52 protein-coding genes (2 of these 52 only partly in view) are annotated in these 57,671 nt (G+C 57.3%); 38 read left to right on the top strand and 14 right to left on the bottom strand.

Annotated elements, in window-relative coordinates; translation table 11 throughout:
- From AC2FH6_RS01125 to AC2FH6_RS01105, 5 genes are all read left to right on the top strand, one after another.
- Positions 1–46, top strand: the final stretch of a protein-coding gene (locus AC2FH6_RS01125; RefSeq protein WP_496700819.1) for a nucleotidyltransferase family protein. The gene continues 554 nt to the left of window position 1, outside the view; 46 of the gene's 600 nt are visible here — the last part of the coding sequence; its start codon lies off the left edge, out of view; its stop codon occupies positions 44–46.
- Between the two features lie 753 nt (positions 47–799).
- Positions 800–2,236 (top strand): Do family serine endopeptidase, encoded by a 1,437-nt coding sequence (locus AC2FH6_RS01120; RefSeq protein ID WP_496700817.1) that lies wholly within the window; start codon positions 800–802, stop codon positions 2,234–2,236.
- A 183-nt stretch (positions 2,237–2,419) separates the two neighbouring features.
- Positions 2,420–3,100: a response regulator transcription factor gene (locus AC2FH6_RS01115; RefSeq protein ID WP_142634264.1), complete on the top strand. Its 681-nt coding sequence runs from the start codon at positions 2,420–2,422 to the stop codon at positions 3,098–3,100.
- Positions 3,093–4,463 (top strand): sensor histidine kinase, encoded by a 1,371-nt coding sequence (locus AC2FH6_RS01110; RefSeq protein ID WP_271946675.1) that lies wholly within the window; start codon positions 3,093–3,095, stop codon positions 4,461–4,463. Before AC2FH6_RS01115 ends, AC2FH6_RS01110 begins: the two co-directional genes overlap by 8 nt.
- 74 nt (positions 4,464–4,537) lie before the next feature.
- Positions 4,538–4,885 carry a TfoX/Sxy family protein gene (locus tag AC2FH6_RS01105; protein ID WP_496701505.1) on the top strand — a complete coding sequence of 116 codons (348 nt, stop codon included), beginning with the start codon at positions 4,538–4,540 and terminating at the stop codon, positions 4,883–4,885.
- A 54-nt stretch (positions 4,886–4,939) separates the two neighbouring features.
- Here AC2FH6_RS01105 and ndk read toward each other — a convergent pair whose 3' ends face one another.
- The gene (gene ndk / locus AC2FH6_RS01100; RefSeq protein ID WP_142634270.1) at positions 4,940–5,362 is read right to left on the bottom strand and encodes a nucleoside-diphosphate kinase; all 423 of its coding nucleotides are present in this window, start codon (positions 5,360–5,362) and stop codon (positions 4,940–4,942) included.
- A 116-nt stretch (positions 5,363–5,478) separates the two neighbouring features.
- A complete protein-coding gene (locus AC2FH6_RS01095) occupies positions 5,479–6,681 on the bottom strand; it encodes a multidrug effflux MFS transporter (protein ID WP_496700815.1) in 1,203 nt (400 codons plus the stop codon).
- 106 nt (positions 6,682–6,787) lie between these two features.
- Here AC2FH6_RS01095 and AC2FH6_RS01090 point away from each other — a divergent pair, with 106 nt between their 5' ends.
- From AC2FH6_RS01090 to AC2FH6_RS01060, 7 genes are all read left to right on the top strand, one after another.
- A complete protein-coding gene (locus AC2FH6_RS01090; protein WP_496700814.1) occupies positions 6,788–8,641 on the top strand; it encodes an ABC-F family ATP-binding cassette domain-containing protein in 1,854 nt (617 codons plus the stop codon).
- Positions 8,638–9,258 carry a MarC family protein gene (locus AC2FH6_RS01085; RefSeq protein ID WP_496700812.1) on the top strand — a complete coding sequence of 207 codons (621 nt, stop codon included), beginning with the start codon at positions 8,638–8,640 and terminating at the stop codon, positions 9,256–9,258. Before AC2FH6_RS01090 ends, AC2FH6_RS01085 begins: the two co-directional genes overlap by 4 nt.
- Before the next feature lie 40 nt (positions 9,259–9,298).
- A complete protein-coding gene (locus AC2FH6_RS01080) occupies positions 9,299–9,880 on the top strand; it encodes a retropepsin-like aspartic protease family protein (RefSeq protein WP_496700811.1) in 582 nt (193 codons plus the stop codon).
- Positions 9,881–9,928: 48 nt separating this feature from the next.
- Positions 9,929–10,555, top strand: a complete 627-nt coding sequence (locus tag AC2FH6_RS01075) for an ImuA family protein (protein WP_496690685.1) — start codon at positions 9,929–9,931, stop codon at positions 10,553–10,555.
- A 61-nt stretch (positions 10,556–10,616) separates the two neighbouring features.
- Positions 10,617–11,831 (top strand): MFS transporter, encoded by a 1,215-nt coding sequence (locus AC2FH6_RS01070; protein WP_496695173.1) that lies wholly within the window; start codon positions 10,617–10,619, stop codon positions 11,829–11,831.
- Positions 11,828–12,424: a YceI family protein gene (locus AC2FH6_RS01065; RefSeq protein WP_496700808.1), complete on the top strand. Its 597-nt coding sequence runs from the start codon at positions 11,828–11,830 to the stop codon at positions 12,422–12,424. The genes AC2FH6_RS01070 and AC2FH6_RS01065 overlap by 4 nt, the downstream gene beginning before the upstream one ends.
- Positions 12,425–12,494: 70 nt before the next feature.
- The gene (locus AC2FH6_RS01060) at positions 12,495–13,718 is read left to right on the top strand and encodes an MFS transporter (RefSeq protein WP_271946650.1); all 1,224 of its coding nucleotides are present in this window, start codon (positions 12,495–12,497) and stop codon (positions 13,716–13,718) included.
- A 33-nt stretch (positions 13,719–13,751) separates the two neighbouring features.
- On the opposite strand, the gene AC2FH6_RS01055 is transcribed toward AC2FH6_RS01060, so the two are convergent.
- Both AC2FH6_RS01055 and AC2FH6_RS01050 read right to left on the bottom strand, forming a co-directional pair.
- The gene (locus AC2FH6_RS01055) at positions 13,752–15,422 is read right to left on the bottom strand and encodes a flotillin family protein (protein WP_496700806.1); all 1,671 of its coding nucleotides are present in this window, start codon (positions 15,420–15,422) and stop codon (positions 13,752–13,754) included.
- A 34-nt stretch (positions 15,423–15,456) separates the two neighbouring features.
- Positions 15,457–16,173: an OB-fold-containig protein gene (locus AC2FH6_RS01050; RefSeq protein ID WP_496700804.1), complete on the bottom strand. Its 717-nt coding sequence runs from the start codon at positions 16,171–16,173 to the stop codon at positions 15,457–15,459.
- A 256-nt stretch (positions 16,174–16,429) separates the two neighbouring features.
- Between AC2FH6_RS01050 and metG the strand changes: the two genes are divergently transcribed.
- From metG to AC2FH6_RS01035, 3 genes are all read left to right on the top strand, one after another.
- Positions 16,430–18,148: a methionine--tRNA ligase gene (metG, locus tag AC2FH6_RS01045; protein WP_496700802.1), complete on the top strand. Its 1,719-nt coding sequence runs from the start codon at positions 16,430–16,432 to the stop codon at positions 18,146–18,148.
- A 289-nt stretch (positions 18,149–18,437) separates the two neighbouring features.
- The gene (locus AC2FH6_RS01040; RefSeq protein ID WP_496700800.1) at positions 18,438–19,616 is read left to right on the top strand and encodes an efflux RND transporter periplasmic adaptor subunit; all 1,179 of its coding nucleotides are present in this window, start codon (positions 18,438–18,440) and stop codon (positions 19,614–19,616) included.
- A 3-nt stretch (positions 19,617–19,619) separates the two neighbouring features.
- On the top strand, positions 19,620–22,757 hold the full coding sequence (locus AC2FH6_RS01035; protein ID WP_496690692.1) for an efflux RND transporter permease subunit: 3,138 nt from the start codon (positions 19,620–19,622) through the stop codon (positions 22,755–22,757).
- A gap of 37 nt (positions 22,758–22,794) precedes the next feature.
- Here the strand turns inward: AC2FH6_RS01035 and glpD are convergent, their stop codons facing one another.
- A complete protein-coding gene (gene glpD, locus AC2FH6_RS01030) occupies positions 22,795–24,372 on the bottom strand; it encodes a glycerol-3-phosphate dehydrogenase (RefSeq protein ID WP_496700798.1) in 1,578 nt (525 codons plus the stop codon).
- Positions 24,373–24,575: 203 nt separating this feature from the next.
- Between glpD and AC2FH6_RS01025 the strand changes: the two genes are divergently transcribed.
- From AC2FH6_RS01025 to AC2FH6_RS01000, 6 genes are all read left to right on the top strand, one after another.
- Positions 24,576–25,358 (top strand): DeoR/GlpR family DNA-binding transcription regulator, encoded by a 783-nt coding sequence (locus AC2FH6_RS01025; protein ID WP_271946633.1) that lies wholly within the window; start codon positions 24,576–24,578, stop codon positions 25,356–25,358.
- A gap of 97 nt (positions 25,359–25,455) precedes the next feature.
- Positions 25,456–25,611 (top strand): DUF5993 family protein, encoded by a 156-nt coding sequence (locus tag AC2FH6_RS01020; RefSeq protein ID WP_271946630.1) that lies wholly within the window; start codon positions 25,456–25,458, stop codon positions 25,609–25,611.
- 9 nt (positions 25,612–25,620) lie between these two features.
- Positions 25,621–26,190 carry a disulfide bond formation protein B gene (locus tag AC2FH6_RS01015; protein WP_496700796.1) on the top strand — a complete coding sequence of 190 codons (570 nt, stop codon included), beginning with the start codon at positions 25,621–25,623 and terminating at the stop codon, positions 26,188–26,190.
- A gap of 34 nt (positions 26,191–26,224) precedes the next feature.
- Positions 26,225–26,587 carry a DUF3302 domain-containing protein gene (locus tag AC2FH6_RS01010; protein ID WP_496700794.1) on the top strand — a complete coding sequence of 121 codons (363 nt, stop codon included), beginning with the start codon at positions 26,225–26,227 and terminating at the stop codon, positions 26,585–26,587.
- A 21-nt stretch (positions 26,588–26,608) separates the two neighbouring features.
- Entirely contained in the window at positions 26,609–27,754 is a 1,146-nt protein-coding gene (locus AC2FH6_RS01005; RefSeq protein ID WP_142634305.1) for an HlyD family secretion protein, read from the top strand.
- Positions 27,755–27,765: 11 nt separating this feature from the next.
- Positions 27,766–29,328 (top strand): efflux transporter outer membrane subunit, encoded by a 1,563-nt coding sequence (locus AC2FH6_RS01000; protein WP_496700792.1) that lies wholly within the window; start codon positions 27,766–27,768, stop codon positions 29,326–29,328.
- 3 nt (positions 29,329–29,331) lie between these two features.
- On the opposite strand, the gene mprF is transcribed toward AC2FH6_RS01000, so the two are convergent.
- Both mprF and AC2FH6_RS00990 read right to left on the bottom strand, forming a co-directional pair.
- Positions 29,332–31,941, bottom strand: a complete 2,610-nt coding sequence (gene mprF / locus AC2FH6_RS00995; RefSeq protein WP_496700790.1) for a bifunctional lysylphosphatidylglycerol flippase/synthetase MprF — start codon at positions 31,939–31,941, stop codon at positions 29,332–29,334.
- A gap of 98 nt (positions 31,942–32,039) precedes the next feature.
- Positions 32,040–32,468 carry an Lrp/AsnC family transcriptional regulator gene (locus AC2FH6_RS00990; protein ID WP_142634311.1) on the bottom strand — a complete coding sequence of 143 codons (429 nt, stop codon included), beginning with the start codon at positions 32,466–32,468 and terminating at the stop codon, positions 32,040–32,042.
- Between the two features lie 86 nt (positions 32,469–32,554).
- Between AC2FH6_RS00990 and rocF the strand changes: the two genes are divergently transcribed.
- Genes rocF through ocd form a run of 3 tightly spaced genes read left to right on the top strand, consistent with a single transcriptional unit; the run spans position 32,555 to position 35,445 of the window.
- The gene (gene rocF, locus AC2FH6_RS00985; RefSeq protein WP_271946613.1) at positions 32,555–33,475 is read left to right on the top strand and encodes an arginase; all 921 of its coding nucleotides are present in this window, start codon (positions 32,555–32,557) and stop codon (positions 33,473–33,475) included.
- Positions 33,475–34,395 carry a citrulline utilization hydrolase CtlX gene (gene ctlX, locus AC2FH6_RS00980; protein WP_142634315.1) on the top strand — a complete coding sequence of 307 codons (921 nt, stop codon included), beginning with the start codon at positions 33,475–33,477 and terminating at the stop codon, positions 34,393–34,395. The genes rocF and ctlX overlap by 1 nt, the downstream gene beginning before the upstream one ends.
- Before the next feature lie 9 nt (positions 34,396–34,404).
- Positions 34,405–35,445, top strand: a complete 1,041-nt coding sequence (gene ocd / locus AC2FH6_RS00975; RefSeq protein ID WP_142634317.1) for an ornithine cyclodeaminase — start codon at positions 34,405–34,407, stop codon at positions 35,443–35,445.
- 68 nt (positions 35,446–35,513) lie between these two features.
- On the opposite strand, the gene AC2FH6_RS00970 is transcribed toward ocd, so the two are convergent.
- From AC2FH6_RS00970 to AC2FH6_RS00960, 3 genes are all read right to left on the bottom strand, one after another.
- Positions 35,514–36,917: a TRAP transporter large permease gene (locus tag AC2FH6_RS00970; RefSeq protein WP_496690699.1), complete on the bottom strand. Its 1,404-nt coding sequence runs from the start codon at positions 36,915–36,917 to the stop codon at positions 35,514–35,516.
- A 3-nt stretch (positions 36,918–36,920) separates the two neighbouring features.
- Positions 36,921–37,550 (bottom strand): TRAP transporter small permease subunit, encoded by a 630-nt coding sequence (locus AC2FH6_RS00965; protein WP_496700787.1) that lies wholly within the window; start codon positions 37,548–37,550, stop codon positions 36,921–36,923.
- Between the two features lie 65 nt (positions 37,551–37,615).
- Positions 37,616–38,632, bottom strand: a complete 1,017-nt coding sequence (locus AC2FH6_RS00960; RefSeq protein WP_496695146.1) for a C4-dicarboxylate TRAP transporter substrate-binding protein — start codon at positions 38,630–38,632, stop codon at positions 37,616–37,618.
- Between the two features lie 428 nt (positions 38,633–39,060).
- On the opposite strand from AC2FH6_RS00960, the gene acs reads away from it, so the two are divergent.
- The 8 genes from acs to AC2FH6_RS00920 all read left to right on the top strand — a co-directional run bounded on the left by acs (position 39,061) and on the right by AC2FH6_RS00920 (position 48,459).
- Positions 39,061–41,025, top strand: coding sequence for an acetate--CoA ligase (acs, locus tag AC2FH6_RS00955; protein WP_142634325.1), 1,965 nt, complete (start codon positions 39,061–39,063; stop codon positions 41,023–41,025).
- Between the two features lie 7 nt (positions 41,026–41,032).
- A complete protein-coding gene (locus tag AC2FH6_RS00950) occupies positions 41,033–41,716 on the top strand; it encodes an adenylate kinase (RefSeq protein ID WP_496700785.1) in 684 nt (227 codons plus the stop codon).
- Positions 41,717–41,900: 184 nt separating this feature from the next.
- On the top strand, positions 41,901–42,185 hold the full coding sequence (locus AC2FH6_RS00945) for a DUF4212 domain-containing protein (protein ID WP_142634329.1): 285 nt from the start codon (positions 41,901–41,903) through the stop codon (positions 42,183–42,185).
- A 6-nt stretch (positions 42,186–42,191) separates the two neighbouring features.
- Positions 42,192–43,976 carry a sodium:solute symporter family protein gene (locus tag AC2FH6_RS00940; protein ID WP_142634331.1) on the top strand — a complete coding sequence of 595 codons (1,785 nt, stop codon included), beginning with the start codon at positions 42,192–42,194 and terminating at the stop codon, positions 43,974–43,976.
- Between the two features lie 111 nt (positions 43,977–44,087).
- Positions 44,088–45,911 (top strand): DUF294 nucleotidyltransferase-like domain-containing protein, encoded by a 1,824-nt coding sequence (locus AC2FH6_RS00935; RefSeq protein ID WP_496700783.1) that lies wholly within the window; start codon positions 44,088–44,090, stop codon positions 45,909–45,911.
- Between the two features lie 26 nt (positions 45,912–45,937).
- Complete coding sequence (locus AC2FH6_RS00930; RefSeq protein WP_142634335.1) at positions 45,938–46,456, top strand: hypothetical protein; 519 nt, start codon at positions 45,938–45,940, stop codon at positions 46,454–46,456.
- Between the two features lies 1 nt (position 46,457).
- Positions 46,458–47,870, top strand: coding sequence for a 3'-5' exonuclease (locus tag AC2FH6_RS00925; RefSeq protein WP_496700780.1), 1,413 nt, complete (start codon positions 46,458–46,460; stop codon positions 47,868–47,870).
- An 88-nt stretch (positions 47,871–47,958) separates the two neighbouring features.
- A complete protein-coding gene (locus AC2FH6_RS00920) occupies positions 47,959–48,459 on the top strand; it encodes a flavin reductase family protein (protein WP_496700778.1) in 501 nt (166 codons plus the stop codon).
- 3 nt (positions 48,460–48,462) lie between these two features.
- Here AC2FH6_RS00920 and AC2FH6_RS00915 read toward each other — a convergent pair whose 3' ends face one another.
- The 3 genes from AC2FH6_RS00915 to AC2FH6_RS00905 are packed head-to-tail and all read right to left on the bottom strand — an operon-like array spanning position 48,463 to position 50,695.
- Positions 48,463–48,942 carry a DUF6505 family protein gene (locus tag AC2FH6_RS00915; RefSeq protein WP_496701504.1) on the bottom strand — a complete coding sequence of 160 codons (480 nt, stop codon included), beginning with the start codon at positions 48,940–48,942 and terminating at the stop codon, positions 48,463–48,465.
- Entirely contained in the window at positions 48,942–49,637 is a 696-nt protein-coding gene (locus AC2FH6_RS00910; protein ID WP_496700776.1) for a biotin/lipoate--protein ligase family protein, read from the bottom strand. The genes AC2FH6_RS00915 and AC2FH6_RS00910 overlap by 1 nt, the downstream gene beginning before the upstream one ends.
- On the bottom strand, positions 49,634–50,695 hold the full coding sequence (locus AC2FH6_RS00905) for an Mrp/NBP35 family ATP-binding protein (protein WP_496695136.1): 1,062 nt from the start codon (positions 50,693–50,695) through the stop codon (positions 49,634–49,636). The genes AC2FH6_RS00910 and AC2FH6_RS00905 overlap by 4 nt, the downstream gene beginning before the upstream one ends.
- A gap of 110 nt (positions 50,696–50,805) precedes the next feature.
- Here AC2FH6_RS00905 and AC2FH6_RS00900 point away from each other — a divergent pair, with 110 nt between their 5' ends.
- Positions 50,806–51,534 (top strand): hypothetical protein, encoded by a 729-nt coding sequence (locus AC2FH6_RS00900; protein ID WP_496700774.1) that lies wholly within the window; start codon positions 50,806–50,808, stop codon positions 51,532–51,534.
- Here the strand turns inward: AC2FH6_RS00900 and AC2FH6_RS00895 are convergent.
- The gene (locus tag AC2FH6_RS00895; protein WP_496700772.1) at positions 51,528–53,480 is read right to left on the bottom strand and encodes a 4Fe-4S binding protein; all 1,953 of its coding nucleotides are present in this window, start codon (positions 53,478–53,480) and stop codon (positions 51,528–51,530) included. The genes AC2FH6_RS00900 and AC2FH6_RS00895 overlap by 7 nt on opposite strands.
- 230 nt (positions 53,481–53,710) lie before the next feature.
- Here AC2FH6_RS00895 and AC2FH6_RS00890 point away from each other — a divergent pair, with 230 nt between their 5' ends.
- The 5 genes from AC2FH6_RS00890 to AC2FH6_RS00870 form a co-directional block, all read left to right on the top strand.
- Positions 53,711–54,265 (top strand): DUF3305 domain-containing protein, encoded by a 555-nt coding sequence (locus tag AC2FH6_RS00890; RefSeq protein ID WP_142634353.1) that lies wholly within the window; start codon positions 53,711–53,713, stop codon positions 54,263–54,265.
- Entirely contained in the window at positions 54,262–54,843 is a 582-nt protein-coding gene (locus AC2FH6_RS00885; protein WP_281972243.1) for a DUF3306 domain-containing protein, read from the top strand. Before AC2FH6_RS00890 ends, AC2FH6_RS00885 begins: the two co-directional genes overlap by 4 nt.
- Before the next feature lie 4 nt (positions 54,844–54,847).
- A complete protein-coding gene (locus tag AC2FH6_RS00880) occupies positions 54,848–55,459 on the top strand; it encodes a TorD/DmsD family molecular chaperone (protein ID WP_281972244.1) in 612 nt (203 codons plus the stop codon).
- Between the two features lie 59 nt (positions 55,460–55,518).
- Positions 55,519–55,707: a ubiquinol-cytochrome c reductase iron-sulfur subunit N-terminal domain-containing protein gene (locus AC2FH6_RS00875; protein WP_142634359.1), complete on the top strand. Its 189-nt coding sequence runs from the start codon at positions 55,519–55,521 to the stop codon at positions 55,705–55,707.
- 107 nt (positions 55,708–55,814) lie between these two features.
- Positions 55,815–57,671: the 5' portion of a formate dehydrogenase subunit alpha gene (locus AC2FH6_RS00870; protein WP_496700770.1), read on the top strand. 1,038 nt of this gene lie beyond the right edge of the window; only the first 1,857 of its 2,895 coding nucleotides appear in the window; it begins with the start codon at positions 55,815–55,817; the stop codon falls past the right edge of the window.

The raw sequence follows: 57,671 nt of genomic DNA, 5'->3' as shown, positions 1-57,671 counted from the left end.
CACGCCCGAAGCATGGGATATCTGGACCAAAAATCGCAACAGTTAAAACGAGTACGGCCCGGTCAATGAAGACCGGGCCGGTTACCCAATTAAGGACTACCACTTTTCACTGATCCTGAAAGCGCGTCCAGAACACACTAGGCATTCCGAATATTCCGCAACCGAACCTAAACAAGACCCCCTCGTTAACATGCCGCTCAGCGCTTCCAGAGACTGTGACAAGCCGTTGGCACCCCCTAGTGCCGCCGACTTCCCTTCGCTTGGGCAAGACCATCGTCACCTATCAGATGCTCTCAAACAACGTAAAATTGGCCTAAACTTGCATTTTCTGATGTTTCAGTTTGGTTTTTACGCAACATCTCTCTCAATGTGTTTCTACTATAGGTTGTTCGTCCGTGAAAATCTAAAAGCAAGTACACTCCATTTATCACAGACCAAATATATAACATGTTCATAATATGATATGTTTCTGGCAAATTCAGCCTATGACACCAGATCCACTCACAACCAATGGCTGTGTCATAAATCCATCAATTTCTGAGAGCTCGCTTTGTTTATCAAACAGATTTAATTCAACTAAAATCATCATTTGACTGCCGGACAGGCAACAATCCACCGATTCTCACCTTATGATTCGGAAGATTTCCGCGAATCTTTGCCACCCGACGCCGGGATAGAGCCTCTCGTTTGTGGCAAAATTAAGATTTATTAACCAACCAATCAGGAAAGTCACAGACTGATGCAGCATCTCTTGATCCAAGGCGCGGCCAGTGTCGCGTGCTTCAATCAGGAGACCAAAATGAGCATCCGTAAATCCTCTCTTCTTATGCCACGCACATCAAACTGGATAGGCGTCTCAGCGCTGAGTGCGGCATTGTTGGCGACGACCGCCCTGCCCTCGAAAGCTGACGAAGCGCTGGCTGATTTAGTTGAGAGCGTGTCACCTTCTGTCGTGACCATCATCGCGGAACAAAACGCCGCCAAGGGCCCGGAAAATGGACAGCAGTTTGATTTCGAAGGCCAACCATTCGGTGAGTTCTTCAAACGCTTTGGCGTGCCTGAAGGGTTCGATGCCCCCCGTCGTGGTCCTTCTCAGGGTTTGGGGTCAGGTTTTGTACTGGATGAAGCCGGATACATCATTACGAACCATCACGTGGTCGACGATGCAGCGACCGTGACCGTTCGCCTGAATGATGACCGAACTTTTGAGGCTGAGGTGATCGGTACCGACCCGTTGACCGATATCGCGGTTCTCAAGATCGACGCGGGCGAGCCACTTCAGGCCGTAGAGCTTGGCAATAGCGATGTGATCCGTGTGGGCGAGGATGTTGTCGCCATCGGGAACCCGTTTGGCCTCAGCTCGACCGTGACGACCGGGATTGTATCGGCCAAGGACCGCAATATTTCGCAGGGACCTTATGCCGAGTTCATCCAGACGGATGCGGCCATCAACAAAGGCAATTCCGGTGGCCCGCTGTTCAACATGGATGGTGAGGTTATCGGCGTGAACTCGGCCATCTATTCCCCGAGCGGTGGGTCGGTCGGGTTGGGTTTTGCCGTCACGTCGAACATTGTGGACCATATTGCCGCGGATCTGCGCGATGATGGCCAGGTCAGCCGCGGTTGGCTGGGTGTGTCAATCCAGAATGTCAGCCCTCAGATCGCTGCGGCGATGGGAATTGATGCCTCAAACGGCGCATTGGTTTCGGACGTTGTAGCCAACAGCCCTGCCGAAGGCGTCCTGGAACAGGGCGACGTCATCCTGACCTTTAACGGCGAACCCGTCGCGTCCAGCAGCGACCTGCCGATCCTTGTCGGAACTACCAAGGTTGGAACAGAAAGCACGCTTACAGTTTTGCGTAACGGCAGTGAGCAAGACATAAAGTTGACGATTGGACAGCATCAGTCCGCATCGGCCGAAATGGACAAGTCAGTGGATGAAGGCATTTCGGGCACCGCCCTGGGCGTCACCGTTGCACCACTAACAGAAACCAACCGTGCGGAACTGGGCGTGGCCGAGAATATTGACGGTGTGATCGTCACGGACCTGAAACCGGACAGCCCTGCAGCCAAAGCCGGTCTTCAGCGTGGCGACGTGATCGTGAAGCTAGGCAACCAGGATACGGCCACTCCTGACGCACTGAAAGACGCGCTGGACAGCGAAAAAACCGATCCCGCGCTTGTCCTGATCAACCGTGGCGGCAACCAGATCTTTGTTGCGGTGGAAATCGCCTGATCGAACACCTGCGCGCGCCACGTGATGGGGAGATCTGGCGGGCGCCTCTCTGGCATGATTGAATTGTCCGCAATCTGCCGGAGCAGCCGGGTGCGCAACGACGCACCCGGCATCTAAACCGGTCAAATCTTGTACTTTGTTTGAAAAATTGTGTTTAAGTTCCGGTAGAAAGGATTTCAGATCATGAGCCGACGCCTGTTGATCGTTGAAGATGATGAAGACACCCGGGAATTCATAGCAAAAGGATTCAGCGAGGAAGGATATGTCGTCGAACAGGCCGCGGATGGGCGCGAAGGGCTGTATCACGCCACAGATGGTGGCTTTGACGCCATCGTTCTGGACCGAATGCTGCCCGGTCTAGACGGCCTGTCACTGATCAAATCCATGCGCGCCGCGGGTCTGAAAACTCCGGTTCTGATGTTGACCGCAATGAGCGCGGTCGATGAGAGAGTCAAAGGCCTGAGGGCCGGTGCAGATGATTATCTGGTCAAACCGTTCTCTTTTCAGGAACTGCATGCGCGGATCGAGGCTCTGTTAAGACGCCCGCAGGAATCTGAGGAAAACCCGACCCTGACCTGCCGCGATCTGGATATGGATTTGCTGACCCGCAAAGTCACCCGCAACGGGCGAGAGATTACCTTGACACCGCGTGAATTTCAGATTTTGGAATTCTTCCTGAGACGCAAGAACCGTGTGGTGTCACGCACTATGTTGCTGGAAGGTGTCTGGGATTATCATTTCGACCCGAACACCAATGTGGTTGACGTCCATATCTCGAAACTGCGCCGCCAATTGGATGAAGGCGGAGAGATCCCGTTGATTGAAACAGTCCGGGGCGCAGGTTACATGATATCTGATGGATAACCTGCGGCTTTCGTTCAATAATTCCAGAACACGTTTGGTTCTGGCCAGCATGGTTCTGAGCACATTGCTGACAGCCACCGTGCTGGCCCTTGTCTATGTCACCGCAAATCGCAGTATCGAAAGCGAAACCCGCTCGGTGGTTTCCGCGGAATTGACCGGTCTGGCCGATGAATACGAAAGGCGCGGGCTCATCGGTTTGCTGACAGCCATCGAACGCCGTATTCCCACCGCCTCTGAACGGGATGCCCTTTACTTATTGACCGACCGCAACGGGACGAAATTGGCTGGCAACCTGAGGCAATGGCCCGATGACATCACTGCCGGAAGTGGTTGGGTCCAACTTGAGCTGCGACGCTCGGACAGCGAACAGCTGGTGCCAATCTCGGCTGCATCCATTCGTCTGCCGGGCGGAGAACGCCTGCTTGTCGGGCGGGATGCGCTGGCACGACAGCAGTTTGACCGTGTTCTTTTACGCTCGGTCGGCTTCGCGCTGGCAATCGCGCTGGCGCTGAGCGTCCTGACAGGCTGGCTGTTTACCAGGCTCGTCTTTTCGCGCTTGTCTGACATCGCCTCGACCGCAGAAAATATCGTTTCAGGCGACCTGTCGCGCAGGATGCCCTTGCGCGGGACCGGTGATGAATTCGATCAGGTTTCAGGTACGCTCAATACGATGCTGGACCGGATCGAGGAGTTGGTCAGCAATCTAAGGACAACCTCGAATTCGATCGCGCATGATCTACGCTCACCTTTGTCGCGGTTGAAACAGCGGGTCGAATCCCTGTCAGATAGCCGCAAATCCGAACAGGATCGCGAAATCGACATCGCGCGCGCGACGACCGAGGTTGATCATGTCCTGCGGGTTCTGGGCCAACTGACTGAGATTTCGCGTGCCGAAGCAGGTGTCGGGCGAGAGCAGTTCGAAGATGTCGACCTTAAGCAACTCGTGGCGGACGTGGTCGAGCTCTATGATCCGGTTGCCACGGATCAGGGCGTAACACTTGAAGTTACAGGGTCAACTGCCCCCCTTCCCGGCCACCGCCCCCTTTTGTCTCAGGCACTGTCCAACCTGTTGGAAAATGCTCTGCGATACGCGCCTGATGGTTCGACCATCACGATCAATATTGCGGATGACGGCCTGTATACCAACCTCAGCGTGCGGGATCACGGCCCCGGTGTACCACAGGACGATCTGGCCCGTCTGCAGATGCCCTTTGTGACACTTGATCCCGCCCGGACCGAGCGCAATGCAGGTCTGGGCCTGGCTTTGGTCGCAGCTATATCGCATATGCACAAAGGCATGTTCGACGCCCGCAACTGTGATCCGGGCCTTGAAGCCACTATTCGTCTGTCGCGCAAACCCTGATCCGGTGATCATGAACCGCAAAGGTAAAAAAGGATCGGGTGACAGTAATTCTGACACCGGTTAAAACGTCGATTATGCCTGATCCGATCTCAACTATCCGTAATCTCGGCCCGGCCTATGAACAGGCTTGCGCGCGTGCCGGTATCCACTCGGCCCAGCAACTGCGCGAGATAGGCCCCGACGCGGCCTACGCAAAACTCTTGCAGGCAGGATCGCGCCCTCATTTCATCGGCTATTATGTTTTGGTGATGGGGCTGCAAGGCCGCCCCTGGAACGATTGCAAAGGCGAAGAGAAAAAAGCCCTGCGGCAAAGGTTCGACGCAATCAAAGCCAGCAACAGCACTGCGCCGCAAACGAAGATGATCGCCGACTTGGATGCGATCGGCGTCCGGATATCTTCGGACGATTTGAAACCCGCATAGAAAAAGCCGCCCCCGACCCCGGGAGCGGCTTTATAGGCTTGATCTTAAAACAGATTAGCCGACCAGTTCGATGCCCGAGAAGAAATAGGCGATCTCAACCGCTGCGGTTTCCGGTGCGTCTGAACCGTGGACCGAGTTCTCGCCAACCGATTCAGCGAACTCGGCGCGGATGGTGCCGGGGGCCGCATCTGCGGGGTTGGTAGCGCCCATGACTTCGCGGTTCTTGGCAATGGCGCCTTCGCCTTCCAGAACCTGTACAATAACCGGCTCGGACGACATGAATTCGCACAGTTCGTCATAGAACGGGCGCTCGGCATGGACGTCATAGAACTTGCCAGCTTGTGCTTTGGTCATGTGAATGCGCTTTTGCGCTACGATGCGCAGACCGGCCTCTTCAAACTTGGCGTTGATCTTGCCAGTCAGGTTGCGGCGGGTTGCATCGGGTTTGATGATCGAGAATGTGCGTTCCAGTGCCATGTCGGCCTCTCCTTAAAATAGGGCGCGGGGCCCGCGCCGAAATCCATCGCGGGCCGCGTATCATGGTCTGTAGCTTATGAAAAGTGTTATGATGCCCTGCTCCGGCGCTTTGCCGGTCACAATGTGCCGGGCAACGGGTCCAGACGGTCGATCCTACGAACATAGAGCACGGCCAGAAGGCCGATAAAGCTGCACCCGCACATCATGCCAAGCACAAGAAAGGGTCCGTTTTCCGGGCTGACAAAGGCGCCGGTGATCGTGGTCAGAACCGCCCCCAGCGCAACGATCATTGCACCTGACAGGCCCGCCGCGCTGCCTGCCAGTTTGGGACGAACCGACATCACGCCCGACGATGCATTGGCGTTGGTCAGTCCATTGCCGAAACCGACACAGATGGCCGAGCCGAAAAAGACCCAAACCGTACCAAGCCCGACCCAAAACAGAAGCAGCCCGCAAAGCGGCCCTGCCGTGGCCACATTCCGCCCTATCAGGATCATCGTTGTTAACTGCGTCCGCGCCGCCAATCGGCCAGTGACAAAATTCCCGACCATGAACCCGCCGGTGATAATGCCGATCCCAAGACCCAGCATCGCGGGGCTCAGATCAAACCAAGCAGCTGCAACCAACGGTGCACCGGTGATAAAACTGAAAAAGCCGCCGATCGAAAATGCCGCGCATAGGGCATAACCCCAAAACCTTCGGGCGCGGAACAGATGCGGATATTCCTTCAGCTGCGCCGCGAATGTTGGGGCGCGGTTTATATTGGTCTCTCCCATATCAAACCACAGCAAAGCCAGCAGACCGGTGCCAAGTACGGAATACAGAACAAACCCCGAGCGCCAGCCGAACAGCATGTCCAACGCGCCGCCCAGCATCGGCCCCAGCATTGGCGCCAACGCCATAGCCATTGCGACATAACCCAGCTTGCTGGCCGCCTCGTTGGGGGGATAGCGGTCGCGGATTGAGGCGCTGGACAGCACAGACCCGGCGACGACCACAGCCTGAATGAGGCGAAAACCCAGAAACACCCAGATTGACCCAGCCAGCACGCAGCCGATGGATGCGACCACGAAGATCGACATGCAGATCAACAGGACCGGCCTGCGCCCATATCGATCCGACAGAGGACCCATGATCAGTTGCAGCACAGCAGAAACCGCCAGATATCCCGCAACCGCCAGATTCATAAGGCCGTAATCCACCTGAAAGTCCACGCTCATATGCGCCAGCGATGGCAGGAACATATTCAGCGTCAGCACCGACAACGCCGTGGCAAAGACCAGCGTGACCAACGACGGAGGTGTTCGGGCTGTATGCATGATGGAACCGTGTGAAAACTTCAGGCAAAACAGCGCTAACACATTGAATGTCGGTTGAACATGCAAGCTGCTGGCGGCGGCATTACGGCTCTGCTAAGAGCAGCACATGTTACGGATCGCAGACATCACATATGCCGTTGAAGGCCGCCCCTTATTCGAGGGTGCAAATGCAACCATTCCCGATGGCCACAAAGTTGGGCTAGTGGGGCGCAATGGCACCGGCAAGACCACCCTGTTTCGCTTGATCAGGGGGGAACTGGCGCTGGAATCGGGCAGTATCACTGTCCCGAAACGGGCGCGTATTGGTGGCGTGGCGCAAGAGGTGCCCTCGTCCGAGGCCTCACTGATCAATACCGTTCTGGCCGCCGATACCGAGCGCAGCGCGTTGATGACTGAAGCCGATAGTGCCACGGACCCCGGACGCATCGCCGATATTCAGACCCGGCTGGCCGATATAGACGCCTGGTCGGCCGAAGCGCGCGCAGCCTCGATCCTCAAAGGGTTGGGGTTCGATGACGAGGATCAACTGAAACCCTGTTCGGACTTTTCCGGCGGCTGGCGCATGCGCGTCGCGCTAGCAGCGGTGCTGTTCTCGCAGCCTGATCTGTTGCTGCTGGACGAACCGACCAACTATCTGGATCTGGAAGGCGCGCTGTGGCTGGAAAGCTATCTGGCGAAATATCCGCACACGGTGATCATAATCAGCCATGACCGCGGCTTGCTGAACCGCGCTGTGGGGTCGATCCTGCATCTGGAAGACCGCAAGCTGACCTATTACGCGGTGCCTTACGACAAATTCGCCGAACGCCGCGCTGAACGTCTGGCACAGGCGGAATCGGAAAACACCAAGGCGAAGGCGCGCATCGCGCATCTGCAAAGCTTCGTGGATCGCTTTCGCTATAAGGCGTCCAAAGCAGTTCAGGCCCAGTCGCGCCTGAAGATGATCGAACGCATTCAGTTGGTCTCGACCCCGCAAGAGGCTGCTCTGCGCGCTTTTTCCTTCCCAGAACCCGAAGAACTGTCGCCCCCGATCATTCAGATCGAAGGCGGTGTGACGGGATACGGCGAGACCGAGGTGCTGCGCCGTCTGAACCTGCGCATTGATCAGGATGACCGCATCGCGCTGCTGGGCAAGAACGGTCAGGGCAAATCGACCCTGTCCAAGCTGTTGTCTGATCGTCTGCCGTTGATGGCTGGCAAGATGAGCCGCAGCACCAAGCTGCGCATCGGCTATTTTGCACAGCATCAGGTGGATGAGCTGCATGTGGACGAGACGCCCTTGGATCATCTCCGCCGATTGCGCCCGAATGAAGCACCGGGCAAATGGCGCTCGCGTTTGGCCGGGTTCGGATTGAATGCCGATCAGGCAGAAACCAAGGTCGGGCGGCTGTCCGGCGGTCAAAAGGCGCGCCTGTCGCTGCTGCTTGCCACCATCGACGCCCCGCACATGCTGATTCTGGACGAACCGACCAACCATCTGGACATCGAAAGCCGCGAGGCGCTGGTTGAGGCATTGACCGCCTATTCCGGGGCCGTGGTGCTGGTCAGTCATGACATGCACCTACTGTCGCTGGTGGCGGACCACCTCTGGCTGGTCTCGGACGGATCCGTCAAACAGTTTGACGGGGATCTGGAATCTTATCGGTCCCTACTGCTGGGCCGCGACAAACCTGTTAAGGAAAAGCCGCTGACGGCCAAGCCCAAACGCCCATCGCGCGAGGCGGTTCTGAACCTGCGCGCCGATCTGCGCAAATGCGAGGAACGGATCGAGAAATTGACGGATATGCACGAAAAGCTCTCGGCCAAACTGGCGGACCCCAGTTTGTATGAAGACGACATGATCAACGACCTGGCGACCTGGAACCGGAAATTTGCTGAGGTGGTCGAGGCAATGCAAAAAGCCGAGGCGCTTTGGGTGGTTGCGGCAGAGCGGTTGGAACAGGCAGAGACCGCAGCATGATGGATACAGCCTTTCTCATAACCTCGTTTACAACATTGCTTGTGGTCATTGATCCGCCAGCACAAACGCCGATCTTTGTGGCCCTGACACAAGGCATGGATCGACATGCGCGCTATACAATAGCGGTGCGCGCCTGTCTGACGGCGGCTGGGATTCTGGCCATGTTCGCCGCATTCGGCGAGGCGGTTCTGAGCTTTATTGGCATCTCGATGGAGGCGTTCCGCGTTGCGGGCGGCGTTCTGTTGTTCCTCACAGCGCTGGACATGCTGTTCGAACGGCGCACCAAGCGGCGCGAAAACAGCGCCGAAGAAGAAGAGCATCCTGATCCTTCGGTATTTCCGCTGGGTATTCCTCTGATTGCAGGACCCGGCGCGATTGCCACAATGATCCTGCTGGCCGGGCAGCATCCGGGCATAGAGGGTCTGGCCGTGGTGATCGGAATGATGCTGATCGTAGTGGCGATGGTGTTCGTCACCTACCTGTCTTCAGGCGCGGTGGCACGAATTCTGGGCAAGACCGGGCTGAATGTGCTGACCCGCCTGTTGGGCATGCTGCTGGCGGCCTTGTCAGTTCAGTTTATCTTGGATGGGCTAAAAGCCTTTGGATTTGCGTCATAAATCCCCATATTGGATTCGAGTGACGCAGTAAGGTAGCGGTATGGACGGCGACAGCATTGCAAATCTGGCCTATCTTGGATTGTTGGGCGCAGCGGTCGTGGCCTGGTTTATCTCTCAGAACCGGCAAAGCCTGAACAAAACGTTGCAACAGGCTCTGGCCTGGGTGTTTATTTTTATCGGCATCATTGCCGCCTATGGACTATGGGGCGATATCCGCAGCACCGTGGGCCCTGCCCCGCAGATGACCGTGACCGGAGAAAGCATCGAGGTGCCGCGCGCCTATGACGGGCATTACTATCTACCGGTTCTGGTCAACGGAGAACCCATCACCTTTTTGGTCGATACCGGCGCCAGCCAGATTGTGTTGAACGAGGCGGATGCAAGACGCATCGGTGTTGACCCCGATCAGCTGAACTATTTCGGGCGGGCCCTGACGGCCAATGGCGAGGTGCGCACCGCCCCGATACGGCTGGACAGCCTTGAACTGGGGCCGATCACGGATCGCAATGTCTCGGCCTGGGTGAATGAAGGGGCGCTGGATCAGTCCTTGCTGGGCATGGATTACCTGCACCGGTTCTCGAATGTCCAGTTCGCGGATGGGCGTCTGATCCTGTCGCGCTGATGCCCTCTCGATATTGAGAACATAATGAGAACATGCTAGAGTAATAGCATGTCCACACATCTTCTTGGCCGCAAGCCTGCACGACAAATGGCGGGGCTGCAGCTCCATCCGCAGATCACCCTGCAACTGGCCCGCGTGCACGAGGCCTGCGGCCCCGCCCGGCGCAGCTTTGCCATGTGGTTGGCCGGTCAGGCACAGGGGCCGGTGTTGTGGATTTCCCCCGCGTGGGAGGCCAGCCAGTTGCACCCAGGCGGGATGATGGCCTTTGCCGATCCTGCTCGGTTCCTGTTTGCCCGCCCCAACCATGCCGAGGACCTGCTGTGGTGCATGGAAGAAGCGTTGCGCAGCGGGGCAACCCCACTGGTGATCTGCGATCTGCCCGAGGCACCCGGCCTGACGCCGGTCCGACGGATGCATCTGGCCGCGGAACAAGGCGGCACGATGGGGCCAGCCCCGCTGGGCCTGTTACTGACCCCTGGCGATGGCGGCGCACAGGGGGTTGAAACCCGCTGGCACATGGCTGCGGATCATCACGCCGGGGTTCCCTGCTGGACCCTGACTCGCCGTCGCGCCCGCGCCCTGCCCCCGGTCAGCTGGCAGGCCACCCAGACCAAGCCACATGCCGGGCTGAACCTGACGCGGATCAAGGCCCAAGATGTGTATTGGGGGGAATAAGTTACGCGGCTCACGGCACTTGTGACTAGCCAAGTGCCACATCCAACCCTAGCGTTCCGGTATGAGCCATCCAATCCATGACAGCCGCTATTCTTGGCTTCGCCTTCTGATCACCCTCGCAATCGCTACGGTGGCGAATGTGGGCATGTGGGCAGTAATCGTCGTGATGCCCGCGATCGAGGCGCAATTCAGCGCCGGTCGGGCCGAAGCCTCATTTCCCTATGTCTTGTCGATGATCGGGTTTGCACTGGGGAACATGTGGCTGGGGCAACTGGTTGATCGGTTGGGCGTGACCAAGGCACTGATCGGTGCCGCCCTTCTGAGCGCGGTCAGCTATCTGTTGGCAACATGGGCGCCGAATATGCTGCTCTTGTCACTGGCCCATCTGCTGTTGGGGTTGGGCACGGCTGTTGGTTTTGGCCCTCTGATCGCGGATATCTCACACTGGTTCATGAAACGCCGCGGGATTGCGGTGGCGTTGGTTGCCAGCGGAAACTACCTGTCCGGGGCGATCTGGCCAACGCTTCTGTCAGGCATCCTTGCACGTGAGGGATGGCAGCAGGTCTATCTGACGCTGGCGGTCATAACGCTGCTCGTTGTCATACCCCTATCTCTGCTGCTGCGCCGGCAAGTCCCGATCGAGGCCCATCAGACCGCCGCCGCCAATGCGCAGATCAACGCACGCAGCGTGGGAATATCGCCGCGCAGCTTGCAATACGTTCTTGGTCTGGCCGGAATCGGCTGTTGCGTGGCCATGTCGATGCCGCAGGTCCATATCGTGTCCTACTGCGTCGGGCTCGGATATGGCCCGGCGGTCGGGGCCGAGATGCTCTCGCTGATGTTGCTGGGCGGCGTGGTCAGCCGAGTGATCTCGGGGTTGGTCGCCGACAAGCTGGGCGGGTTGATGACATTGCTGGTCGGCTCTTTCCTGCAATGTATCGCCCTATTTCTGTTCCTGCCCTATGACGGGATGGCCTCACTTTACATTATCAGCCTCATGTTCGGTCTGGCGCAGGGCGGCATTGTCCCCAGCTATGCGCTCGTCGTACGTGAATATATGCCCCCGCAAGAGGCCGGAGCACGCGTTGGCTTTGTCATGATGATGACCATCATGGGCATGGCACTGGGCGGATGGATGTCCGGGTGGATTTACGATTTAACCGGAAATTATCAACTGGCCTTTATCAATGGCATCCTCTGGAACGGGCTGAACATCGCTATCCTGCTGATGTTGCTAAGGCGATCACGGCCCCGCAGGCAGGAGGTCATGATATGACCCAACTGACAAGGCGCGCTGTACTGTCCGGGTTGACCGCCCTTCCATTTGCGCACCCGGCTCTGGCCGGGTTGCGTCCCTATGAACTGATCCGCAATGGCACTTCCGTAGATTTTACGTTCGAGCTGTCCGGCATCACACAGTCCGGAACCATGCCGATACAATCTGCAGATATCCGAATAGACATGACCGACCTGACCAACAGCCGGGTGGATGTCTCGCTAAACGTCGCCAAGGCGCGCACCAACCTGCCCTTCGCCCGCAAACCGATGCTCAGCACTGGGGTTCTGGACGCCACAGGATTTCCCACAATTCATTTCACCTCGACCGATATTCAGCTTGGCAACGGTGGACGTATCTCGAACGGGGCCGAGATCACAGGAGATCTGACCTTGCGTGGTGTAACGCGACCAATCACATTGCGCGCCAATATTTTTCGCCCGCCCGGCAGCGCCCGAGACAACTTGAATAACCTCTCCATCCAACTCAGCGGTTCACTGAACCGTCACGAATTTGGCGCCTCGGGTTATTCCGACCTCGTAAAGGAAACTGTTGGCCTTGATATCCGGGCCAAGATCAAAAAGACTGGATAGATCAAAAACGACGCCACAAAGTCGATAAGCCGCGCGCACCGCGCTGGAAATATCGCAATCTGAGCCCATCATGCGCACGATCATTTCCTTTGCCGCCCTATTTCTTTCCGTCATTCTGCTTCAACTGTCCACCGGTGGCGTTGGCCCGCTGGATGCGATTTCCGGCCTGACCCTGAATTTCACCACCGGGCAAATTGGTCTGTTGGGCTCGGCCCATTTCGTTGGCTTCTTTGTGGGATGCTGGTGGGCCCCGCGCCTGATGGGAAGCGTCGGCCATTCGCGGGCATTTGCCGTTTGCACAGCTTTGGGCGCAATGGGGTTGCTGGGGCACACCCTGACGGACAACGCTTATATCTGGGCGGCCCTTCGAATCGCGTCAGGCGCCTGTGTCGCCGGGTGCTACACAGTGATCGAGGCTTGGCTGAACGCAAAAGTCACGAATGAGACGCGCGGGCGCGCCATGGGCACCTATCGCATCGTCGATATGGGCGCGTCCCTCTGCGCCCAGCTGATCATCGCAGTTCTGCCACCAGCATCATATGTCTCGTATAACTTGCTGGCGATCCTGTGCTGCGCTGCCCTGTTGCCGCTAACACTGACCCGTGCCAGCCAGCCCGAAACGCCCGACGCCCCGCGCTTGCGCCCGAAACTGGCCTGGAACAGCTCTCCTCTGGCGGTGGCCGGGGTGGTGGTTGCCGCGTTAAGCTCGGCGTCCTTTCGGATGGTCGGCCCTGTTTACGGGCAAGAGGTTGGGCTTGGCGTCGATCAGATCGCGTTTTTCCTGGCGTCTTTCGTGCTGGGCGGCGCGTTGGCGCAATATCCGATGGGATGGCTGGCCGATAAATACGACAGGCGCTGGGTACTGATCTGGCTTTCGGTTGCCGCCGTCCTAAGCTGCGGTGTGACCATGGCCGCCGGCAACACCGGAACCGTCGGCGTCATGCTGGCCGCGTGTTTGTTCGGCTTTACGACCTTCCCGATTTTCTCAGTTTCATCCGCGCACGCCAATGACTTTGCCACAACCGAACAACGGGTCGAGCTCTCTGCCGCGCTGATGTTCTGGTATGCGCTGGGTGCGATTGCCTCGCCTTACGTGTCATCCACTTTGATCCAATCCTTTGGACCCGGCGCGCTTTTTGCCTTTGTGGCACTTGGCCACGTGTTCCTGATCATCTTTGGTCTGGCGCGGATGCGGTCGCGGCCAACACCCGAGGAACGCACCAGCTATGTCTATTCACCGCGAACCTCGTTTACCATCGGGCGCTTGCTGAAACGATCCCGCGAGGAACGATAGAAAAAGGGCCGGGAAAATCCCGGCCCTTTCGTTTTAGTGTTCGGTGTGAGGTTCCTTGTCGACAACTTCGACCTCTTTCACCGGATCAACCGTCGGCTCTAGCGCGCCGTTGACGATGCCCCCGACCCCGTTTTCCATCGACAGGCCCAGCTCTTCGCCCAGCTTTTTCAGCGCGGGCATCTGCACGGCCATGCCCATGATCGAATCCAGCGCCTGGTTCACCACCGGCTTGTCGCCATTGGCGCCTCCGCCACCACCGGCGGCACCGATCCCGCCAACCTGATGAATCTTGATCGAGTCGATCTTTTCGGCAGGTTTGACCATTTCCGCAATGATCGTCGGCATCGCTTCAATCCGGGCCAGATCAACCTTCAGGCGGATCTGATCAACGGACAGGGCATTGTCAGCCTCGACAATCGCGCGCTTACCTTCCGCTTCGGCCAGCATGTCGTTCTTCTTGGCCTCGGCGCGGATGTTCAGCGCATCCGCTTCGGCTTGCGCCTCTTCACGGCGGGCTTCGGCGCGGTCGGCGGCAGCTTCTTTCTCGGCCTGGGCGGCCAGACGGATGGCTGTGGCCTGACGTTCAGCCTCACGCGTCGCTTCGATCAGCACGATCTGCTTCTGACGCTCGGCCTCGGCCACCTGACGGGCGGTAACCACCGCTTCGGTCGCTTTGGTCGCCTCAGCGCGGGCCAGATCGGCAGACGCACGGGCGCGGCTTTCCTCTTCGGATTTCTGCGCGATGATGATCTGACGCTCTTGCTCGGCAACCTCTAATTCGCGCTCTTTCGAGATCTCGGCCTCACGGATTTTACGCTCGCGCTCGATATCGGCGCCACGAATGGCTTCTTCACGGGCAATCCGGGCACGCTCGGTTTCACGTACAGAATCCTCGGTCCGCGCGGCGATCTCAGCCTCTTGCGCCACGCGCAGGGTTTCGATCTGTTGCGTCTGTTCGATGCGGGCCTGCTCTTCGTCCTTGTCGATCAACAGCTTCTGACGCTGGGCTTCCATCGCAGCACGGCGCACTTCAACCTCGGCATCCGCATCGATCTGCGCGCGCTCTTTTTTCGAGGTCGCAATAACCTCGGCCAGCTTACGCATACCCACGGCGTTAAAGGCGTTGTTCTCATCCAGCGCTTCGAACGGTGTCTGGTCCAGCGCGGTCAGCGAGACCGATTCCAGCGACAGGCCGTTTTTCAGCAGGTCTTCGGACACGGCATTCTGCACTTCTTGCACAAAATCGGCGCGGTTTTCGTGTAGACCGTCCATGGTCATCTGCGCGGCCACGGCACGCAGACCGTCGATCAGTTTGCCTTCGATCATCTCACGCAGTTGCTCGACATCGAATGTACGGTCGCCCAGCGTTTGTGCAGCACGCGCGATGCCTTCGTCCGTAGCCATCACCGAGACATAAAACTCGACACCTACATCGACACGCATCCGGTCTTTCGTGATCAGGGCAGCCTCAGCGCTGCGTTGAACTTCAAGGCGCAGCGTTTTCATGTTTACTGGGCTGACTTCGTGCAGAAGGGGGATAACCCAAGCGCTACCGTCCATAATAACTTTCTTGCCGCCAGCACCAGTCTTAACAAGACTGATCTCGCGGGTTGTCCGTCGGTACAACCGTTTCAAAACCAATCCAATTAACACTAGTATCGATAAAACGGTCGCAACAATAATGATCAGGAGTTCAAGTCCCATGCAAAATCCTCCAAGATTGGGGTTTGAAATTTAGTTAGCCTGACAAGCCGACCAGAACGAACCGGTCTTGCCGTCGGTCGCGCAGGACAAGCACTTCGGTGCCTTGTTCCAGCGTATCCTTGTCCTGCAGGGGCTCGGCGCGCAGGTAATGCGCATTGCCAAAGCGATCCATGACCCGCACTTCGGCCGGGCGGCCACGCGATGCTGTCCCTTGCGAGATGAAACCGCGACGGCGGGCCAGCATCCGTTCAGACATCGCCTCGGTCTCGGTTTTCGGCAGCAGGCGGGCAAAGACCGCGCTAAAGCCACGCGCAAACCAGATGCCAAAGGCCCCGGCCGGGATCGCGGCCATCCATGAGGGCAGATCAAAGCCCATCACATCACGCAGGCCCAGCTGCAGACCGATGCCCGACAGGCCGAAGCCAGCCAGCAGAACCACCAGCCAGATCATGAACGGCACTTTGCCAAAGCCCAGCCAGCTTGCAGGACCGTCCGAGGCCACAACCGGCGTTTCCGCCGCGACCTCGGCCAGCTCGAACTCACCCAGATCGACATCCGCGTCCAGATCAAGTTCGAAATCACCAATGTCCAATTCCGGAGCGTCAACCACATCAAGGTCAACCTCGCCCTCACCCGCCATCAGGCTTCCACCCAGCAACAGCGCCACCAGTTCCAGCCCCAAAAGGCCAAACAACAGCGCAATCGCAATGGTAAAGGGCACAAATGCACCCTCGAGTAGAAAACTGAGCATCAGTGGGCTGTCTCCGTAATTGTATACTATGGTATGCAGTAAATATGGGGAGTCATGACAAAGTTTCAAGAGGTTGTGATTCTATATTTCAACCTATGGGTAATTAACATGGTGACACAGCGGCAGTCGGGAAATCCGTTCTTTGGGGTTTTTTCGGTGCCTAGGGCCGGAAAGTGGCATCCGGGCAAAAGCCGGGCTTTTGCTGGGCTGTGACATAAGATAGACGAGCCTGCAGTTACATACGTGGAAACGGAACATGGCTCGGATTCTCATCACCTCGGCGATCCCCTACATCAACGGGATCAAGCACCTCGGCAATCTGATCGGCTCGCAACTGCCCGCCGACCTATATGCGCGGTATCAGCGCGGCCGGGGGAATGAGGTCATGTTTCTCTGCGCCACCGACGAACACGGCACCCCGGCCGAGCTGGCCGCCGCCAAGGCAGGCAAGCCGGTCGCTGATTACTGTGCCGAGATGCATGGTGTGCAGGCCGATATCGCACAGCGCTTTGGCCTGAGCTTTGATCACTTTGGCCGCTCGTCCAGCGCCCAGAACAAAGCGTTGACCCAGCATTTCGCGGGCAAGCTGGAAGATGCCGGGCTGATCCGCGAAGTGAGCGAGAAGCAGGTCTATTCCCACGCCGATGGACGGTTTCTGCCGGATCGCTATATCGAAGGCACCTGCCCCAACTGCGGGTACGACCGTGCACGTGGAGACCAGTGCGAAAACTGCACCAAGCAACTGGATCCGACCGACCTGATCGAGCCGCGCTCGGCCATTTCCGGGTCAACCGATCTGGAGGTGCGTGAGACCAAACACCTGTATCTGCGCCAATCCGCGATGAAGGATCAACTAAACGCCTGGATCGATTCCAAGACCGATTGGCCGATCCTGACCACCTCGATCGCCAAGAAATGGTTACATGACGGCGACGGCCTGCAGGATCGCGGCATCACCCGCGATCTGGACTGGGGCGTGCCGGTCAAGAAAGGCGATCAGGACTGGCCGGGTATGGAAGGCAAGGTCTTTTACGTCTGGTTCGACGCGCCGATCGAATACATCGCCTGCGCCAAGGAATGGGCTGATGCGACCGGCAAAGCGGATGCCGAGTGGGAGCGCTGGTGGCGCACTGACAAAGGTGCCGATGACGTGCGCTATGTTCAATTCATGGGTAAGGACAATGTGCCGTTCCATACCCTGTCCTTCCCGGCGACCATTCTAGGTTCGGGTGAGCCGTGGAAGATGGTCGACCATCTGAAATCCTTCAACTACCTGAACTATGACGGCGGCCAGTTCTCAACCAGCCAAGGTCGCGGCGTGTTCATGGATCAGGCGCTGGACATCCTGCCTGCCGATTACTGGCGCTGGTGGCTGCTGAGCCATGCGCCCGAAAGCAGCGATAGCGAATTCACCTGGGAGAACTTCCAGCAATCGGTGAACAAGGATCTGGCCGATGTGTTGGGCAACTTCGTCAGCCGGATCACCAAGTTCTGCCGCTCAAAATTCGGCGAGGCGGTGCCCCAAGGCGGCACCTATGGGGACCGCGAGCAGGCCCTGATCGAAGAGCTGACCCGCCGCGTCCGCGCCTATGAAGGGTTCATGGAGGCAATGGAAGTTCGCAAATCCGCGCAGGAATTGCGCGCAATCTGGGTTGCCGGGAACGAGTATCTTCAATCCGCGGCACCCTGGTCGACCTTCAAGGAAGATCCCGAACAGGCCGCGGTACAGGTGCGTCTGGGTCTGAACTTGATCCGGCTCTATGCCGTGCTCAGTGCGCCGTTCATTCCCGAAACCACCGCCCGTATGCTGAGCGCGATGAACACGCTGGATACTGCTTGGCCTGACGATGTTGCGGCGGCCCTGTCCGCCCTGCCCGCAGGCCACGACTTTGCCGTTCCTGATGTTCTGTTCGCCAAGATCACCGACGAACAGCGCGAAGACTGGCAGGACCGTTTTGCAGGTGTCCGCACCTAAGACACCCGACCGGGAAAAGAATACAGGGGGCTTAACGGCCCCCTTTTTTCATTTTGCGCTTGATCCAGATTGCCGGAAACGCCCTTGCCAGATCAGGAAACTAGCCCTGGCCGATTTTCGTAAACCTGCCGCCCTACAGAAAAATATCCTTGGGTAAGCGATTGCCTTACGGGCTAACACGCTTGAGAAACCTACCAAAACCAGCCATCCTCACGAAGAGTTTAGGCGACTCGGACCGCTGGCGGCGACCCGAGTTGTGTTCAGTTTTTGTTTCAATGGGGCTTCTGCCATGATCCTTGCATCAACACTTTTCAGCTTTCGACCGAATGACCCCATAGCCAAATCCGTTTGGTATGCCGCAGCTTTTGCCCTGTGTGGGTTGGTGGTGCCAGCTGCCGCGCAGGATAAAGGTGACGCCCCACCGCCGAAAGTGTCCATCGCAGCGGCCTACACACAAGAAATCACGGACGAGGCGACTTTCATCGGTCGAGCTGAGGCGCTGAACAAGGCCGATATTGTCGCCCGGGTCAGCGGTTTTCTGGACAGTCAGAATGTTGAAGACGGCGCGATGGTGAATGAAGGCGACCTTATGTTCACGATCGAGCCGGACCTGTATCAGGCGACACTAGATGCACGGAATGCCGATCTGGACCGTGCCGAAGCAAATCTTGAGCTCGCCAAAGTTGACCTGGCCCGTAAAGAAGAACTTTACAAACGCGATGCCACTCCGGAAAGCGAACGGGATATCGCCCGTGCCAACGAACTTGTGGCCATTGCCGAAGTCAAAGCCGCGAAAGCCGCAATCCAACAGGCCGAACTTGATCTGAGCTATACTAAGGTCCACGCACCGTTCACCGGCCGTATCGGGCGGGTCGCTATCAGCGTCGGGGACGTTGTCGGCCCGAACAACCCACCATTGGTGAATATCGTCAGCGAGGCACCAGTGTATGTGAATTTCTCGTTGAACGAGAAACAGTTTACCTCGGTTCTTGAACAATATGGCGAGAATGCATCGTCGCTGGCCGAAAGCCCCAAAAGCCCGAATGTGCATGTAACACTGCCCAATGGATCGGACTTGGGCGAAACAGGTTCGATTGTTTTCGTTGACAACCGTATCGACCCGCTAACTGGAACGATTGCAATGCGGGCCGAATTCACAAATGCCGACCGGCTGATCCTCGATGGTCAGTTTCTGAGCGTTCATATCGAAGCGCTGGAGCCGACCTTGCAGGTTCTGATCCCGCAGGCGGCCTTGTCACGTGATCAGCGCGGTGATTTCGTTCTGGTCGTTAACGATAAGCAAATGGTCGAACAGCGCTATATCACCACCGGCGACAATGTCGGAACTGCTGTGATCGTTCTGGACGGCCTGCGCGAAGGGGAAAGCGTGATCGTCGAGGGCCTCCAGCGCGTGCGCCCGGGTGTGGCAGTGGATGCTGTCACCGCATCCGAGCAGCCGGGAGAGTAACAGATGTTCTCATCCCTGTTCATCAGCCGGCCCAAGCTGGCCCTAGTTATTTCGCTTGTCCTGACGATCATGGGCGGGATCGGCTATATGGTTCTGCCGGTCGCCCAGTTTCCTGATATTACGCCACCGGTCGTCAGCGTTTCCGCCACCTATACCGGTGCCAATGCCGAAACGGTCGAGAACACCGTCGCCGCGCCGATCGAGGCGCAGGTCAACGGCGTGGATGACATGATCTACATGACGTCCACCTCTTCGGATAACGGCTCGTATTCGTTGAATATTACCTTCGAAGTCGGCACCGACCCCGACATTGCATCCGTTAACGTGCAGAACCGCGTTGCGCAGGCCATGTCTTCGCTTCCGTCAGAGGTGACTTCGTCGGGTGTCGTTACGCAGAAGGCATCGACCAATATGCTGATGCTGGTCACGCTGACCTCACCCAAAAGCACCTATGACAGTGTATTCTTGTCGAACTACGCTTCGATCAACCTGAAAGATGCGTTGGCACGGGTACAGGGTGTTGGTAAAGCCGATGTTCTGACTAACCTTGAATATGCAATGCGGATCTGGATGGATCCCGACAAGATGACCGCCCTGTCGATTTCACCGGGTGATGTCATAGACGCTATCCGAGAACAGAATATCGAAGTGTCTGCCGGTTCGATAGGCTCGCCTCCGGTCCCTGAGGGACAGACATTTCAATATACGATCAAGACCAAGGGCCGGCTGACCTCGGCCGCTGAATTTGGCAATATTGTCATCCGTACTGGTGATGCAGGGGCAATCGTACGCATAAGGGACATTGCCAGAACCGAACTTGGAGCGCAGTTCTACTCGGCTTCGGGCTATTTCCAGGCAGAACCCGCAACGGTTATCGGTATCTATCAAGCCCCCGGTGCCAATGCGTTGGCTGTTTCTGATCGTGTTCAGGCCGAATTGGACCGGCTGTCGCGTTCGTTCCCAACAGATGTTGAATATCAGGTTCCGTTCAACACGACCGACTTCGTGGAACAATCTCTGAACGACGTGGTTTCCACCCTGATGCTGACGTTCGTTTTGGTGATTTCGGTCGTATTTGTCTTTTTGGGCAGTTGGCGTGCAACGATCATTCCGGCGGTTGCTATTCCTGTTTCGCTGATCGGGACGTTCGCGTTCCTGCTGGCGTTTGGGATGTCCCTGAACACAATTTCTTTGTTCGCGCTTGTACTGGCCATCGGGATCGTGGTCGATGATGCCATCGTGGTGGTTGAAAACGTTGAACGCATTATCGCCGACGAAGGGTTGTCCCCGCCTGAGGCGACACGGAAAGCAATGGGCCAAATCACCGGACCCGTCATCGCAACCACACTGGTTCTGCTGGCCGTTTTTGTGCCCGTAACCTTTATGCCTGGCATCTCGGGGCGACTGTATTCTCAGTTTGCAGTCACCATCTCGACTGCGGTCGTGATTTCGTCAATCAACGCTTTGACCTTGTCTCCGGCGCTTTGCGGATTGGTTCTGCGCGCACGCTCGGGTCCGCCCAAGGGTATTCTGGCCCTGTTTGAGCGTTTCATCGGAACGCTGCGTGACGGTTATGTTGTCATTGTGCGCAAACTGTTAATTCTGCCAGTCGCCGGACTGGGCGTCATCGTTGTTCTGGCAATGGGTACAGGGACGATCATGTCGAACACATCAAGCGGTTTTATTCCGCTTGAAGACAACGGCTATCTCTTTGTGGACATCCAGTTGCCAGATGCGGCAACGCTGGAACGCACCGAGACTATCGCAGGTCGGGTCGACGACCAGATCCGCGATATCTCGGGGGTCGCCAGTACGGTTCTGATCAACGGGTTTTCGCTGCTGAACGGCACAACCACAAATGGAGCGACCGTTTTTGTGAACCTCGACAACTGGGACGAACGGCAAGATCCCGACCTGTCTGCCGATGCCATTCTGGGCAAGGTTCTGGCGATTGCAAATGGCGAATCCGCAGCTTCGATCGTGGCCTTCAACCCGCCACCGATTCAGGGCCTCGGCATGTCAGCCGGTGTGGAAATGGAGGTTCAGCAAGTCGGGGGCGGTACGCCTCAGGATCTGGCCTCGGCCGTTGGGTCCTTCGTCTATGCTGCAAACCAGCGACCCGAGATTGGTCAGGCCTATACAACATTCCGGGCCAATGTTCCTCAGCTATTTGTCGATCTGGACCGTGAGAAAGCGAAAACCCTGGAAGTGTCTGTTGCTGAGATTTTCCAGACGATGCAAGCCCAACTAGGCTCGTACTATGTGAACGATTTCAACCTGTTTGGCCGCGTCTACCGCGTGATGATTCAGGCCGAGGGGAGCTATCGGAACAAGGTCGAAGATATTTCGAACCTGTATGTGCGCTCGACCAAGGGCGATATGGTTCCATTGGGTACGTTGATCGACGTGGAAAACGTGTTGGGGCCAGTCCTGTTAAAACGGCATAACCTGTTCCGTTCGGCAACAGTTACAGCTGTACCTGCGCCAGGGCTGTCCAGTGGCGACGCTATCACTGTGATGACAGAAGAATCCGCCAACGCCCTACCCTCGGGATACGCGTTTGAATGGACAGGCACCGCACAACAGCAGCTTGCATCCGGCAGCCTTGTGATCATTATCCTCGGGCTTGCTGTCCTGTTCGCTTATTTGTTCCTGGTGGGGCAATACGAAAGCTGGTCGATGCCGGTGTCCATTCTTCTATCGGTTATTGTTGCCCTGTTCGGGGCGGTTGCGGCGGTGGCCATCGTGGGCAGCGACATAAACCTGTACACGCAGATCGGGATGATCATGCTGGTGGGGCTTGCGTCGAAGAACGGTATCCTCATCGTTGAATTCGCAATGGAACAGCGTGCCAATGGCCTTTCGATCAAAGATGCTGCAGCCGAAGCCGCCCATCAACGTTTCCGCGCGGTGATGATGACTGCCCTCTCCTTCCTGTTGGGTGTTGTACCGTTGCTTGCCGCGAATGGCGCGGGTGCGGCTAGCCAGAAGGCCATCGGTGTCGCCGTCTTTGGCGGAATGCTGGCGGCAACTCTGGTTGGCGTTATCCTTGTGCCGGTACTTTACGCCCTGATGCAGGGGCTGAGGGAATGGCTCAAAGGGACAAAGAACGACCCCGACCCTTCGGAAGAAGCCGCATAAATCAAAAAAAGCCCCGCCAAAAACGCGGGGCTTTTCTTTAATGGGCCAGGCGCTTTTCGATCCAGCGCTGGATGGCAGCGATCTGATCGGCATCAAGTCTTAGGCCCAGCTTGTTTCTGCGCCAGATGGCATCTTCAGCGCAGCGCACATATTCCTTGGTGACCAGCCATTCCATTTCGCGTTCGGTCAGAGTCGCCCCGAACTCTTCCCCCAGATCCTCAGCGGTCTTTGCATCGGCCAGAATAGCGCGCGCCTCGGTTCCATAGGCGCGCACCAGCCGTTCCGCCCATGTGCGATTCAAAAAGGCATAGTCGAATTCCAGACCGGCAATAAGGTCTTGCACTGCGCTAACGGGGAAATCGCCACCCGGCAAAGAAACACCAGCGGTCCATGGACCGGGCAAATCCGGGAAGTACTCAGCGATTTTCTCAAGCGCACTTTCGGCCAATCTGCGATAGGTCGTAATCTTGCCGCCGAAAACATTCAAAACCGGAGCGCCGCCAAGCCCATTGACCTTCAGAGTATAGTCTCTGGTCGCGGCCGTTGCGCTGCTGGCCCCATCGTCATACAGAGGGCGCACACCGGAATAAGTCCAAACGATGTCTTCGTGGGTCACAGGCTGCTCAAAATATTTTGACGCAAATGCACACAGATATTCCTGTTCAGACTCAGTACAGACTGGAGGAACCGATGGATCTGGGTGATCCTGATCAGTTGTTCCAATAAGGGTGAAATCTCTCTCATAGGGAATGGCAAAGATGATGCGCCCGTCTTCGCCCTGAAAGAAATAGCATTTGTCATGATTGAACATCCTGCGTGTCACGATATGGCTGCCGCGAACCAGCCGAACGCCTTCACGCGAGTTCACGTGGATTTTGTCCTGAATAATGTCCCCGACCCAAGGGCCACCGGCATTGATCAGCATCTTGACCTGGACGACGCGCGTTTCATCACTCTGCTTGTCGCGGATCGTGACATGCCACAGGTCATCGACCCTTTCGGCAGACAGAACCTCTGTCCGGACCAGAATTTCGGCACCTCTGGCCTCGGCATCACGGGCGTTCAGAACCACCAGACGGGAATCTTCAATCCAGCAGTCGGAATATTCATAGGCAGTTTCGAACCTGTTCTGCAGCGGGCCGCCTTCGGGCGCAGACCGTAGATTCAGCGACGAAGTTCCCGGCAGAATTTTCCGCCCCCCGAGGTGGTCATACATGAACAGGCCCAGACGGATCAGCCAGGCCGGGCGACGACCGCGCATCCAGGGCATCACCATGCTCAGCAGGCGCGATGTCGGCGTATCCGAGTCAAAGCGCATCCCATCGTGGTACGGAAGCACAAAGCGCATCGGCCAACTGATATGCGGCATTGCCCGCAGCAAGGTCTCACGCTCGATCAGCGCCTCGCGGACCAGTCGGAATTCAAAGTACTCAAGATACCGCAGGCCGCCATGGAACAGTTTGGTCGAGGCAGAGGACGTCGCCGATGCCAAGTCGTTCATCTCGGCCAATGTCACCGACAACCCCCGCCCGGCCGCATCACGCGCGATCCCGCAACCGTTAATACCGCCACCGATGATGAATAGGTCAGTAACCTGGCCAGTCTGCTGTGCCATTTGCAGGTCAGTCCTTTTGCTGAAAACGTGCGGCAATTAACCCGTTCGATACTCGGTTCGTCAATGTGGATTTTCGTTTTTTTTCGCGTAACGAACAAGAATAGCGATTTTTTGTTGTTGTCCAAACGATGTTTGATTTCTGCCGGTTGCAATATTGCGAAAAAAGGAACAAAAACGAAAGAACCCAATAACCGGAGCTTCCCTTGTCTCTTTCGTTCCGCCAGTCAGACATCATAGAAATCGCCAAGCAGAATGGTCGCGTCATGGTCGAGGATCTGGCGTTGCAGTTTGGTGTCACGGTCCAAACGATCCGGCGCGATCTTTCCGAGCTTGCGGAACTGGGCAAGCTGGACCGGGTTCATGGCGGCGCGGTCCTGCGATCCGGCGTTTCGAATATCGGTTACGAGGACCGGCGCGCCCTGAATGCTGAAATCAAGACCCGTATCGCACAGGTTTGCGCTGCCAACATACCGGATGGTGCATCGCTTTTTTTGAACATCGGTACATCGACCGAGGCTGTCGCGCATCAGTTGCTAAACCACAAAGATCTTATGGTGGTGACAAATAACATGAATGTCGCGCGTATCCTGGTGGAAAACACGAACTGCCAGATCGTCGTCGCCGGTGGTGTTCTGCGCCGGTCGGACGGTGGTCTGATCGGTAACCTGACCAATTCAACGATTGAACAATTCAAGTTCGATTATGCGGTAATCGGGTGTTCCGCACTGGACGCCGATGGTGATCTTCTGGATTTCGATTTCCAAGAAGTCCGTGTCAGCCAGACTATCATTGCACAGGCCAGACACAGCTTTCTGGTTGCCGATCATTCGAAATTTCAGCGCTCGGCCCCTGCCCGTATTGCCTCGATGTCCGAAGTTGACGTTTTCTTTACAGATCAACCTCTTCCAAGTGGGCTTGCACGTAAATGTAAGGAATGGGGAACGCGGGTCGTATACAGCGGCCGAACCACTGGAGATTCGCATTAAACGCGTAATTCCAAACGTGGTTCTTGTCATAGGCGACCGGCCCTGACAGTATCACAACATATTGCAATCAGTGCACGGCAAGGGGGAGATCCGGGCCATGATCGCGCTTTTATTTGCGTTACTCACAGCCACTATGGGGCTGAATTATTATAGAAAAACCAAAGCGGCCAATGTTGTGTTCTTCATTACCATGGCCCTAAGTGTTTATTGGCTGAAGTTTCATGCCACCAGCCAACTGACCATTCAGCTGTAGGAGGCCACAATGACACCCGAGCTTTCCCGCACCCTGAACGCGTTGGGAACCCTGGCGGTCAGCCTCGTTCTTGTGCTGGCCTTCGGATACCAGCTGGCGCTGAACGAACTGCCCTGCCCGCTTTGCTTATTGCAACGGGTCGGGTTCGTAGCGGTGGGCGTTGGTTTGGGCCTGAACCTGCTATACGGAGCCCGGCCGCAGTATTATGCGTTGATGTTGCTTGCGGCACTGTTTGGGATCAGCGTTTCCGTTCGCCAGATCTTGCTGCATATCGTACCGGGTACCGGCCACTATGGTTCGCCTGTTTTTGGGTATCACTATTACACATGGGCCGCGATCTGCTTTTTTCTGATCCTGCTGGGCACGGCAATCATGCTGCTTTTCGACCGTCAATATCAGGACACAAATGTCGATCAACCACGGTTCGGGGGCAGTACGCTGGCCAAAACCGCGTTCTTTGTGATGCTAGGGCTGGCCGCGCTGAATGCGGGGTCGACCTTGTTGGAATGTGGACCAGGTATCTGCGCTGACCCGCCGACAAGCTACAAATTGATTGACGAACTGGACACCAACAACTGAGGATGGATAAACCTTCCCTCATGGAGGCATCGGAATGGGACTACTGGGGCAGCCGCTAGGCTATTATGACTATCTGACATTTATCGCACTTATACTGCTGCTGGCCGCTGTAATGGCGCTGTTTCTGTTCATAATGGGACTGCCCGGCCGCATCGCAATCAAACGCAACCATCCCCATGCCGAGGCAGTCAAGATCATGGGCTGGATGGGGTTTCTGGCCGTCGTTCCCTGGATTCACGCCTTTATGTGGGCTTTCCACGATGCAGCCACTGTCGATATCCGCCGTATGCCTGATGATGAACGCGATGCGATACGGAAGGATATCAAACGGTTGGGCGGTGAACTGACTGAAGAATATCGCGATCCGCTGGACCCGGACGAAACACAAAAAAGCTAAGGCTAAAGGAAGTCCCACAATATGTTTGTCGCTCTTGGCATTACGCTTTTCTACATCATTTTTGTCTGGCTGATCTTCTTCAAACTACAATGGCTTAAGTTCAGTATCGCCTGGGGCATCGTTTCCTTCTGGGTGGGTGCTCATCTGTTATTGATCTTTATGGTTGCGCTGCGGTTCTTCCAGCCATTTTCGATCGACAGCCACGTGGTTCGCTCAACCATACAGATCGTACCGCGCCTGACTGAACCAACCATCCTTTCCGAGGTTCTGGTCGAGCCGAATACAGAGGTGAAGAAAGGGGATCCGCTGTATCGGTTCGACGACACCGTCTTTGCGCTTGAATTCGAAGAAGCATCCGCACAGTTGGTTGCAGCCCAGCAGAACGCCAAAATTCTGGAACAGGATGTGATCGTCGCGGGTGAAGCCGTCGAGCGAGCCAACGCGCAACTGGCATATGCACTGACCCAGCAGGCACGGTATGAAAACCTTGTCCCTGCGGGTGGTGCCCGCGAGGATGAGCTGGATCGCTGGAACGAGCAGGTCACGGAAGATCAGGCCAAGATAAAAGAGGCCGAAGCCAATCTGGAAAAGGCAAAGCTGGCGCTGGATTCGCAGATCGACGGGGTCAATACCGGAATCGTTCAAGCTCAGGCTCAGTTGGAAAAGGCCCGGTACTTTCTGGACAATACTACGATCTACGCGCCCGAAGATGGAATGATCGTTTCACAACAGGCACGCCCGGGTCTGGTTGTCGGTGATATCCGATTGGGCGCAATCGCCAGCTTTGTGACCAAGGAAAACCCCTATATTCTCGCCACTTACCGGCAGCAGAACCTGAAATTTGTGAAACCCGGGCAACAGGTTGAGGTCGCGCTGGACTTATATCCCGGAGAAATCCTGACCGGCAAAGTCGAGGCAATCTGGTGGGCAACCCGCCAGGGTCAATATCTGCCATCAGGCCGCCTGCCCGGATTTGAACTGCCAAAAATTCCTGGACATATTGCCGTGCAGATTTCGGTCGATATTCCAGATGGCCACGTCTTTCCCGCCGGTGGACACGCCGCGGTGGCAATCTATACCGGCCAGGGCAAAAGCTTTGAGTTCCTGCGGCGCATCAATATCCGCCTCTATTCCTTCGCAAACTTCATCCGACCACTGGACATTTAAGGACACGCTGTATGACACGGGCCAGGCTAAACCGCAGTTTGATGGGCACAGCCCTGTGTGCCGCGCTGCTGGTGGGATGCGCACCTGTCGGTCCTGATTTTGTGCGACCGAACTCTCCGGTCGTGAAGGAATGGATCGAGGTAAACAACCCCTCAGTCGGTCCCAGCGGCCTCACCTCGCGTAGTGCCCCTGTGGCAAAATGGTGGGAGACCTTCAACGACGCCACTTTGAACCGGTTGATCGCCGAAGCCTATGCCCAGAACCTGGCGCTACAGGTGGCCGGTGCGCGCGTACTACAGGCCCGCGCACAGCTTGGGATTGCCTTTGGTGAGCTTTACCCCCAATCGCAGGCCATCGGAGGTTCGATCGAGCGGCGCCAGATCAGCGATAATATCGGGCCGATTTCCGATATCAATCGGATCATCCCTCTGGATACCGAATTCTCGACCTCGCAGGTTGGCTTCGACGCTCAATGGGAATTGGATGTGTGGGGGCAGCAACGCCGGGGTGTGCAGGCCGCACGATCCAATCTGGCACTTCAGGTCGCTAATTACGATGACGCTTTGGTCACGCTGACCGGCGATGTAGCAGCGTTATATGTAAGCTTCCGCGCGCTGCAAGAAACTCTGTTCGTGGCACGAGAGAATATCAAGCTGCAACAGGAATCGGTTGATCTGACGCAACTGCGTTTCAACAACGGCGTCACCACTGAATTGGATGTGCAAGAGGCCACCGCCCTGCTGAACAATACCATGGCGCTGGTGCCGGAAATTGAAAGCGATCTTCAACAGACCAAGAATGCTTTGGCTGTTTTACTGGGAACAACACCCTCGCGCATGGCCGGGTTGCTGGGTAATTCCGGTCGTATCCCTTCCGCCCGATCCAACGTCGCGGTTGGAGTACCAGCGGAATTGCTGCGCCGACGCCCGGATGTACGCGCCGCAGAACTGGCCGCTGCCACACAGTCTGCGCAAGTTGGGATCGCGATTGCTGACCTGTATCCCCAGTTCATCCTGTCCGGTTCGATCGGCCTGCAGGCCTCGGGCAGTCAGAACCTGTTTTCATCCGCCAGCAATACTGGGCTAGCCAGTGCCGGAGTGGTCTGGAATGTGCTGAATTATGGGCGGATCAAGAATAATGTCCGCGCCCAGGACGCAGCTTATCAGGCATTGATTGCGAACTATCAAAACACCGTCCTGACCGCCTATTCCGAGGTCGAAAGCGCCATGGTCGCCTATGCGCAGTCACGCAAACAGGTGACATTCTACCAAAACAGCGTCACCGCATCACGCAAAGCTGCCGAGATCGCGGTGAACCAATACCGGGATGGCATCGCCAGCTATTCCCGCGTTCTGAACACGCAAACCGCATTGCTGCGATCACAGGCCAACCTGATCGAAGCCCGCCAGCAGGTCTCGAGCAATCTGGTTGCAGTCTACAAAGGTTTAGGCGGTGGTTGGCAAATCCGGCAAAATCAGGAGTTCCTGCCGGAAACCGTGCTGGCTGAAATGGCCTATCGCACCGATTGGGGAGACCTGCTGCAACAGGCTCCGACCCAAGCCAGCCTGAACTGAGCGCTATTTCGTCAGACCGCGCAAGCCGCCCGAAATCAGAATGTTGACCTCGTAGAGAATACGCGGCGCGGCCAGTCCTCCGGGGCTGGCCAAATAGTTCGGGCTCCATTCTGGTTCGAATTTCTGCTTGAACGAGCGCAGCCCCTCGAAGTGATAAATCTGTTCGCCATGTTCATAGACAAAGCCGCCAATGCGGTTCCACAGTGATGCCAGTTGCCGGTTTTCGATCCCGGAAAACGGTGCCGCACCTAGCGAAAACCAGTGGAACCCCTGCTCGGCACCCCATGACATCATCTCGGCAAACAGCGCGTCCATAACAAAACTTGGGCTATCTGGTTCATACCGCATCAGATCCAGCGACAGTTCTGATTTTTGCCCGCCCTGAAACAGGTTAGCAAACGCGACGATCTCACCTGTTTCGCCATTCCGCAGCACCGCGTGGTCGAAATAGGACAGATATGTTTCATCAAATCCGCCAAGTGCAAAACCTTTCTCGGCCCCAGCCTTTTGGGCCAGCCAGTCATCCGAAATCTTGCGCAACTCGGGCAGGATCAGGTTTAGTTCCTGTTTTGGAATAATCTCGAAAACATACCCTTCGCGTTCGGCCCGGTTCTTGGCCTGACGGAACCGCTTGCGGGATTTTCCGTCCAGCGAGAAATCTTTCAACGGCACCCGCGCTACTTCGCCAATTTTCAGGATCGACAGGCCAAGGTCTAGAAAGGTCGGCAGGTATTTGGTGGAAACGCTGTAGAAGGCACAAAGTTTACCCTCACGGTCCGCCATCTCGCGCAGCTGCCATATCAGCTGTTTACCGGCGGTTTCATCCCCTACTGGCTCACCTTTGGTGACCAGTGCGTTGCCGGTGTCGGCATAAGCCAGAAAAGCGGTTTCATCCGGCGCGATCAGGAATTGTTTGTCCCCGGTCAAAGAAATCTGGGATTCTGTGTCTTCGCTTTCCATCACCAGACGTTCGACTACTTCGGGGATTTCTGTGCGGACTGGAACAGGAATCTCGCGCCCGAACAGTGAGCTAACGGCAACCACCCCAAGGATGACCGCAACCACAAGGCTGGATCGTAGGAACCGCGAAGCGTCGCCGTTCCAGGCAAACTCCCACCACAGGGCATTTTGATATTCGACATGGGAATAAGCAAACAGACCCACCCAAAAGATCACGGCAAGCAATGCAAGAACGCTGACCAGCCAAGGTATGTTCAACCTGAAGATCGACGCGCCGCTAACCCGATAGAACGCATCCCGGAACATGGCCAGCAGAACGATGCTACCCACCATGCTGAGCGCTTCGTGCGTATCCAGCCCTTTGGTCAACGAAGCGACAAAACCGGCCAGCATCAACAGCATGGCCACAACCCAAGCCCGGTAAAGCTTGCGAAACAGCCCCCGTGACACAAGGATCAGCAAGACCCCTACCGCGCTCCCGGCCAGGTGGGACGCTTCGACAAAGGACAGGGGCAGGAAATCCCGCAGCACACCCAGGTTACCGCTGCTTGCAGGCAACGCGCCGGAGACCAGAAGTATCACACCGGCCACTGCGGCCACGCCTGCGGCCACCATGGGCACGATCGGACGGATCACTCGATAAACCCAAGTGGCTGCACCAGTAATATGTCGCCGGTGGCTCAGCGCTGATGCCACAGCGATTGAAAGCGTGGCGATGAGGAAGGGAAGAAACGTATAAACAAGGCGATACAGCAACAGCGCGGCAATGACATCCGACCGGCCTGACGCGCCAAGTCCCGCGATCATAGTCGCCTCGAAGGCGCCAATTCCACCCGGCGCATGGCTGAGGATACCGACCGCAATCGCGCCAATAAAGATGGTGAAGAAATAGGGGTAGCCGATCCCAAGGTCTGTCGGCAGCAGCACATACAGAACCATCGACGCACCAAACACATCGCCCAAGGCCGCCAGCGTCAGCAACCCGGCCAGTTTGCCGCCGGGAAGGTTAAATCCAACCCCGCCATAGGCCAGCCTGCGCCCGCCTTTCGACAGCCAGATGAACAGCGTTGCCAGAGCGATCAAAAGGCCCAATCCTATGACCGTCTCGACCGTATCGCTGATTGGCAAAACCTTCGATATCCCGTCGGGATGAAAGGTCAGCAAAGCCCCCAACAGCAAGGTCATGCCAGACCAGAAAGCGATCCACGAGGTCGCAATGACCCCGGCGACGCGCCCTAGATCCAACCCTAGAGACGCATAGATCCTGTACCTGATCGCCGTGCCCGTGATGTAGGAAAACCCAAGGCAGTTTGACACCGCATAACCACAGGCCCCGGCCATGCCCGCAACCGGCAAAGGGACCTCACCGTCGGCAACGCTCTGGACTGCAAAGACGTCGTATAAAGACAGGGATACAAAGCTAAAAGCGGTCCAGCACAAGGCGATGAACAACAGTGTCCAAGAGGTGTTCGCCACATCCGTCTGAACGGATGACCATTTCACATGTGCAGACAGTTCATGCAGCACGGTCAGGGCGACCAGCATGACGATTACGGGAATGGTGATTCTGACCAGGGGTCGTTCCAGAAAACCGGATACTCTTTCGGCAAGTCGGATGGCCCAGAGTTCTTTGCCTGTATCCTGATCAGTCATGTGATTTCCCTGTTTCAGGTTCGCAGCTGCCTTTGCGCAGGTGGCGAACGCATCGCAACTTTTACACATATTCCTTGCTGCTCAAAGCACTACAGCAATCAGACGCGGCCTTTCCGAGTAGAAAGAAGCAAGTTGGTTTCAGATCGCGTAATCCCCTCGATCCTGCGGATGCGAAACAGGATTTCATCCAGTTCGGCCAGGGTTTCGGTTCCAATCTCGGCAATCAAGTCCCAACCGCCATTTGTCGAATGGACAGCCCGCACCTGCGGCATGGCAGCAATTTGGGCCATGGTGCGCTCGGTGCCGCGCCCTTCGATTTCCAGCATCATCAACCCTCTGACCGGGCTTTGCGCCACATCCTGCCGTGTCAGAACCGTAAAGCCCACAATCTCGCCGGATTGCTTCAAACGTTGCAGACGGCTGCGCACTGTTGTGCGTGTGACCCCCAGTGTTTCAGCCAGTTCCGAGAGTGAAGCACGGGCATCCCGGTGCAGAGCGCTGAGAAGCTTGCCATCCAAATCGTCCATTCAGTACTTCCGTTATGTCACTTGCGGTTCCATTTTGAGCATTTTGATCCCTATCCGCAAGCCACATTGCCGGAGTAGTAGTACATATGGATACAAACAACGTGATTCTGGTTGGCGCCCCGATGGATTCGGGCAAGCGTCGACAGGGCTGCCGGATGGGCCCCGATGCCTATCGGGTTGCGGGGCTTCAATCAGCTCTTTCCGATCTCGGCCTTCACCTACGAGATCTCGGCGATATCACACCTGACATTCCGGATATGTCCGAACATTCGCATCTCTTCGCCCTGCCCGAGTGTGTCGGTTGGACCAAAGCTCTCAGCCGTGTTGCGCAGGAAGTCGCCCCACAAGGCCTGCCAATTTTCATGGGCGGCGATCATGCGCTTTCGATGGGCACGGTTTTGGGCATGGCACAGCACGCCGAGCGGATCGAACGTCCACTGTTCGTTCTCTGGCTGGACGCGCATAGCGATTTCCACACACCCGAGAGCACCGATAGCGGCAACCTGCACGGGACACCCGTAGCCTATTTCACCGGACAGCCCGGATTTGACGACTTCCCACCGGTTTCATCGCCAGTTCCGACCGACCGGGTCGGCATGATCGGTCTGCGCTCGGTCGACCCAGCCGAACGGGCTCGGCTGGAACAGGATCGCGCAATGCTGGCCGATATGCGAAGCATCGACGAAAACGGCATCAAAGCACCGCTGATGGCCTTTCTGGAGCGGGTCCGGGCAGCGGATGGCATCCTTCATGTTTCGCTGGATGTGGATTTCCTTGATCCGTCCATTGCTCCTGCAGTTGGCACAACAGTTCCAGGTGGCGCGACCGAACGCGAGGCCCATCTAGTGATGGAACTGCTGCACGAAAGCGGTCTTGTCTGCTCGCTGGATCTGGTAGAATTGAACCCGTTTCTGGACGAACGCGGCCGCACTGCAAAGCTGATGGTCGATCTGGCCGCCTCATTGCTGGGTCGCCGCATCTTTGACCGCCCCACCCGGAGCTTCTGATGCAATCTCTACAAGCCCCACCAGCCGTTGTGATGATCCGGCCCCATGCGTTTGCTTCGAACCCCGAGACACGCGACGACAATGCGTTCCAGACCTTGGCCAACCGCTCCGCAGCGGCCACGTCTGTCCAAGCGCGCGATGAACATGATCAGGCGGTGGCGCTGCTGCGCGATGCGGGTGTTAAGGTTCATGTCTTCGACGATTTCGGAGACCTCGACACACCAGACAGCGTATTTCCGAACAACTGGTTCTCGACCCATCCCGGCGGACATGTGGCAATCTATCCGATGTTTGTGCCGTCGCGCAGGCGCGAACGTCGCGCCGACGTCATAGAAATGTTGAAACAGGAGTATCGTGTTCAGGACGTGATCGATTATTCCGGGCTTGAACAGGACAGACTGGCGCTGGAAGGCACCGGAGCGATGGTTCTGGACCACATTGGCCGCGTGGCCTACACGGTCAAATCCAACCGCGCCGACCCCGTTCTGTTGGAGCGTTTCTGCACCCATTTCAACTATGAGCCCATCGCATTCGAGGCGCATGATGCCGCAGGACGTGATGTCTATCACACGAATGTTCTGATGGGCATCGGCTCCAAATACGCGCTGATCTGTCTTGATATGATCGCGGACCCCGAACGCCGCGCGACAGTGAAAGCCAGGCTGGAGGAATCCGGTCGCACGGTCATTGACCTGACCCATGATCAGATCGCTGAATTTGCTGGCAACGCCATCGAATTGAGCGGCCAGAATGGTCCCGTGCTGGCGCTGTCCAGCCGGGCACTTGCCGCCCTGACCCCGGAACAAATCGTTACAATCGAAGCCAGCGCGACACCTCTGCCGCTTTCGATTCCCACCATTGAAACTGCCGGTGGATCCGTGCGCTGCATGATTGCGGGCATCCACCTGTCCCGCCGATAGGAGCCCCTAATGCAACCATCTGAAAAGGCCCTGGTGCCGTTTGTGTCTGTCGACAATATGATGAGACTGGTCCACCACATCGGCGTCGAACGTATGATCACCGATATTGCGGCGCAAATCGAAGCTGATTTCAAACGGTGGGAAAGCTTTGACAAAACACCCCGCATCCCTGCCCACTCGCCGCATGGGGTGATTGAACTGATGCCAACCTCAGACGGTGAGGCCTATGGGTTTAAATACGTCAACGGCCACCCCAAGAACACCTCCGAGGGCCTACAGACCGTTACCGCATTTGGACTGCTGGCAGACGTCTACACAGGCTATCCGACCCTGCTGACCGAAATGACCATGCTGACTGCATTGCGCACCGCAGCAACCTCTGCCCTGGTCGGCAGCTATCTTGCGCCCAAATCGGCCTCGACCATGGCAATGATCGGGAATGGCGCGCAATCCGAATTTCAGTGCCTCGCCTTCAAGGCCATGTGCGGGATTGATACTGTTCGCTTGTACGATACCGACGCGGCTGCTACCGAAAAATGTGCGGCCAACTTAGCGGGCTCTGGCCTCTCGGTCGTGAAATGCAAATCCCCCGAGGACGCCATCGAAGGCGCGCATATCATCACGACCTGCACGGCGGACAAGAAAAATGCCACGATCCTGACCGATAACTTGGTCGGCCCAGGCGTCCACATCAACGCGATCGGCGGCGACTGTCCTGGCAAAACCGAACTGCACAGGGATATCCTGCTACGCTCTGAAATATTCGTCGAATACCCGGAGCAAACCCGTATTGAGGGCGAGATTCAGGCCCTTGAAGACGATCATCCCGTCACCGAGTTGTGGCAGGTCATGACGGGTCAGGCCGAGGGTCGTAAAGATGATCGTCAGATCACGTTGTTTGACAGCGTAGGCTTCGCGATCGAGGATTTTTCAGCCCTGCGCTACATCCAGTCCGCAGTCCGGGGCACAGATTACTACGAACCCCTGGACATGCTGGCAGACCCTGACGATCCGCGCGATCTGTACGGAATGCTGATGCGAGCGAAATAGAGATACCCTGCCCCCAACGCGCCAGCCGGGGGCAGATATCACCAAAGATTGACTTCGCCAGATGCCAATTACCCAGCCAGCGAAGGCAGGTACAGAACGATGCCCGGAAAGGCGACCAGCAGCGCAATCGTCACGGCGTCGGCGATGAAAAACGGCGTCACGCCCTTGAACACGTCCTGAACGCTCAGATCAGGGCGGACGCCGGCAACGACAAAGCAATTCAAACCGATCGGTGGCGTGATCAGGCAGAACTCGGCCATTTTCACTACCAAAATACCAAACCAGATGGCGCACATCGGACCGGACATCCCAAACGTACTTTCCGCAGCGGTGACGGCCTCGCCCCCGTTCAGCGCCATAACTGCCGGATAGACAACCGGCAGAGTCAGCAGCAGCATCCCGATGGCATCCATGAACATGCCGAGCACCGCATAGGCCAGCAGGATGCAGATCAGGATCAGCATGGGTGACATCGTCAGCGATGTGATCCAATCGGAAAACGCGTTCGGCAAATCGGCGAATCCCAGGAACCTGACATAGATCAGCACACCCCAGATGATCGAAAAGATCATTGCGGTCAATTTGGCTGTCTCGAGCAGTGCGGATTTCAACTCTGCCCATCTCATGCCGTGGAACAAGGCGAAACAGAATACGATGAAGGCACCTATTGCCCCGCCTTCGGTTGGTGTGCCCCAGGCTTTCTCACCAAAGGGGTTATAGACAAAACAGATGATGATCAGGATCACCGCCACAATCGGCAGAGCGCCAGGCAAAGAAGCAAAACGCTGTTTCCAGGTAAAGCCAGTGACCGGTGGGCCGACATTCTTGAACACCACCGCGATACCGACGATCAGCAACCCGTAAATAACCGCCGAAAAGGCCCCCGGTATGAACCCGGCGAGCAACAGCTTGCCCACATCCTGCTCTACGATGATCGCATAAATCACAAGGATCGCAGAAGGTGGGATCAGTGAGGCCAAAGTGCCACCTGCAGCGACTACGCCCGCCGCAAATTGTTTGTTGTACCCTACCTTCAGCATTTCCGGGATCGCGATCCGGGCAAATACCGCAGATGTCGCGACCGATGCCCCCGAGACTGCAGCAAACCCAGCGGTGGCGAACACGGTTGCGACCGCAAGCCCACCCGGAACCCAGGCCACCCAGCGCTTGGCTGCCTCGAACAGCGCGCGCGTCAGGCCTGCGTAGTAGGCAAGGTAACCGATCAGGATAAAGGTCGGGATCAGGCTGAGCGTATGGGCTGCAACCTTGGAATGCGGCACTTGCCCTGCGGTTTTTACCGCAACGGTCAGCGCCTTGCCAAATCGGTCAGGATCATATCCGAATTTGGCCCAGAATATCCAAACAAGACCGATCAGCCCCGCCAAAGCCGCGGCAAAAGCCACACGCATTCCGGTGATAACCAGAACCAGCAGACCACCGGTGACCCAAAGGCCAATCTCAATCGAGTCCATTTACTAGTCCTGCCCTTCGAATTGTTCGGCTTCAGCGGCAGCCTGCGCAGCAGCGTCCTGTATCATCGGCACCGCAACTGGGTTTTGTAGGCCCAGCACAAAGGCCCGTCCATAACCCCAGATTTGCAGCACAAGCCGCAAGCAAAGTACCGAAAACGCAATAGGTGCCAGTAACTTGGCAGGCCAGAGCGGGATGCCAATGTCGATCGAGCTGTCCCGGCTCCACAGAGGTGCGCCAAAGTCGAATGATCTGTCGAAATGGGACCAGCTGCCCCAGACCAATGCCAACATGAGCACCATGATGAGAACGACCGAAATCAACTCGAACAGCCACAAAGCCCGTCCGTGTAGCCGCGAAATGACAATATCCATCCGGATATGGCCCCCATCGCGTTGTACGTAAGAGATACCTAGAAACGCAATCAAGGGCATGGCTTGCTCGATCCAATCGACATAGCCCGGCAATGGCGCGTTATAGGCGTTGCGCCCGCTCACCGAGACAACTGCCAGCACCATTAACCCGAACACGGCAATTCCGCTGATCAGTGCAAGCGTACGCTCGGCCCTTAACAGCAGCTGGTCCAGCCTGCTCAGACGGCTATCATCCGCAAGCACCGTCGCCTGTCCTGCCATTCCGCTGGCCCTTTCTGTATTGGAATCAGTGTCCGGGTACCGCGCTGGGTACCCGGAACGCGTGATCAGTTCCCGCCACGCTGTTGTTTCAGCGTCAGTTGAACAAGATCATATAGATCCTGCGCAGGCAGACCCTGCGCGGACATGTCAGCGATCCATTGCTCGCGGATCGGATCAGCAGCCTTGGTGCGGAATTCCTCCAGCACGGCTTCGTCGATCTGAACTTTCTGCACGCCTTTTTCGGTCAACACACCATCCCACTGCTCCAGCAGACCGCCGTAATTGGCGAGATAATGGGCAATGGCCTCGTCGACAGAACTGTTAAGCGCTTCGCGATGTTCTGCAGGCAGCGCTTCGTAGGCGTCGATATTGACCACAACCGGACAGTTTACAGTGCCGGGGTTCAGGTTGGCCGTCCACCAGTCGGCTTCGTTGATGGTGCCGAAAGACAAATGTGCGTGCTGAGCAAAGGCCACTGTATCAACAACACCGGATTCCATCGCATTAAACGCCTCGGTCGCGGGCACCGATGTTGGAACACCGCCAACGGCCTCAAACGCCTTACCCAGCCCGCCGGTCGCACGTACACGCATGCCGTCAAAATCGGCAAGCGTTGAGCGCGGATCACCGGTTCCAACGATATTATACTGGGGCATTGGCGACGTCATGATGATCCGGGCATTCCACTGAGCCATCTCATCCTTAACGGCGGGATGATCATATACAGCGTGGCTGACGGCCACCTCTTCTTCCAAATTGTTCACACCCAGGAACGGCAGTTCAAGTACAGTGATCGCCCGATTTTTGTCGCGGTGATAGCCTGCGCAGAACTGCGCCATCTCGAATGCACCGATCTCAATCCCGTCCAGATTCTCCTTCGGCTTTGACAGCCCGCCATAGCTGACATTGATCGTGAATTCGCCACCGGTTTTTTCGCTGACCAGTTCAGCCAGTTTCTCGACATGTTCGGTAAAGGCCCGGCGTTTGCCCCAGACCGAAGCATTCCATTCTGTTGCTGCAGCTTCGGTAACGAATGCAACAGTCAGGGCGGCGACGGCGGCACCGCTCAACATTTTAGTCATAGTGAATTCTCCCATTGATGCGCCCCCTTTTTTGGGTCGCTTGCGCGTAAAGCTAGCGCCAACATCGATATGTGCCAACCCCTGCCAGACCACCCACAAAAATCTGCAAACCGCCCGCCAGCGCTAACAATCATAAGGTGTATATGAAATGTGTAAATTTCACGGGCAAGCACTTTGAAAACAGTGAAAATGTGGTTAACATCTATATTACTGTTTTAAATATGTTTTTTTACTATCTTACGATTTCCTTTACAAATCCCCCAGAGGGAATGAAATTTATTAACAAATAAACCCTGCTATTTCTGTAATTTATTTCTTTGTTTTCTGATCTCCGTATTATCCTGCATCGGGAGGAAACAGGTCGACATTGCCTGTTCAGCGGGCAAGATTGTCCCAGTGAATTTAAGTCCAGAGGGAGGAACCTCAGAATGACAACCGCTGCTCAGGCAGATGCCAAAGTTTATCCGCCATCCGCAGAAATTTCAGCGCGTGCGCATGTCGATGCCAAGAAATACGGCGAAATGTACACGGCTTCTATAAACGACCCCGTTGCATTCTGGGGCGAACAAGGCAAACGCGTTGACTGGATCAAACCCTATACCCAAGTGAAAGACGTCAGCTATGATTTGGGCTCGGTCGGGATCAACTGGTATGCGGATGGCACTCTGAACGTTTCAGCCAACTGCCTGGATCGTCATCTGAATACACGCGGCGATCAGACTGCGATCATCTGGGAACCTGATGACCCGAATGAACCCGCCCAACACATCACCTATGCCGAACTGCACCGCCGTACCTGCCGGATGGCAAATATCCTGGTTTCCATGGGCGTGCGCAAAGGCGACCGTGTGGTCATTTATCTTCCGATGATCCCCGAGGCTGCATATGCCATGCTGGCGTGCGCACGTATCGGTGCAATCCACTCGATTGTTTTTGCAGGGTTTTCCCCTGATGCCCTGGCTGCACGCGTCAACGGATGCGACGCCAAGGTTCTGATTACAGCTGATGAAGCCCCTCGCGGCGGCCGTAAGACACCGTTGAAGTCAAACGCAGATGCGGCCCTGCTGCACTGCAAGGACACGGTGAAATGCCTGGTGGTCAAGCGTACCAACGGCCAGACCACATGGATCGACGGGCGCGACTACGACTATAACGAGATGGCGCTCGAGGCGGATGACTATTGCGCGCCTGCGGAAATGGACGCCGAAGACCCTCTGTTCATTCTGTATACCTCCGGTTCGACCGGTCAGCCAAAAGGTGTCGTGCACACGACCGGCGGATATCTGGTCTATGCGGCAATGACGCATGAGATCACCTTCGATTACCATGAAGGCGACGTCTATTGGTGTACCGCCGATGTCGGCTGGGTGACCGGCCACAGCTATATTGTCTATGGCCCGCTTGCCAATGGCGCGACCACGCTGATGTTCGAAGGTGTTCCGACCTATCCGGATGCATCCCGCTTTTGGCAGGTCTGTGAAAAGCACAAGGTCAATCAATTCTACACGGCCCCTACCGCTTTGCGCGCCCTGATGGGGCAAGGCAATGAATGGGTCGAGAAATGCGATCTGAGCGATCTGCGCACGCTGGGCACTGTGGGTGAGCCGATCAACCCGGAAGCGTGGAACTGGTACAATGACGTTGTCGGCGGTGGGCGCTGCCCGATCGTGGACACCTGGTGGCAAACCGAAACCGGTGGTCACCTGATGACCCCCCTGCCCGGTGCCCACGCGATGAAGCCCGGCTCGGCCATGAAGCCGTTCTTTGGCATCCAGCCTGTGGTTCTGGACCCGCAATCCGGGGTCGAGATCGACGGCAACGGCGTCGAAGGCGTGCTGTGCATCAAGGACAGCTGGCCCGGCCAGATGCGTACGGTCTGGGGCGATCATGAACGGTTCGAGAAGACTTATTTCTCGGACTACAAAGGCTACTACTTCACCGGTGACGGCTGCCGCCGGGACGAGGATGGCGATTACTGGATCACCGGACGTGTGGACGATGTGATCAACGTCTCGGGGCACCGCATGGGTACGGCCGAGGTTGAAAGCGCTCTGGTGGCACATGCTGCCGTGGCCGAGGCCGCGGTTGTGGGCTATCCCCATGATATCAAAGGGCAAGGCATCTATTGCTATGTCACCTTGATGAATGATCGCGAACCCTCGGACGAGCTTGTGAAAGAGCTGCGCACCTGGGTTCGGACCGAGATCGGACCGATTGCCAGCCCGGATGTGATCCAATGGGCTCCTGGCCTGCCAAAAACCCGCTCGGGCAAGATCATGCGCCGTATCCTGCGTAAGATCGCCGAGAATGATTTTGGATCGCTCGGTGACACATCGACCCTGGCTGATCCGTCCGTGGTCGACAACTTGATCGAAAACCGCGCAAGCAAGTGAGGATGTGATGGACGCTGCCACGATCACTACACCCACCGTACTGATCCTTCTCGGCCCCCCGGGCGCCGGGAAGGGTACACAGGCCCGTATGCTCGAAGACAAGTTCGGGCTTGTCCAACTCAGCACGGGTGACCTGTTACGGGCGGCAGTTGCCGCAGGAACCGAAGCCGGAAAAGCCGCCAAAGCTGTCATGGAGGCGGGTGATCTGGTCAGTGACGATATCGTAATCGCAATCCTGCGGGATCGTCTGGCCGAACCGGACTGCGCCAAGGGCGTCATTCTGGACGGCTTCCCCCGCACCACGGTTCAGGCACAGGCGCTGGACGCGCTGCTGTCAGAGACCGGTCAGCAGATCAACGCAGCCATCAGTCTTGAGGTTGAAGACGCTGAAATGGTGATCCGTATTTCCGGCCGTTACACATGTGCCGGATGTGGCGAAGGGTACCATGATCGGTTCAAAACGCCCGCAGTCGAAGGCAAATGCGACAAATGCGGCAAGACCGAGTTCAAGCGCCGCGCAGATGACAATGCTGAAACCGTCGCCTCACGGCTGGCCGCCTATCACGCGCAGACCGCGCCGCTGATCACTTATTACCAAGACCATGGCGTTCTGAAAGGTCTGAACGCAATGGGCAATATCGAAGACATCGCCGGCAATCTGGAACGGATCGTCAGCGACACAATGAACTAGGGGAATATGGCCCGCCCTCAATAAGGGCCGAATTCCTAAAGGAAAGCTTCAAAGGACCCGCTCTGGCGGACCAGAGAAGTCTTGCCTGATGCCACCTGGCATCAAGCATATCGAAAAGTGGCCCCGCGCGCTGGAGGGTTAGGACAACGGGCCGCTCAAAGAGGAAGCGAAGGAGGAACCCGCGATGGCGGATCAATCAACACACTCCGCGCAGACTGCCGAAGCCGATAAGGGCTATTGGCAGGCCAACCTGCGTCTTATCTACATCAGCCTGGTGATCTGGGCGCTGGTGTCGTTTGGATTCGGCATTTTGCTGCGTCCACTTCTGTCCGGCATTTCCGTCGGCGGAACCGATCTCGGCTTTTGGTTCGCGCAACAGGGATCCATCTTGGTCTTTCTGCTGCTGATCTTCAACTACGCCTGGCGGATGAACAAGCTAGACGCTGAATACGGCGTTGAGGAGGAGTAAGGCCCTATGGACCAGTTTACCATCAACCTGCTGTTTGTGGGCGCGTCCTTTGCGCTTTACATCGGCATCGCGATCTGGGCCCGTGCTGGGTCCACATCAGAATTCTACGCCGCCGGTCGCGGCGTTCACCCGGTCACCAACGGTATGGCGACAGCGGCAGACTGGATGTCTGCGGCCTCGTTCATCTCGATGGCGGGCCTCATCGCCTTTACCGGCTATGACAACTCGTCCTTCCTGATGGGTTGGACCGGTGGTTATGTGCTGCTGGCGCTGCTTCTTGCCCCTTACCTGCGTAAGTTCGGCAAGTTCACCGTGTCAGAGTTCATCGGCGACCGCTTTTACAGCCAGACCGCGCGTATCGTGGCGGTGATCTGTCTGATCGTAGCGTCTGTGACCTACGTGATCGGCCAGATGACCGGCGTTGGCGTAGCTTTTGGCCGCTTCCTTGAAGTGTCAAACACCACCGGGTTGTTAATTGGTGCAGCCGTTGTGTTCGCCTACGCGGTGTTTGGGGGGATGAAGGGCGTGACCTACACACAGGTCGCTCAGTACTGCGTGCTGATCACCGCCTACACAATCCCAGCCATCTTTATTTCCCTGCAACTGACTGGCAATCCGGTTCCGGCTCTGGGTCTGTTTGGTGATACCGCCAGCGGTGAACCGCTGCTGACCAAGCTGGATGCGATCGTGACCGAGCTGGGCTTTAACGAATACACCGCCCACCACTCGGACACGCTGAACATGGTGCTGTTCACGCTGTCGCTGATGATCGGTACGGCCGGTCTGCCGCACGTTATCATGCGTTTCTTCACCGTGCCGAAAGTGGCTGATGCCCGCTGGTCTGCCGGTTGGGCGCTGGTGTTCATCGCACTGCTGTACCTGACCGCCCCTGCGGTTGGCGCAATGGCCCGTCTAAACATCAGTGACATGATGTGGCCAAATGGCGGCATCGAAGGTGGCGCCGTATCCGTCGAAGATATCGACAACGACGCCCGTTATGACTGGATGGCCACATGGAAGAAAACCGGCCTGCTGGACTGGGAAGACAAGAACGGCGACGGCAAGATCCAGTACTATAACGACAAGAATGCCGACATGCAGGCGCTTGCGGAAGAGAAGGGCTGGGTCGGAAACGAGCTGACCAAGTTCAACCGTGACATCCTGGTTCTGGCCAACCCCGAGATTGCCAACCTGCCGGGTTGGGTGATCGGTCTGGTCGCTGCCGGTGGTCTTGCGGCTGCTCTGTCGACCGCTGCGGGCCTGTTGCTGGCGATCTCGTCCGCGGTGTCACACGACCTGATCAAAGGCGCGATCAACCCGCAGATTTCGGAAAAATCCGAACTTCTGTCGGCGCGGATCGCAATGGGCGTGGCCATTGTTGTGGCGACATATCTGGGCCTGAACCCTCCGGGTTTTGCAGCGCAGACCGTTGCCCTGGCGTTTGGTCTGGCAGCTGCCTCGATCTTCCCGGCGCTGATGATGGGGATCTTCTCGACCCGCATCAACAACACCGGTGCGGTTGCTGGTATGCTGGCTGGTCTGACTGTGACCCTGGTCTACATCTTCCTGCACAAGGGCTGGTTGTTCATTCCGGATACCAACTCGTTCACGGATGCTGATCCTCTGTTGGGTACGATCAAGTCGACTTCGTTCGGCGCAATCGGTGCATTGGTCAACTTCACTGTCGCCTATGTGGTGGCTGGCATGACCAAAGAAACCCCGCAAGAGATCAAGGATCTGGTCGAAAGCGTCCGCATTCCCCGTGGCGCGGGTGCCGCTCAGGATCACTGAGTAGAGATGCGGCCCCTGAGCACCTTGCCAAAGGCCGTTTCTTTCGACTGACTACTCCCGCCCGGCATTCCACCGGGCGGGATTTTTCGAATAGAAACCGAGGAGTATCCGATGCCCCTGCCCCAAGCCGAGATCACGCGGTTTCTGAAATCCGTTCACCCTTATGACGCCCTGCCCGCCGATGATTTGGCAACGCTGTCTGATCAGATCGAAGTTTGGGAGGTCGAAGAAGGATCCCCGGTGTATCAACTGGGCGCGCCCCTGCCCGGCGTATTCGTGATTTACGAAGGACAGGTTGAAATCACTGACAGGAACGGCGCGATTGTCTCTCATCTGGGGCTGCGCAATTCTTTCGGGGAACGCGGTTTGCTGAAAGACGGTAAAGCCGCGACCAAAGCGCAGGCGCACGCAAACTCGGTTTTTCTGGTGATCCCGCCCAACCTGATCCGAGACCTCATTGATGAACATGAAATCGTCGCCAAATTCTTTGATCGGACCCGCACGGAACGCTCCAGCCCCCAAAGCCTTGCAACCAGCGCTATCGACGTTCTGATGGCACATAACCCCGCAACCTGCCCCCCTAATACCACCGTTCGCGAAGCGGCGCAGATGATGAGGGACAGACATATTTCCTCTCTCTGCATCACCAAGGGGGACATTCTTTTGGGGATCGCCACCTTACGAGATATCTCGGGCAAATACGTTGCCGATGGGATGTCTGTGGATACCCCTGTATCGGCAATAATGACGGCAAACCCGGTGACGCTGTCGCCGTCGGATATCGGATCGGATGTTCTTCACATCATGATGGAGCGCGGCATCGGCCATATTCCGGTATCCGAAGCTGGGCGTCTGGTCGGAATTGTCACCCAGACAGACCTGACCCACTATCAGGCGGTCAATTCCGCCGAGTTGGTGCGCCGGATAGCAAATGCGCAAACCGCGCAGCAGATGGCAGAAGTGACCGAAGAGATTCCCCGGCTTCTGGTCCAGCTTGTCGCTGCCGGAAATCGCCACGAGATCGTTACACGCCTGATTACCGATATCGCCGACACAGCCACCAGACGTTTGCTGGCAATGGCAGAAAAACAGCTTGGACCACCACCTGTGCCTTACTTATGGCTGGCCTGCGGATCGCAGGGACGACAGGAACAAACCGGGGTGTCGGATCAGGACAACTGCTTGATGCTGGATGACAAAGTAACCGATGACGACATGTCATATTTCCAGACACTGGCAAAAATCGTGTCGGACGGGCTGGATAAATGTGGGTACTTTTATTGCCCGGGCGACATGATGGCGACAAATCCACGCTGGTGCCAACCGGTAAGTGTCTGGCGTGATTATTTTCGCGGGTGGATCGCCAAACCAAACCCCGAGGCGCAGATGCTGGCCTCGGTCATGTTCGACCTGCGCCCCATTGGCGGCGCATTTCACCTGTTCGATGACCTGCAGTCCGAAACGCTGGCCGCGGCCCAAGCGAATTCAATCTTTGTGGCGCATATGATCTCGAACTCGTTAAAGCACACGCCGCCGCTGGGCCTGTTACGCGGGTTTGCCACGGTACGCTCGGGTGAACATCGCAACACGCTGGATCTAAAGCATAATGGCGTTGTGCCTGTGGTTGACCTGGCCCGGATATACAGCCTTCAGGGGCAACTGTCCCAGGCCAATACACGTGCCCGCCTGAAAGCAGCTGGGGCGGCAGGCGTCCTCAGCGCCTCAGGTACCCGCGACCTGCTGGACGCTTACGATCTGATCGCCGAAACGCGGCTGGACCATCAGGCCCACCTGGTGAAAAGCAACAAGAAGCCGGACAATTTCCTGCCCCCTTCCGATCTTTCGGACTTTGAGCGAAGTCATCTGCGAGATGCCTTTGTCGTGGTAAAAACAATGCAATCGGCGGTCGGCCACGGTAAAGGAATGCTGGGCTAAACCCTCAGGAACCTTGGAGAGTATTCATGTTCTTAGAACTGATCGGCACGATATTTGCAGGCGTCGCCCTAGCCGGCATCGTGATGGTGATCAACAAACTGACAGGCGGTCGCCTGCCTCGTTGGTCCGCACCAGTCGCGGCGGGCATTGGCATGATCGGGATGACGATCAACAGCGAGTATTCATGGTTTGACCGCACGCGCGATACGCTTCCAGATGGTCTGATCATCATTCAAGAGGTCGAAAGCCGCGCTTTGTACCGTCCCTGGACCTATGCGATGCCCTTTGTTGATCGTTTTGCCGCAATCGACACCCTATCTGTGCGCACCAATGACCAAGTGCCTGAACAGCGCCTCGTTGAACTGTATTTCTTTGGTCGCTGGGCACCGGTTTCAAAATTGCCGGTCGCTGTGGATTGCGACAAGAACCAACGCGCCAATCTGGCGGATGGGGCAGAGTTTGGTGACAACGGCCAGTTGCTGAACGCCGATTGGGTAACAGGCTCTACGAACGATCCGATCATCGAGGCCACTTGCGGAGTGTAACATGCTGACCCGATTAAGCCTGCGCCTGCGGATTTTCCTGTTCTTCTGCCTGCTGGCGGTCGGCGGGGTTGCCGTCAGCTCGGTTGCGCTTTGGGTCAGCTACAGGCGCGCGGCGGATCCGGCCCTTTTCGACGCGTTCATCTTTGCAGAGATCGTCATCGGGTTCGGTCTGCTAGCCCTGATCGCCGCTGTCTGGCTATTGTTCGACGATAATGTCGCCAAGCCGATCGAAAGGCTTTCCGCTGAACTGCGCGCACGAGCGCATGCCGGTGTCAGCCGCGACCTCGATCTGCAAGCCGCGCGGTATCTTGGCGACCTGGCCCCTGCGGCTGCCGGTCTGGCCAACCAACTGTCCGACAAGACCATGGGCGTGGCAGAGGCTGTCGCTGCTGAAACCGAGCATCTGGCTGTGGAACAGCAAAGGCTTAGGGCGCTTTTGACTGAAATTCCTGTAGCCATATTGCTGGCTAGCCCCTCTCACAGGCTCGTTTTGTATGACGGACAGGCGGCCGAGGTACTGGCACAGATTTCGCATCCACGCCTGAATGCGCCACTGTTCGATTACTTCCAGCCAGACGCGCTGCAGAAAGCCTACGCCAAACTGGCCAAGACCGGGATGGAGGCATCCTGTTCGCTGACCAGCATTGATGGGGCGCAGACCTATTCAGCCCGCATGAAACCGCTGGGGGAAACTTCCGGCTATATGCTAATCCTAGATGACAGCGCCGCCAATATAGCGCCTGAGGCTGCCAGACCTCTGGTCTATGACTTTGGTTTGCTGAACACATCCACCGACCAATCATTCGAGACATTGCCTCTGCGCGAGCTTTGTTTTGTTGTCTTCGACACCGAAACCACCGGCCTGCTGCCGCACAAAGACGAGATCGTCCAGATCGGCGCAGTCCGTGTGGTAAATGGACGGATGGTCGAAGGCGAAAGGTTGGATATGCTGGTGAACCCGGTCATGCCGATCCCTGCCACCTCGACCAAGGTTCACAAGATCACGGATCGAATGGTCGAAGGCGCGCCGGAAATCGCCGAAGCCGGGCGTATCTTTCACGAATTCGCGCGAAATGCCGTAATCGTGGCTCATAATGCACCTTTTGATATGGCGTTTCTACGACGCCACGCCGACCGTATGAAAGTTGAGTGGACGCATCCCGTACTGGATACGGTCCTGCTATCAGCGGTCCTGTTCGGCGCCAGCGACACGCACACTTTGGACGCGCTGTGCGAACGGCTGGACATTACAATTCCGCATGAGCTGCGCCATACGGCATTGGGTGATGCAGTTGCCACCGCCGAGGCGCTGGTTCGGATGCTTCCGATGCTGCAAGCGCGCGGGATGAATACGTTTGGCGAGGTCATCGAAGCAACCCGCCGGCACGGTCGTCTGCTTGAGGACCTGAACTGAGGGCGAAATATGCACCTCAGGCGCAGCTTTTCATGGACAATCCCGACTTGCCGTGGCACCTGAGGCGCGGCCACAGAATGAGCGTGAGATGACGGACCGCACCTTCACCCCAACCCCGGACAACAGCACCGCGTTTCGCGAGGCGCTGGGGTGTTTCGGAACCGGCGTCACCGTTGTCACCACCGAAACAGCGCTGGGGCCCCGCGCTATCACGGTCAATTCGTTTTCCTCGGTCTCGCTGACGCCTCCGCTGGTGCTGTGGTGCCTGGCGAAGGATTCGAACCGGTTCGACGCTTTCAAAGACTGCGATCACTATTCGATCCATGTGATGGCTGAGGAACAGCAGGAACAGGCCCTAAAATTCGCGCGCGAGGGTGCGGATTTTTCACATGCCAACTGGGCCGCAGATCACCGTGGTCGCCCTCGTCTGGCGGATTGTCTGGCGCGGTTCGACTGCCAGCTTCATGCCCGGCACGATGCTGGGGATCATCTGATCATCGTGGGTGAGGTCGAGCAGGCCATGTACCGCACCGGCAAAGGCCTGATCTTCAAACGCGGTCAATTCGGCGGCTTTGCCGATCTTCTATAAGCCCTATTCGTCCAGCGATCCGTGGACGGCCAGCGCCTCAAGCTGGGTTTCCTGCGGTGTGATGATGCGAAACGCCTCAAGCACCCCGGTTTCAGACAGCTCACGGGCGACCGTCAGCAGAGTATTGGCGGCGTGTTCATCGCATAGCTCTGCCATATGCGCGATCTCTTCCTGCGCAACACCCAGGGCGGCCTCGACCGATGGGGCTCCGTAGAATTGCACGAAATGTTCCGCCAAATTCCGGGCAATCTGGTCGATCTCGGCCTGTTCAACCTGCGTCACCGCTACAAAGGTCACCCGGCCGAATGTCTCAACCCCCAACCAACCATTCGCAAAGGCCTGGCGGGCTTTACCCTCCAAATCGCCTTCGCCCCAATTCGAAAACTCGAACCCGCCGGAAATGCACCACTCACCCGTTCTCGCCGGAGAATGAAACACATTCATGTCGCTTTCATCGAAATGGATAGCACGGGCCAGTTTCATCATCCGTTCTCCAGTAAGTCAGTCAGCGGGTGCAGGCGGGTGTCTGCACCATTGCGGATAAGCATGCCAAACCGTTCATCAGTGCCCAAAAAGACCCCGATCTCGCCAAAGGGTTCGCCAACACCACGCAGCAGGCCCAACCATTCGCTGTGCAACGGCGCGTTGCCGTCTTCTTGCCAACGGTTGAGCCATGTCAGCATATGGCGCGACCAGCTTTCAATCAGTTGGACAGGCTGGACCTCGGCACACCCTTCATCATAGAGCGCTGTGATATCCGGGGTCTGGCCTGGCGCAGTGCTGGTCTGTAGCAAGGCCAGCTCCCAGCCGACAATCAACCAGTCAGGCTCAATCTGAGGGTCTGAAGTCGACGCAGCAACCTGAAACTTGCCGCAGGTCGCACCATTCACACAGATAGGGCCGCCCCAGTCCAGATGAACGGCAACCTCGGGCGGGGCCAGAGCGCCCAGCGCATTCTGAAACCCAACTCCGCACAGCGGCAACATCACCATGGCGTCCTGCAATGGAACCTCAGGTGCAAATACAATGGCAACGCGCAAACGGTTGGCCTGAATGTTGTAGACCACCGTTCCGGCATCACAGCCCAGCGCAGCCATCGCCTGGGCGCGTTCGAACGGGTCTTCCCCGCCCTGAACGGCATGTCCAGTCAGCAACGGAGGAAAGACCGGCTGGGTCATGCATTGCCCTTGGTGATCATGTCGCGGGCAATCTTGCGGAAAGCTTCGGCCTGTGCGCTGTCCGGCTTGCTGACAACGATGGGCGCTCCCCCATCCGCCGCAACCCGTATATCCAGATGCAGCGGAATCTCACCAAGCAACGGAATGCCCAGCGCCTCGGCCTCAGCGGCGACGCCGCCATGTCCGAACACATGTTCCTCATGCCCGCAGCTGGAACAGATATGGGTCGACATATTCTCGATCATCCCAATAATCGGCGTCTTGAGCTGATTGAACATATCGATCCCCTTGCGCGCGTCGATCAGGGCCACGTCCTGCGGGGTCGACACCACGATGGCCCCGTCCACCTTGAACTTCTGGCTGAGCGTCAGTTGCACATCGCCGGTGCCCGGCGGTAGGTCGACAATCAATACATCCAATGCGCCCCACTGAACCTGTCCCATCATCTGTTGAAGCGCGCCCATCAGCATCGGACCACGCCAGACGACCGCCTGACCTTCGTTGGTCATCAGTCCCATCGACATCATCGTGACGCCATGATTGCGCAGGGGCAGGATCGTTTTGCCATCCGGGCTGGCCGGGCGGCCAGAGACACCCAGCATCCGAGGCTGTGAAGGGCCATAGACATCAGCATCCAACAACCCGACACGCCGCCCTTCTGCAGCCAAAGCACAAGCCAGATTTGCGGATACGGTGGATTTACCGACTCCGCCCTTACCGGATGCAACGGCGATGATCCGATCGACACCCGGAACGGCCTGCGGACCTGTCTGAGATGGTTTCGGCTTGGGCTTCAGTTCAGGCGGGGCCTTTTCGGAATGCGCAGTCATCATGGCGGAAACCTTGTCGACCCCCTCCACCAACTGCGCAGCCTGCTCGGCGGCGGCGCGCACCGGCTCCATCCGCTCTGCCTGTTTCGGATCAATCTCAAGCACAAAGCGCACTGTATCGCCATCGACATTCAACGCGCGGACAACTCCGGCGCTGACGATATCCTGGCCTGAAACCGGATCGGTGATTTTCTTCAGGTTCGCCAGAACCGCGTCACGAACACTCATGCCATTACCCTTTTGGTTTGCCCGGTCGTTGGGATACGTTTCATTGCATGTGTCTCCGTCTTTTTTTCGTTCATTTGACGCATTCGGGCGCAGGCCGATAAGCTGCCTTCATGCGGGTTACCTTCTTTTGCCTGAGCTTGCTGCTCTCTGCTACCCCCTCTTGGTCGCAAGAGGCGCTGGGGCTTGCCGCCCCGGATGAGGTTACAGACTCTGGTCTGTTGCAACATATTCTTCCGCGTTTTTCTCTCAAGACCGGGATACGCGTCGTTGCAGACGATTCCGGCGCTATGGCTTTGGGCGGTTCACCGCCAGGTGATCCGGTATTCGAGCGTCATGGCGTCACCTATCACCTGCGTATTGTGGACGACCCAAGGCAGATTCGGTTTCGGGAGTGGCTGCTTTCTGACATCGGCAAACGCACCGTTGAAAGCTTTAGCCCCGATAGCGGCCCGTCCTATTCGGCCAGTTTCACTGTCGAAGCCGCAACAGAGGGTCCGAAGATCGAAGGCGACGCTGTCCTGGGTGCGGAATTGTCGATGACCCATTGCGGGCGGTGCCATGTGATCGGTCCAGAGAACCAAATGAACGGGCTTGGCTCCACCCCCTCTTTCGCCGTGCTGCGGGCTATGCCGGACTGGTCCGAACGGTTCGAGGCCTTCTTTGCCCTGAACCCCCATCCCGCTTTCACGCAGATCGAGGACATAACCCCACCCTTCGATCCTCTGCGTCCCCCTCCAATTCACCCGGTCGTGATGACGCTGGAGGAGCTAGAGGCCATTCTGGCCTTTGTCTCGGCCATCAAGGCAGCAGATCTGGGCGCGCCGCTACAGCTTCAATGATCCTTTCTTTTCGAGAAATAGTCCTCGGTCGTGACGACTTTGGGTTTCGGGTTTGACTGAAACGGGTTGTCCTTGTGTTGGAACTGCGCGTTCACGCGACAGTTGTCACACATCTGGATCATGCGCGCCTGCTCGGATGTCGCAAACATCGGATGCGTACCAGACAGCTTTTCCATGATACGTTCGACAGTCGATTTGACACCAAAGAGGGCACCGCATTCCACACATGCAAAAGGGTCTTCTTCGTTCAACACGTCCTGAGACAGGGCCGCATCACTTAAATCCAGTTGCGGAACCAGAGTTATTGCATTCTCGGGGCAGATTGTCCGGCACAGACCACATTGCAGACAGGCGTCCTGCTGGAAATTCAACTGCGGCATATCCGGGTTGTCGGCCAAAGCGCCTGACGGACAAAGGGACACGCAGCTGAGGCACAATGTACAGGCGTCCGTATCCACCGCGATAGCCCCATAGGGTGCATTCTCGGGCAAGGGCAACGGGGCTGCGGCCTGCGGGTTCAGCGCCTGTGCGGCCAGTCGCGTAATCTGCCTGCGATTTCCCAGCGGCAGAACCGGGTCGGCCAAGGGGGGCAGCACCTCCTGCGCATATAGCAGGTCGGACAGCGCATCGGGATCAGCCTCATCGATCAGTGCCAGACCGCCCGCGCCAGCGATCGCCTGCGCCAGCGCCAGTTCGCGGTCCAAGGCATCCCTTTCGGTTGTTGGGGCCAGCAGCACATCAACCCGCGCAAACCCATGTGCCAGCGCGGCCAGCATCTCGGCATGGCCAAAGCCCGAGATCACGTTCAGTTCTAGCGGGATCACATCCGCTGGAATCCCGCGTCCGAAACGGGCGGACAGACGGATCATTTCGGCCCCATGCGCGTCATGCACCAACAGTCGGGGGGCTTGCCCGCCTGCACGCCGGTAGGTTCGCGACAGAATGTGCATCCGTGACAGCAGCGCAGAAACGGGCGGATCCTCGTATGTGATCGCAGTCGAAGGGCACACCGCCGCGCATTCTCCACATCCCGCGCAAACCATAGGGTCGATGGCTACATGTTCGCCCGCAGGGGTGATCGCCCCCGTCGGGCAGATATCCAGGCAATTCGTACACCCGACCTGTTCGGCACGGGAATGCGCACAGAGGGATTCTTCCAACCGGACATAGAGAGGTTTTTCAAATGTCCCGACCAGTTGCATGGCCTCGAACGACAGACGCTCCACGGCCACCGCATCTTTGGGATCTGCCCGCAAATACCCCTCGCGCTTGGACGGGGCCTGCACCAGAGGCATGCCGCCCGTCAGATCCACAACCATATCGCATGAGGAGTTCGCCCCGTCGCGTGGTTCGGTCCAACCAAAGGCCCCGCGTCCTCCGGGTTCAAGCTGCTGTAACGCATCCAGCTTTATCGAAAACCCGCCCAGCGCACCGGTCACCAAACGAACGCGCCCGCGTATCACATCAAAGCGGCGCGACATGGGTTCGGTGTCATCAGTGGTCAAAACTGTCACGGCCAATATGTCCGAGAGGCGTTCAGCCAACTCCAAACTTACTGCGCCGGGCCCGACTATGAAACACGTCCCTTCGCTGACCACATCGACACTGGGTGTGATCGGCTGAGGCAACACCGCCTCAGCAGCCAGCGCGGCCATCTTGGGGGCGGCGTCCTGCCCCTGTTCAGACCACCCGGCCCGATCGCGCAGATCGACAAAGCCAGGTGCCTGGAGACCTAATTCATCGGCCAATGCCAGAAAAACATCCTGCTCTTGCATACAGGCAATGACGACATTGCCCTCTTGCAGCAGCTTGGCGACGGATTCCAGTTCTTTGGTGCATAGTGCAGTGTGAATTCTGGAACAGGCGACGTCGCAGGCTGACGATATTTTCTCGGCGTCAACGACTTGCGATCCCGCGCAGTCACATAGCAGCAATCTTGTTCCCATAACCTCCCCCGGATGTCCTCCCCAGTCCAAGGTAAGCTTAGAACCTCTGAAGAAAGTAGCAATGCCCGTGGGGGTCGGATCGCCGGAACAAAGCCCGATAAGAGCCGCGAGGACCGTAAACAATCGGTGAAGGGTGCATATTCGACCACCCAAGGACTTGGCAGGAAGCTACTTTGTGTACCATAGTAGACCCTGAGGAAGGCAGGGGAGAGCTTTCCAGGGAGGACTTAGTGGCCAAGGCCGCCAGCCAGATTGAAATGCCAATCGGCGTCGTCGTGCGCAAAACACCCGGGGTTACACGCTGGGCGCAATGGAACTGGCGCGCCGTCGCCGTGCTGCCCGGCGCTGGACCGGCCGATTGGCTGGAGATGCGGCGCGAGGGTGAAGCGGTCGAGTACCACGCGGCCACCCTGCCCCTGACCCTTTGGTCAGATGAGGCCGAAGCCTACATGGTCAACCTGTCGGACGGGCAACCCTCGATCTATCTGGTCCTGCGCGATGCGCTGGATGGAACACAGCCGATGGACGCGGTGCTGGTGACCGCCTCACCCTTCGAAGGACAGGACTACGCCGATACCGGCGAAGAGCTTGTCGAGAAAATCCCAATGACTGATGGGCTGATCGCTTGGGTACGTGATTTCGCACTGGAGCATCATCGCAACGAAGTCTTCGTCAAGCGCCGCCGTGATAAGAAACGCACCGATCTGGTTGAGGACGGCAAAGGGGATGTACGCATCCGGCAAGACTCGGATGTTTTCCGCGCCCCGCGGAGGATTGTGCAATGACAGAAACCCGCGATTTCTGGTCGCGCCGTAAAGCCGCCGTTCAGGCTGAGGCCAAAGCAGAGGTTGTAGCAGCACAAGAACAGGCTTTCGCTGAACAGCGGGGCGAGCTGGAAGAAAAGACTGACGCTGAAATTCTGGCAGAATTCAATTTGCCCGATCCTGATCTGTTGCAAGTTGGTGACGACATCTCGGGCTTTATGGCCAAGGCAGTGCCTGACCGGTTGCGCCGCCGCGCCCTTCGGCAGCTCTGGCGCCTAAACCCGGTTCTGGCCAATGTCGATGGGCTGGTGGATTACGGCGAAGATTATACAGATGCCGCCTGCGTGATCGAAAATATCCAGACCGCCTATCAGGTCGGCAAAGGGATGCTTGCCCATATCGAAGCTCTGGCCACTCAGGCCGAGGAGGAAGACGCAGACCCGATCCCTGAGGTTGAAGAAACCACGCAAGAGCCTGAGTTGCCCGAGGTAGCCGAGATGCAATCGTCAGAGCCTGTAATGATTTCTGAAATCGACGACCCGGAAGAGGCAGAGCTTACGCCTGCCCCACGCCGCATGAAGTTTGAATACGAAGGATAACCGTATGAACGCAAGCAACGCGCAAAACCTGGACGTCTCAGCCGAGGATCGTCTGCGCGCGGATTTCTATAACTTCCTTGGGCTGCTGCTTGCGGCGCCTCCGGATCAGATGCTGCTGTCTCAGGTTACTGGTCTGACCGGCGATGAAACCGATCTGGGTCAGGCTATCAAGGCCATGTCGCGGGTCGCCAAGGTGACCAAACCCGCGGCTGCCGAACGCGAATTCAATGCCCTGTTCATCGGGCTAGGACGCGGAGAACTGCTGCCCTATGCCAGTTTCTACCTGACTGGTTTCCTGAACGAAAAACCGCTGGCGCAACTGCGCAACGACATGGCGGTTCGTCAGATCACACGGGCGCAGAACGTGTTTGAACCCGAAGACAATATCGCCTCGTTGATGGAGATGATGGCGGGCATGATCGTCGGACGCTTTGGTTCACCCGCCTCGCTGGAAGATCAAAAAGCGTTCTGGAACAAACACATCGGCCCCTGGGCCGCACATTTCTATTCAGATTTGGAAGCTGCGGAAAACTCGGTTTTCTATGCCTCGGTCGGCACCGCCGGTCGGGTTTTCATGGAAATCGAGCGTGAAGCCTTTCGAATGACGGCGGGATGATCCCGCCATTCGCCAGCGCCCCAAAAGGCGCTAGATCGCAATTGGGAAAGGAGGATCCCATGAGCAAAACCAAGGAAGAAGGCGCCACGCGCCGTGATTTCTTGAAACTGGCCGGAACCGCAGCGCCCGCTGCAGTCGCCGCCGCCAGCCTGAGCGGACAAGCCGAAGCAGCCGAGCTGCCAACGGATGAGACCCGCATGCAGGACACCGCGCATACGCGCGCATATCTGGACAGCGCCCGGTTCTGAACCCCGGACGATGTCACCACCCGACTGACGGTTGCGATTGGCCCTGACGTCGGCACCAACAGGACCAAGCCAGCCATGGAAAACATGGCCAGCAAGGGAGGAAAGAAATGCTTAGGAAAAAGACCAACGGGGTTGCGAGACGCTCCCAGCGGACAAGTATCCTGTCCCAGGTCGGCGAGAAAACCGTCGATCGCCGCGCATTCCTGCGCGGATCGGGCCTGACGATCGGCGGGTTGGCCGCGATCAGCGCCACGGGTGGAACCGTGACGCCAGCCAGTGCCCAGTCAGCGGCCAATCAAGCCGTCGAAAACATCAAATCCATATGCACGCATTGCTCGGTCGGCTGTACCGTCGTCGCCGAGGTGCAGAACGGCGTCTGGATCGGGCAAGAACCCGGCTGGGACAGCCCTTTCAACCTGGGTGCGCACTGCGCCAAGGGGGCCTCGGTCCGTGAGCACGCCCATGGTGAACGCCGCCTGAAATATCCGATGAAAAAGGAAGGCGGCGAGTGGAAGCGCATCAGCTGGGAAGAGGCGATCAACGAGATCGGCGACGGCATGATGAACATCCGCGAAGAATCCGGACCGGACAGTGTGTACTGGCTTGGTTCCGCGAAACATAACAACGAACAGGCCTATCTGTTCCGCAAGTTCGCCGCCTATTGGGGCACGAACAACGTGGACCATCAGGCCCGTATCTGCCACTCGACCACTGTTGCGGGTGTTGCGAATACATGGGGCTACGGCGCCATGACCAACAGCTATAACGACATCCACAACTCCAAGGCTATCTTCATCATCGGTGGCAACCCGGCTGAGGCACACCCGGTCTCGCTGCTGCATGTTCTGCGCGCAAAAGAACAGAACAACGCGCCGCTGATCGTCTGCGACCCGCGCTTTACGCGCACCGCAGCGCATGCGGATGAATATGTCCGGTTCCGCCCCGGCTCTGACGTCGCACTGATCTGGGGTATCCTCTGGCACATCTTCGACAACGGCTGGGAGGACAAGGAGTTCATCCGCACCCGTGTCTGGGGCATGGATCAGATCCGTGAAGAGGTCGCCAACTGGAACCCGGAAGAAACTGAGCGTGTGACCGGCGTACCCGGATCACAGCTTAAGCGCGTGGCGCGCACCATGGCCAACAACCGTCCTGGCACGGTGATCTGGTGCATGGGCGGCACCCAGCATACCAATGGCAACAACAACACACGCGCCTATTGCGTGCTGCAGCTGGCTTTGGGCAACATGGGAACGTCGGGCGGTGGCACCAACATCTTCCGTGGCCACGACAACGTGCAGGGTGCGACGGACCTTGGTGTTCTGTCCCACACCCTGCCCGGCTATTATGGTCTGTCCGCAGGGGCATGGGGCCACTGGGCGCGCGTTTGGGGTGAAGACCCTGAATGGCTGTCCGGCCAGTTCGCCTCGATCAAAGACAAGGACGGTAAGGATAAACCGCTGCAGAACGAGCGCGGCATCCCGGTCTCTCGTTGGATCGACGGTGTTCTGGAAGACCCCGCCAACATGGATCAGGACAACAATGTCCGCGCCATGGTTCTGTGGGGGCACGCTCCGAACTCGCAAACCCGCGGGCCGGAAATGAAGACGGCGATGGAAAAGCTGGACATGCTGGTCGTGATCGACCCGTATCCCACTGTTTCCGCCGTTCTGCATGATCGAACCGATGGCGTTTACCTGTTGCCCGCCTGTACACAGTTCGAAACCCGTGGCTCGGTCACGGCCTCGAACCGGTCGTTGCAGTGGCGCGACAAGGTGGTCGAACCGCTGTTCGAAAGCCTGCCGGACGAGGTCATCATGGCCAAGTTCGCCAACAAATTCGGCTGGGCGGATCGGTTCTTCCGCAATATCGAGATGGAGGACCCTGAGACCCCGAATGTTGAAAGCATCACCCGTGAGTTCAACTCGGGCCTCTGGACCATCGGCTATACCGGCCAGTCGCCA

The sequence above is a fragment of the Ruegeria sp. CDSC045 genome (assembly GCF_059610725.1).
Note: the sequence above shows the minus strand (reverse complement) of the source record. Positions and strands in the feature narration are given on the sequence as shown.

Bases quoted from the DNA above. Each gene is read 5' to 3' on its own strand.
- AC2FH6_RS01120 (WP_496700817.1), top strand. From the start codon at position 800: ATGAGCATCCGTAAATCCTCTCTTCTTATGCCACGCACATCAAACTGG.
- AC2FH6_RS01115 (WP_142634264.1), top strand. From the start codon at position 2,420: ATGAGCCGACGCCTGTTGATCGTTGAAGATGATGAAGACACCCGGGAA.
- AC2FH6_RS01110 (WP_271946675.1), top strand. From the start codon at position 3,093: ATGGATAACCTGCGGCTTTCGTTCAATAATTCCAGAACACGTTTGGTT.
- AC2FH6_RS01105 (WP_496701505.1), top strand. From the start codon at position 4,538: ATGCCTGATCCGATCTCAACTATCCGTAATCTCGGCCCGGCCTATGAA.
- ndk (WP_142634270.1), bottom strand. From the start codon at position 5,362: ATGGCACTGGAACGCACATTCTCGATCATCAAACCCGATGCAACCCGC.
- AC2FH6_RS01095 (WP_496700815.1), bottom strand. From the start codon at position 6,681: ATGCATACAGCCCGAACACCTCCGTCGTTGGTCACGCTGGTCTTTGCC.
- AC2FH6_RS01090 (WP_496700814.1), top strand. From the start codon at position 6,788: ATGTTACGGATCGCAGACATCACATATGCCGTTGAAGGCCGCCCCTTA.
- AC2FH6_RS01085 (WP_496700812.1), top strand. From the start codon at position 8,638: ATGATGGATACAGCCTTTCTCATAACCTCGTTTACAACATTGCTTGTG.
- AC2FH6_RS01080 (WP_496700811.1), top strand. From the start codon at position 9,299: ATGGACGGCGACAGCATTGCAAATCTGGCCTATCTTGGATTGTTGGGC.
- AC2FH6_RS01075 (WP_496690685.1), top strand. From the start codon at position 9,929: ATGTCCACACATCTTCTTGGCCGCAAGCCTGCACGACAAATGGCGGGG.
- AC2FH6_RS01070 (WP_496695173.1), top strand. From the start codon at position 10,617: ATGAGCCATCCAATCCATGACAGCCGCTATTCTTGGCTTCGCCTTCTG.
- AC2FH6_RS01065 (WP_496700808.1), top strand. From the start codon at position 11,828: ATGACCCAACTGACAAGGCGCGCTGTACTGTCCGGGTTGACCGCCCTT.
- AC2FH6_RS01060 (WP_271946650.1), top strand. From the start codon at position 12,495: ATGCGCACGATCATTTCCTTTGCCGCCCTATTTCTTTCCGTCATTCTG.
- AC2FH6_RS01055 (WP_496700806.1), bottom strand. From the start codon at position 15,422: ATGGGACTTGAACTCCTGATCATTATTGTTGCGACCGTTTTATCGATA.
- AC2FH6_RS01050 (WP_496700804.1), bottom strand. From the start codon at position 16,173: ATGCTCAGTTTTCTACTCGAGGGTGCATTTGTGCCCTTTACCATTGCG.
- metG (WP_496700802.1), top strand. From the start codon at position 16,430: ATGGCTCGGATTCTCATCACCTCGGCGATCCCCTACATCAACGGGATC.
- AC2FH6_RS01040 (WP_496700800.1), top strand. From the start codon at position 18,438: ATGATCCTTGCATCAACACTTTTCAGCTTTCGACCGAATGACCCCATA.
- AC2FH6_RS01035 (WP_496690692.1), top strand. From the start codon at position 19,620: ATGTTCTCATCCCTGTTCATCAGCCGGCCCAAGCTGGCCCTAGTTATT.
- glpD (WP_496700798.1), bottom strand. From the start codon at position 24,372: ATGGCACAGCAGACTGGCCAGGTTACTGACCTATTCATCATCGGTGGC.
- AC2FH6_RS01020 (WP_271946630.1), top strand. From the start codon at position 25,456: ATGATCGCGCTTTTATTTGCGTTACTCACAGCCACTATGGGGCTGAAT.
- AC2FH6_RS01015 (WP_496700796.1), top strand. From the start codon at position 25,621: ATGACACCCGAGCTTTCCCGCACCCTGAACGCGTTGGGAACCCTGGCG.
- AC2FH6_RS01010 (WP_496700794.1), top strand. From the start codon at position 26,225: ATGGGACTACTGGGGCAGCCGCTAGGCTATTATGACTATCTGACATTT.
- AC2FH6_RS01005 (WP_142634305.1), top strand. From the start codon at position 26,609: ATGTTTGTCGCTCTTGGCATTACGCTTTTCTACATCATTTTTGTCTGG.
- AC2FH6_RS01000 (WP_496700792.1), top strand. From the start codon at position 27,766: ATGACACGGGCCAGGCTAAACCGCAGTTTGATGGGCACAGCCCTGTGT.
- mprF (WP_496700790.1), bottom strand. From the start codon at position 31,941: ATGACTGATCAGGATACAGGCAAAGAACTCTGGGCCATCCGACTTGCC.
- AC2FH6_RS00990 (WP_142634311.1), bottom strand. From the start codon at position 32,468: ATGGACGATTTGGATGGCAAGCTTCTCAGCGCTCTGCACCGGGATGCC.
- rocF (WP_271946613.1), top strand. From the start codon at position 32,555: ATGGATACAAACAACGTGATTCTGGTTGGCGCCCCGATGGATTCGGGC.
- ctlX (WP_142634315.1), top strand. From the start codon at position 33,475: ATGCAATCTCTACAAGCCCCACCAGCCGTTGTGATGATCCGGCCCCAT.
- ocd (WP_142634317.1), top strand. From the start codon at position 34,405: ATGCAACCATCTGAAAAGGCCCTGGTGCCGTTTGTGTCTGTCGACAAT.
- AC2FH6_RS00970 (WP_496690699.1), bottom strand. From the start codon at position 36,917: ATGGACTCGATTGAGATTGGCCTTTGGGTCACCGGTGGTCTGCTGGTT.
- AC2FH6_RS00965 (WP_496700787.1), bottom strand. From the start codon at position 37,550: ATGGCAGGACAGGCGACGGTGCTTGCGGATGATAGCCGTCTGAGCAGG.
- AC2FH6_RS00960 (WP_496695146.1), bottom strand. From the start codon at position 38,632: ATGACTAAAATGTTGAGCGGTGCCGCCGTCGCCGCCCTGACTGTTGCA.
- acs (WP_142634325.1), top strand. From the start codon at position 39,061: ATGACAACCGCTGCTCAGGCAGATGCCAAAGTTTATCCGCCATCCGCA.
- AC2FH6_RS00950 (WP_496700785.1), top strand. From the start codon at position 41,033: ATGGACGCTGCCACGATCACTACACCCACCGTACTGATCCTTCTCGGC.
- AC2FH6_RS00945 (WP_142634329.1), top strand. From the start codon at position 41,901: ATGGCGGATCAATCAACACACTCCGCGCAGACTGCCGAAGCCGATAAG.
- AC2FH6_RS00940 (WP_142634331.1), top strand. From the start codon at position 42,192: ATGGACCAGTTTACCATCAACCTGCTGTTTGTGGGCGCGTCCTTTGCG.
- AC2FH6_RS00935 (WP_496700783.1), top strand. From the start codon at position 44,088: ATGCCCCTGCCCCAAGCCGAGATCACGCGGTTTCTGAAATCCGTTCAC.
- AC2FH6_RS00930 (WP_142634335.1), top strand. From the start codon at position 45,938: ATGTTCTTAGAACTGATCGGCACGATATTTGCAGGCGTCGCCCTAGCC.
- AC2FH6_RS00925 (WP_496700780.1), top strand. From the start codon at position 46,458: ATGCTGACCCGATTAAGCCTGCGCCTGCGGATTTTCCTGTTCTTCTGC.
- AC2FH6_RS00920 (WP_496700778.1), top strand. From the start codon at position 47,959: ATGACGGACCGCACCTTCACCCCAACCCCGGACAACAGCACCGCGTTT.
- AC2FH6_RS00915 (WP_496701504.1), bottom strand. From the start codon at position 48,942: ATGAAACTGGCCCGTGCTATCCATTTCGATGAAAGCGACATGAATGTG.
- AC2FH6_RS00910 (WP_496700776.1), bottom strand. From the start codon at position 49,637: ATGACCCAGCCGGTCTTTCCTCCGTTGCTGACTGGACATGCCGTTCAG.
- AC2FH6_RS00905 (WP_496695136.1), bottom strand. From the start codon at position 50,695: ATGAGTGTTCGTGACGCGGTTCTGGCGAACCTGAAGAAAATCACCGAT.
- AC2FH6_RS00900 (WP_496700774.1), top strand. From the start codon at position 50,806: ATGCGGGTTACCTTCTTTTGCCTGAGCTTGCTGCTCTCTGCTACCCCC.
- AC2FH6_RS00895 (WP_496700772.1), bottom strand. From the start codon at position 53,480: ATGGGAACAAGATTGCTGCTATGTGACTGCGCGGGATCGCAAGTCGTT.
- AC2FH6_RS00885 (WP_281972243.1), top strand. From the start codon at position 54,262: ATGACAGAAACCCGCGATTTCTGGTCGCGCCGTAAAGCCGCCGTTCAG.
- AC2FH6_RS00880 (WP_281972244.1), top strand. From the start codon at position 54,848: ATGAACGCAAGCAACGCGCAAAACCTGGACGTCTCAGCCGAGGATCGT.
- AC2FH6_RS00875 (WP_142634359.1), top strand. From the start codon at position 55,519: ATGAGCAAAACCAAGGAAGAAGGCGCCACGCGCCGTGATTTCTTGAAA.